Annotated in this window: 52 protein-coding genes and 1 tRNA gene (2 of these 53 only partly in view); 34 read left to right on the top strand and 19 right to left on the bottom strand. The window is 68.2% G+C overall.

The annotated features are described in order from the left end of the window. The 6 genes from I0K15_RS20775 to I0K15_RS20750 all read left to right on the top strand — a co-directional run. On the top strand, window positions 1-308 hold the 3' portion of the coding sequence (locus tag I0K15_RS20775) for a TonB-dependent receptor domain-containing protein (protein ID WP_196103379.1). Its footprint begins 1,705 nt before the window's first position; the window shows 308 of its 2,013 coding nt (coding positions 1,706-2,013); its start codon lies beyond the left edge, outside the window; it ends in the stop codon at window positions 306-308. Between the two features lie 584 nt (window positions 309-892). Further along, window positions 893-1,288 carry an energy transducer TonB family protein gene (locus tag I0K15_RS20770; protein ID WP_196103378.1) on the top strand — a complete coding sequence of 132 codons (396 nt, stop codon included), beginning with the start codon at window positions 893-895 and terminating at the stop codon, window positions 1,286-1,288. A gap of 302 nt (window positions 1,289-1,590) precedes the next feature. After that, window positions 1,591-1,746, top strand: coding sequence for a hemin uptake protein HemP (gene hemP, locus I0K15_RS20765; RefSeq protein WP_196103377.1), 156 nt, complete (start codon window positions 1,591-1,593; stop codon window positions 1,744-1,746). Next, window positions 1,743-2,225 (top strand): hypothetical protein, encoded by a 483-nt coding sequence (locus I0K15_RS20760; protein ID WP_230374208.1) that lies wholly within the window; start codon window positions 1,743-1,745, stop codon window positions 2,223-2,225. Before hemP ends, I0K15_RS20760 begins: the two co-directional genes overlap by 4 nt. A 14-nt stretch (window positions 2,226-2,239) precedes the next feature. Then, a complete protein-coding gene (locus I0K15_RS20755) occupies window positions 2,240-3,499 on the top strand; it encodes an imelysin family protein (RefSeq protein ID WP_196103376.1) in 1,260 nt (419 codons plus the stop codon). A gap of 65 nt (window positions 3,500-3,564) precedes the next feature. Then, complete coding sequence (locus tag I0K15_RS20750; RefSeq protein WP_196103375.1) at window positions 3,565-3,825, top strand: DUF1289 domain-containing protein; 261 nt, start codon at window positions 3,565-3,567, stop codon at window positions 3,823-3,825. Here the strand turns inward: I0K15_RS20750 and I0K15_RS20745 are convergent, their stop codons facing one another. Next, entirely contained in the window at window positions 3,826-4,305 is a 480-nt protein-coding gene (locus I0K15_RS20745) for a Dps family protein (RefSeq protein WP_196103374.1), read from the bottom strand. Between the two features lie 55 nt (window positions 4,306-4,360). Then, on the bottom strand, window positions 4,361-4,792 hold the full coding sequence (locus I0K15_RS20740; protein ID WP_196103373.1) for a hypothetical protein: 432 nt from the start codon (window positions 4,790-4,792) through the stop codon (window positions 4,361-4,363). 87 nt (window positions 4,793-4,879) lie between these two features. On the opposite strand from I0K15_RS20740, the gene I0K15_RS20735 reads away from it, so the two are divergent. From I0K15_RS20735 to I0K15_RS20725, 3 genes are read left to right on the top strand one after another with little or no spacing between them, the layout of a single operon-like run. Beyond that, window positions 4,880-6,397 carry a di-heme oxidoreductase family protein gene (locus I0K15_RS20735; protein WP_196103372.1) on the top strand — a complete coding sequence of 506 codons (1,518 nt, stop codon included), beginning with the start codon at window positions 4,880-4,882 and terminating at the stop codon, window positions 6,395-6,397. After that, window positions 6,397-7,389 (top strand): imelysin family protein, encoded by a 993-nt coding sequence (locus tag I0K15_RS20730; RefSeq protein ID WP_196103371.1) that lies wholly within the window; start codon window positions 6,397-6,399, stop codon window positions 7,387-7,389. Before I0K15_RS20735 ends, I0K15_RS20730 begins: the two co-directional genes overlap by 1 nt. Continuing rightward, entirely contained in the window at window positions 7,389-8,456 is a 1,068-nt protein-coding gene (locus I0K15_RS20725) for a DUF1513 domain-containing protein (RefSeq protein ID WP_230374207.1), read from the top strand. The genes I0K15_RS20730 and I0K15_RS20725 overlap by 1 nt, the downstream gene beginning before the upstream one ends. 24 nt (window positions 8,457-8,480) lie before the next feature. On the opposite strand, the gene I0K15_RS20720 is transcribed toward I0K15_RS20725, so the two are convergent. Genes I0K15_RS20720 through nthA form a run of 3 tightly spaced genes read right to left on the bottom strand, consistent with a single transcriptional unit; the run spans window position 8,481 to window position 10,064 of the window. After that, window positions 8,481-8,825 carry a nitrile hydratase accessory protein gene (locus tag I0K15_RS20720; RefSeq protein ID WP_196103370.1) on the bottom strand — a complete coding sequence of 115 codons (345 nt, stop codon included), beginning with the start codon at window positions 8,823-8,825 and terminating at the stop codon, window positions 8,481-8,483. Next, on the bottom strand, window positions 8,812-9,468 hold the full coding sequence (gene nthB / locus I0K15_RS20715) for a nitrile hydratase subunit beta (RefSeq protein ID WP_196103369.1): 657 nt from the start codon (window positions 9,466-9,468) through the stop codon (window positions 8,812-8,814). Before nthB ends, I0K15_RS20720 begins: the two co-directional genes overlap by 14 nt. After that, window positions 9,465-10,064 carry a nitrile hydratase subunit alpha gene (gene nthA, locus I0K15_RS20710; RefSeq protein WP_196103368.1) on the bottom strand — a complete coding sequence of 200 codons (600 nt, stop codon included), beginning with the start codon at window positions 10,062-10,064 and terminating at the stop codon, window positions 9,465-9,467. Before nthA ends, nthB begins: the two co-directional genes overlap by 4 nt. Window positions 10,065-10,166: 102 nt before the next feature. Between nthA and I0K15_RS20705 the strand changes: the two genes are divergently transcribed. Beyond that, window positions 10,167-11,315: a Hint domain-containing protein gene (locus I0K15_RS20705; protein WP_196103367.1), complete on the top strand. Its 1,149-nt coding sequence runs from the start codon at window positions 10,167-10,169 to the stop codon at window positions 11,313-11,315. Here the strand turns inward: I0K15_RS20705 and I0K15_RS20700 are convergent. The 3 genes from I0K15_RS20700 to I0K15_RS20690 are packed head-to-tail and all read right to left on the bottom strand — an operon-like array spanning window position 11,312 to window position 13,854. Further along, on the bottom strand, window positions 11,312-12,001 hold the full coding sequence (locus tag I0K15_RS20700; RefSeq protein WP_196103366.1) for an RraA family protein: 690 nt from the start codon (window positions 11,999-12,001) through the stop codon (window positions 11,312-11,314). The two genes, I0K15_RS20705 and I0K15_RS20700, sit on opposite strands and share 4 nt — an antisense overlap. Then, window positions 12,001-12,690: an alpha/beta fold hydrolase gene (locus I0K15_RS20695; RefSeq protein ID WP_196103365.1), complete on the bottom strand. Its 690-nt coding sequence runs from the start codon at window positions 12,688-12,690 to the stop codon at window positions 12,001-12,003. Before I0K15_RS20695 ends, I0K15_RS20700 begins: the two co-directional genes overlap by 1 nt. A 39-nt stretch (window positions 12,691-12,729) precedes the next feature. Next, window positions 12,730-13,854, bottom strand: coding sequence for a cobalamin-independent methionine synthase II family protein (locus I0K15_RS20690; RefSeq protein ID WP_196103364.1), 1,125 nt, complete (start codon window positions 13,852-13,854; stop codon window positions 12,730-12,732). Window positions 13,855-14,118: 264 nt separating this feature from the next. On the opposite strand from I0K15_RS20690, the gene I0K15_RS20685 reads away from it, so the two are divergent. Continuing rightward, window positions 14,119-14,913, top strand: a complete 795-nt coding sequence (locus tag I0K15_RS20685) for an ion transporter (protein WP_196103363.1) — start codon at window positions 14,119-14,121, stop codon at window positions 14,911-14,913. Between the two features lie 471 nt (window positions 14,914-15,384). On the opposite strand, the gene I0K15_RS20680 is transcribed toward I0K15_RS20685, so the two are convergent. Further along, the gene (locus I0K15_RS20680) at window positions 15,385-16,863 is read right to left on the bottom strand and encodes a DNA recombination protein RmuC (protein WP_196103362.1); all 1,479 of its coding nucleotides are present in this window, start codon (window positions 16,861-16,863) and stop codon (window positions 15,385-15,387) included. 236 nt (window positions 16,864-17,099) lie between these two features. Here I0K15_RS20680 and I0K15_RS20675 point away from each other — a divergent pair, with 236 nt between their 5' ends. From I0K15_RS20675 to I0K15_RS20615, 13 genes are all read left to right on the top strand, one after another. Beyond that, window positions 17,100-18,392, top strand: coding sequence for an adenylosuccinate synthase (locus I0K15_RS20675; RefSeq protein WP_196103361.1), 1,293 nt, complete (start codon window positions 17,100-17,102; stop codon window positions 18,390-18,392). 415 nt (window positions 18,393-18,807) lie between these two features. Continuing rightward, window positions 18,808-19,545 (top strand): hypothetical protein, encoded by a 738-nt coding sequence (locus I0K15_RS20670; protein WP_196103360.1) that lies wholly within the window; start codon window positions 18,808-18,810, stop codon window positions 19,543-19,545. A 53-nt stretch (window positions 19,546-19,598) separates the two neighbouring features. Next, entirely contained in the window at window positions 19,599-21,533 is a 1,935-nt protein-coding gene (locus I0K15_RS20665; RefSeq protein ID WP_196103359.1) for a calcineurin-like phosphoesterase C-terminal domain-containing protein, read from the top strand. A 74-nt stretch (window positions 21,534-21,607) separates the two neighbouring features. Then, window positions 21,608-21,697, top strand: a tRNA-Ser gene (locus I0K15_RS20660). Window positions 21,698-22,168: 471 nt separating this feature from the next. Continuing rightward, window positions 22,169-23,041, top strand: coding sequence for a helix-turn-helix transcriptional regulator (locus tag I0K15_RS20655; RefSeq protein ID WP_196103358.1), 873 nt, complete (start codon window positions 22,169-22,171; stop codon window positions 23,039-23,041). Between the two features lie 259 nt (window positions 23,042-23,300). After that, window positions 23,301-24,179 (top strand): hypothetical protein, encoded by an 879-nt coding sequence (locus tag I0K15_RS20650; RefSeq protein ID WP_196103357.1) that lies wholly within the window; start codon window positions 23,301-23,303, stop codon window positions 24,177-24,179. 237 nt (window positions 24,180-24,416) lie between these two features. Continuing rightward, on the top strand, window positions 24,417-28,589 hold the full coding sequence (locus I0K15_RS20645) for a right-handed parallel beta-helix repeat-containing protein (protein ID WP_196103356.1): 4,173 nt from the start codon (window positions 24,417-24,419) through the stop codon (window positions 28,587-28,589). A 79-nt stretch (window positions 28,590-28,668) separates the two neighbouring features. Beyond that, window positions 28,669-29,424, top strand: a complete 756-nt coding sequence (locus I0K15_RS20640) for a SapC family protein (protein WP_230374206.1) — start codon at window positions 28,669-28,671, stop codon at window positions 29,422-29,424. After that, complete coding sequence (locus tag I0K15_RS20635) at window positions 29,417-30,829, top strand: TolC family protein (RefSeq protein WP_196103354.1); 1,413 nt, start codon at window positions 29,417-29,419, stop codon at window positions 30,827-30,829. Before I0K15_RS20640 ends, I0K15_RS20635 begins: the two co-directional genes overlap by 8 nt. After that, window positions 30,826-32,958, top strand: coding sequence for a type I secretion system permease/ATPase (locus I0K15_RS20630; RefSeq protein WP_196103353.1), 2,133 nt, complete (start codon window positions 30,826-30,828; stop codon window positions 32,956-32,958). The genes I0K15_RS20635 and I0K15_RS20630 overlap by 4 nt, the downstream gene beginning before the upstream one ends. Then, entirely contained in the window at window positions 32,948-34,255 is a 1,308-nt protein-coding gene (locus I0K15_RS20625; RefSeq protein ID WP_230374205.1) for an HlyD family type I secretion periplasmic adaptor subunit, read from the top strand. The genes I0K15_RS20630 and I0K15_RS20625 overlap by 11 nt, the downstream gene beginning before the upstream one ends. A gap of 175 nt (window positions 34,256-34,430) precedes the next feature. Next, window positions 34,431-34,703, top strand: coding sequence for a Cdc6/Cdc18 family protein (locus I0K15_RS20620; protein ID WP_196103352.1), 273 nt, complete (start codon window positions 34,431-34,433; stop codon window positions 34,701-34,703). A gap of 400 nt (window positions 34,704-35,103) precedes the next feature. Continuing rightward, complete coding sequence (locus tag I0K15_RS20615; protein ID WP_196103351.1) at window positions 35,104-35,694, top strand: hypothetical protein; 591 nt, start codon at window positions 35,104-35,106, stop codon at window positions 35,692-35,694. Here the strand turns inward: I0K15_RS20615 and iolG are convergent. The 6 genes from iolG to iolD all read right to left on the bottom strand — a co-directional run bounded on the left by iolG (window position 35,691) and on the right by iolD (window position 42,345). Beyond that, on the bottom strand, window positions 35,691-36,683 hold the full coding sequence (gene iolG / locus I0K15_RS20610; RefSeq protein ID WP_196103350.1) for an inositol 2-dehydrogenase: 993 nt from the start codon (window positions 36,681-36,683) through the stop codon (window positions 35,691-35,693). The genes I0K15_RS20615 and iolG overlap by 4 nt on opposite strands. Continuing rightward, on the bottom strand, window positions 36,680-37,522 hold the full coding sequence (locus I0K15_RS20605; RefSeq protein ID WP_196103349.1) for a class II fructose-bisphosphate aldolase: 843 nt from the start codon (window positions 37,520-37,522) through the stop codon (window positions 36,680-36,682). Before I0K15_RS20605 ends, iolG begins: the two co-directional genes overlap by 4 nt. Before the next feature lie 295 nt (window positions 37,523-37,817). Further along, window positions 37,818-38,660, bottom strand: coding sequence for a 5-deoxy-glucuronate isomerase (locus I0K15_RS20600; RefSeq protein WP_196103348.1), 843 nt, complete (start codon window positions 38,658-38,660; stop codon window positions 37,818-37,820). A 3-nt stretch (window positions 38,661-38,663) separates the two neighbouring features. Next, window positions 38,664-39,644 carry a 5-dehydro-2-deoxygluconokinase gene (iolC, locus tag I0K15_RS20595; RefSeq protein ID WP_196103347.1) on the bottom strand — a complete coding sequence of 327 codons (981 nt, stop codon included), beginning with the start codon at window positions 39,642-39,644 and terminating at the stop codon, window positions 38,664-38,666. After that, complete coding sequence (locus I0K15_RS20590) at window positions 39,641-40,480, bottom strand: phytanoyl-CoA dioxygenase family protein (RefSeq protein ID WP_196103346.1); 840 nt, start codon at window positions 40,478-40,480, stop codon at window positions 39,641-39,643. The genes iolC and I0K15_RS20590 overlap by 4 nt, the downstream gene beginning before the upstream one ends. Then, window positions 40,480-42,345, bottom strand: coding sequence for a 3D-(3,5/4)-trihydroxycyclohexane-1,2-dione acylhydrolase (decyclizing) (iolD, locus tag I0K15_RS20585; RefSeq protein ID WP_196103345.1), 1,866 nt, complete (start codon window positions 42,343-42,345; stop codon window positions 40,480-40,482). Before iolD ends, I0K15_RS20590 begins: the two co-directional genes overlap by 1 nt. A gap of 116 nt (window positions 42,346-42,461) precedes the next feature. Here iolD and I0K15_RS20580 point away from each other — a divergent pair, with 116 nt between their 5' ends. From I0K15_RS20580 to I0K15_RS20570, 3 genes are read left to right on the top strand one after another with little or no spacing between them, the layout of a single operon-like run. Then, the gene (locus tag I0K15_RS20580; RefSeq protein WP_196103344.1) at window positions 42,462-43,574 is read left to right on the top strand and encodes a Gfo/Idh/MocA family protein; all 1,113 of its coding nucleotides are present in this window, start codon (window positions 42,462-42,464) and stop codon (window positions 43,572-43,574) included. Further along, entirely contained in the window at window positions 43,571-44,467 is an 897-nt protein-coding gene (locus I0K15_RS20575) for a sugar phosphate isomerase/epimerase family protein (protein ID WP_196103343.1), read from the top strand. The genes I0K15_RS20580 and I0K15_RS20575 overlap by 4 nt, the downstream gene beginning before the upstream one ends. A gap of 7 nt (window positions 44,468-44,474) precedes the next feature. Then, window positions 44,475-45,608: a Gfo/Idh/MocA family protein gene (locus tag I0K15_RS20570; protein ID WP_196103342.1), complete on the top strand. Its 1,134-nt coding sequence runs from the start codon at window positions 44,475-44,477 to the stop codon at window positions 45,606-45,608. Between the two features lie 6 nt (window positions 45,609-45,614). On the opposite strand, the gene I0K15_RS20565 is transcribed toward I0K15_RS20570, so the two are convergent. Next, window positions 45,615-46,610, bottom strand: coding sequence for a LacI family DNA-binding transcriptional regulator (locus I0K15_RS20565; protein WP_196103341.1), 996 nt, complete (start codon window positions 46,608-46,610; stop codon window positions 45,615-45,617). A gap of 161 nt (window positions 46,611-46,771) precedes the next feature. Here I0K15_RS20565 and I0K15_RS20560 point away from each other — a divergent pair, with 161 nt between their 5' ends. The 5 genes from I0K15_RS20560 to I0K15_RS20540 are packed head-to-tail and all read left to right on the top strand — an operon-like array spanning window position 46,772 to window position 50,648. Continuing rightward, window positions 46,772-47,719 (top strand): sugar ABC transporter substrate-binding protein, encoded by a 948-nt coding sequence (locus I0K15_RS20560; RefSeq protein ID WP_196103340.1) that lies wholly within the window; start codon window positions 46,772-46,774, stop codon window positions 47,717-47,719. A 59-nt stretch (window positions 47,720-47,778) separates the two neighbouring features. After that, on the top strand, window positions 47,779-48,903 hold the full coding sequence (locus I0K15_RS20555) for an ABC transporter permease (protein WP_196103339.1): 1,125 nt from the start codon (window positions 47,779-47,781) through the stop codon (window positions 48,901-48,903). Window position 48,904: 1 nt separating this feature from the next. Next, window positions 48,905-49,699 (top strand): ATP-binding cassette domain-containing protein, encoded by a 795-nt coding sequence (locus I0K15_RS20550; RefSeq protein WP_196103338.1) that lies wholly within the window; start codon window positions 48,905-48,907, stop codon window positions 49,697-49,699. Beyond that, on the top strand, window positions 49,696-50,505 hold the full coding sequence (iolB, locus tag I0K15_RS20545; RefSeq protein ID WP_196103337.1) for a 5-deoxy-glucuronate isomerase: 810 nt from the start codon (window positions 49,696-49,698) through the stop codon (window positions 50,503-50,505). Before I0K15_RS20550 ends, iolB begins: the two co-directional genes overlap by 4 nt. Beyond that, window positions 50,502-50,648 carry a hypothetical protein gene (locus I0K15_RS20540; RefSeq protein WP_196103336.1) on the top strand — a complete coding sequence of 49 codons (147 nt, stop codon included), beginning with the start codon at window positions 50,502-50,504 and terminating at the stop codon, window positions 50,646-50,648. Before iolB ends, I0K15_RS20540 begins: the two co-directional genes overlap by 4 nt. Here I0K15_RS20540 and I0K15_RS20535 read toward each other — a convergent pair. Further along, a complete protein-coding gene (locus I0K15_RS20535) occupies window positions 50,645-51,751 on the bottom strand; it encodes an acyltransferase family protein (protein ID WP_196103335.1) in 1,107 nt (368 codons plus the stop codon). The two genes, I0K15_RS20540 and I0K15_RS20535, sit on opposite strands and share 4 nt — an antisense overlap. 327 nt (window positions 51,752-52,078) lie before the next feature. On the opposite strand from I0K15_RS20535, the gene adhP reads away from it, so the two are divergent. Then, a complete protein-coding gene (gene adhP / locus I0K15_RS20530; protein ID WP_196103334.1) occupies window positions 52,079-53,113 on the top strand; it encodes an alcohol dehydrogenase AdhP in 1,035 nt (344 codons plus the stop codon). A 28-nt stretch (window positions 53,114-53,141) separates the two neighbouring features. Here adhP and I0K15_RS20525 read toward each other — a convergent pair whose 3' ends face one another. Then, entirely contained in the window at window positions 53,142-53,975 is an 834-nt protein-coding gene (locus I0K15_RS20525) for a universal stress protein (RefSeq protein ID WP_196103333.1), read from the bottom strand. Between the two features lie 13 nt (window positions 53,976-53,988). After that, a complete protein-coding gene (locus I0K15_RS20520) occupies window positions 53,989-55,548 on the bottom strand; it encodes a bifunctional aminoglycoside phosphotransferase/ATP-binding protein (protein ID WP_196103332.1) in 1,560 nt (519 codons plus the stop codon). Window positions 55,549-55,670: 122 nt separating this feature from the next. Between I0K15_RS20520 and I0K15_RS20515 the strand changes: the two genes are divergently transcribed. Continuing rightward, on the top strand, window positions 55,671-56,187 hold the 5' portion of the coding sequence (locus I0K15_RS20515) for an MBL fold metallo-hydrolase (protein WP_230374204.1). The gene runs 380 nt beyond the window's last position; 517 of the gene's 897 nt are visible here — the first part of the coding sequence; its start codon is at window positions 55,671-55,673; its stop codon lies off the right edge, out of view.

Raw genomic sequence — 56,187 nt, 5'->3', positions numbered from 1 at the left:
GGGAGACGCTGGAATCGGTTCCGGCGCGCACGCTCGCCTTCACAATCGGCGGGCGCGATCTGGAGCGGGATCTCGACTTCGGCTGGCGCGCCACGCTGGTCGACAGCATCTCCTACGAGGACGAGTCGTTCGGGGGCTACGCGCTCCACGACCTCTTCGCGACCTGGCGGCCGGATGCGGGGTCCTTCGCCGGGACGGAGGTCCGCTTCTCGATCGAGAACGTGCTCGACAAGCAGTTCCAGAACAGCCTCGCGGGGGATCCCGGGCCGGGCCGGTCCTTCGCCCTCACCGTGTCGCGGGCGATCTGAGGATGGCGGGGCGGGGTCGACTGGAGTTGGCGGCCTGCCTCGCGCTGTCCGCTGCGTTGCATCTTGCCCTGCTCCTGCGCCTGCCGGAGGGTGCTGCGGGGGCAGGTGGGGCAGGGGGCGCGGATGTTGCGTCCCTCACCGCCTCCTCCGCCGCGATGAGCGCGCTCGTGGAGCGGTGGGAGCAGCCGGTGGAGCATGCGGCTGAGCCGCCGGAACGCGCCGAACCGCCGGTTGAGCCAGCCGCGCCGGCACCGCCTGAAACGGCCACTGATGCCCGGCCGGAGGGCACTCGGCCCCCGCTAGCGGATCCTGTGGAAGCGGCGGAGGCCCCGGATATCCAGGCGTCGGCGGTTGCTCTGCCTGTTCCCGAGGCGCCTGACGCTCCGACCGTGGCCTCCGCAAACCGCGAACCTGCCGCGCCGTCGCAGGAGCAGAGGCACGAGCGACCGCACACCTCCGCCATGTCGCGACCTCTCCCGGAGGGGCAGCCCCAGATAAGCAACCGGCCCTCCGATCCGCCCGAGAGCTCGGCGGTCCTGACCTCAAGTCCACCGCCGCCGCGCCCGCGTCGGGAGGCGCCGCAGGTGGCTGACGCCCCATCCCCCGCCGCCACGGCTCCGGCCCAGCCGGAGCGTCAGGCGGCTGGCACCGGCACCCGGGGCCTGGCCGGAACGCAGGCGGCGGCCACCGCCTCGCTGACCGAGGGGCAGCGGGCGGACCTCATTCAGCAATGGGCGGGCGAGATCAACGCGACGCTCGCCCGCCGCAGCCTGCGGACGCGCGGCAGCGGCACCGTGGTGATCGACGTCACGCTGCTGCGCAGCGGCGCGCTCGACGGCGCGCGGATCCAGCAGAGCTCCGGCAATCCGACCGTCGATCAAGCCGCACTCGCCATGGTGCAGCGCGGTGATTTCCCCGCCGCACCCCGCCGGCTGGAGGTCGCGCGACACCGCTTCCGTCTGCCGATCGACGTGCGTTAGTGACCCAATTTTATTTCCGAGTGCAAAACTCAGGATTGACCCTCCCGACTTTTTTGCTCAGGATAGTTTTGCAGCCATCCGGCGATGCTCCGGACCAGCCAGCGATCGACAGGCGAGGAAGGCCCGATGCGGACCGATCCCCGAACGAAGACGCCCGTCCGTCCGGTGCCGGAGACCCCTCCGCCGCTGACGGACCAGTTGGAGCGGTGCGAATGCGAGATGATTGTGGAGCTGATCTGTACGAGCGAAGGATGCTGCGGCGAACTCGACTGCGCGGGATGGCCCCGGCGCAGGACAGCCGAATGACCCGCCCCCAGCCGGAGCAGGAGGAGGCGCGCCCGCCGACCTACGACGCGCATGAACTGACGGGCCGCCAGGGCAGCGCGTTCATCGAGCTCGATGGCAAGGTCTACACCCTGCGCATCACCCGCCAGAACAAGCTGATCCTGACCAAATGAGCTACATGCCACCGCACAACCCGCCGGGCGGCGCGGCCGTCGGGCGGCTGTCCGACCTGCCGCTGCTGGAGGCGAAGGCGATCTGCTACCTGCGCCTGTGGTGCGCGGGGCCGGAGGCGCAGGCCGAGGTCTGGAACGCCTTCGCGGCCCACGGGCCGGACGCCGCGCAGGAGCGGATGCGCGATTTCGAGGAGCTCGTCTCCTCCATGATCCGCATGGCCCGCCGCCCCCTGCAACGCCGCCATCTGGGCTGTGCCTGCGTCTCGGGCGACGAGAGCGCCTTCGGCCACATGATCGCCGCCGCCGCGATCGGGGAGCGGGAGGACGCGATGCTGCTCGCCTCGCTCCTCGTCCGGCCCGAGGCATGGATGCCGCTGGTGATCCTCGCCGAACAGGTGGGGCTCAGCCTCGCCCGGATGCATCTGCCGATGCCCGCATCGGTGCGCAGCACACATCCCCAGACCCTCCGCAAGCATTGAGAAGGACCGCCGCAATGCATCGACTGACAGCCACCCTCCTGGCAGCGACCTGTCTCACGACGCCCGCCATGGCGCAGGACCGCGCCGCGGTGCTCGACACCTATGCCGACATCGCGGAGGCGAAGTATGCCGACAGCCTGATCTCGGCCCAACGCCTGCAGGAAGCGGTGAATACCCTCGTCGCGGAGCCGTCGGCGGAGGCGCTGGAGGCGGCGAAGTCCGCCTGGCTCGCCGCGCGCGTGCCTTACCAGCAGACCGAGGTCTACCGGTTCGGCAACGCCATCGTCGATGAGTGGGAGGGCAAGGTGAACGCCTGGCCGCTCGACGAGGGGCTGATCGACTATGTCGACGCGAGCTATGGCGGCGCGACGGACGAGAACGAATACGCCGTACTAAACGTCATCGCCAACCCGGTCTTCACCCTCTCGGGGCAGGAGATCGATGCGGGCGAGATCACCCCGGCGCTGCTGGAGGATGAGCTGCACGAGGCCGACGAGGTCGAGAGCAACGTCGCAACCGGCTATCACGCCATCGAATTCCTGCTCTGGGGCCAGGACCTGAACGGCCACGGGCCGGGCGCGGGCAATCGGCCTTGGACCGACTACGCGGTGGGGGACGCCTGCACCGGCGGCAACTGCGACCGGCGTGGCGCGTATCTGGTGGCCGCGACCGACCTCCTCGTCTCCGACCTCGAATGGATGGCCGCGCAGTGGACCGAAGACGGCGCGGCGCGCGCGACCCTGATGGAGGACGAGGCCGCGGGTATCATCGCGATCCTGACCGGCATGGGATCCCTCTCCTACGGGGAGCAGGCGGGCGAGCGGATGCGCCTTGGCCTGATGCTCAACGACCCGGAGGAGGAGCATGACTGCTTCGCCGACAACACGCATAACAGCCACTACTACGACGGGCTCGGCATCAAGAATGTCTACGAGGGCCGTTATGTCGGCATCGACGGGACCGTGACCGAAGGCCCATCGCTCTCCGATCTCGTGGCCGCGGCCGACCCGGCGGTCGATGCGGAGCTGCGCGACCGCCTCGACACCACGATGGAGGCGCTCGGCGCGATCAAGACCGCGGCCGAGGCGGGCTTCAAATACGACATGATGCTGGAGCGCGGCAACGCACAGGGCGAGGCGCTGATCATGGGCGGCGTGAATGCCCTGATCGACCAGACCCGCAGCATCGAGCGGGCGGTCGCCGCCCTCGACGTCTCGGCCATCGCGTTCGAGGGCTCCGACAGCCTCGACGATCCGGAGGCCGTCTTCCAGTAAGCCATCCGCGCCGGCGGCAGAGGTGCCGCCGGGGCGTTCAAGACCCGAACCCAAAGAGTACGATCATGAGCAAGAAGACCCCCAGCCCCTGCATCGACGTGTGCAAGTTCAAGCGCGAAGGCCACTGCATCGGCTGTTCGATGACAAAGGATCAGAAATCGATGTTCAAGCGGCTGAAGGGCGAGAAACACCGCCTCGCTTTCATTACCTTCCTTCTCAGGCAGCAGGAGGCATTGGGCCGGTACCGCCACTGGGCCCCGGCCTATGCCAAGCGCTGTCGGAAGAAGGGGGCGAACCTGCCGCAGCAGGTCCGCGATGCGGCCTGATCAGGACATCCGCTTCAGATGAGCCCGCAGCATCCAGGCGAATTTCTCATGCGCGCGGCCCCGTTCGATGGCGAGGTCCTGGGTGAGCAGATCGCCGTGGGTCTCCGCGATGTTGGCGGCCCCGGCGAGGGTCTTGGCGAGCGTCATCTCGGCTTCCATGAGGACGCGCAGCATCTCGGTGTCGTCGGGCGCGCCCTCGACCTCCTTGATCTTGGAGCGGGCGACCATGCCGGCGAGCGTGCCCTCGGCATGCATGTCGATCGCCTTGATCCGCTCGGCGAGGTCGTCCTGCCCGACGAAGTGATCCTCGTAGAGCGTCTGGAAGAGCTCGTGCAGCGGCCCGAAATGCGGCCCCTCGACGTTCCAGTGGAAGTTCTGGGCGAGCATGGTGAGCACGGCGGTCTCGGCCACGCACTGGTTCAGCGCCTCGGCGATCTCGCTCTGCGCGGTGGGGGACAGCTCGATTGCGGTTTCGGCCATTCTACAAGCTCCATCGTTGCGGGTCTGGCTGGGAAGTGGCTCGACCGGAATGCCTCTACTGTAACGCAGCGAGCCGTTCCGCCAAGCCACGAAGCAGGAAACCCATCCGGCGAAGCTCGGCAGGGCGGATGCGGCTGCGCAGCAGCATCTCGACCGAGGCGGCGTCGCCCGCGATCTGCCGCTCCAGCAGGCGCAGGAGCCAGCTCTCGTCGAAGCTGTTCTCGGCGGCGGCCGGCGCGTGGAATACCGGGCGGCGGCCCAGCCCGTCCTCCAGCAACAAGAGCACGCCGTCCACATAGCTCTCCAGCGGCGTGGCCGGCGACAGAAAGCTGCAGGCCTGCCACGGATCGATCCGCCGGTGCGCCCGGCAGCGAAGCGCTGCGAGGCGCAGCATCGGCAGCACGGCGAGCCAGCTCTCCGGCGTTGGGAGCGGGGGCCGGGCGTAACCGTCGGCGGAGGGGAAATGGGCAACTGCGATCGCACTCATGCGCTCGATCCTCTTGGTGCGTCGCGCCGCGGGGCAGCGCCTCGTTTATCCGAGTATAAAAATCAGGAATTGCCGATTGCAAGAGCCATGACCCACCGTCTCCTCACAATTCTCGTCTGTGGTGCCGGTATCGCCGCCGCCGATGTCCCGCTCGGCATGCCGCATCTCGACGTGATCCCCCGTACGGCGGAGGAGGCGGCCCGGATCGAGCGCGTCACGGCCCTGCCGGAGGATTTCAGCGCGCCACAGCCCTTCGAGGCGATGCCGGGCGGGGCGGCCACCTCCCGTGCTGCGGCGGACGGGAACGCATTTTCCCATCCGTCCGCCAATCTCGATTTCGAAGCACGCGGCGACTTCTTCGTCGGCAACGGGCTCTTCAAGCGGCTTTGGGTCACGGCGCCGGCATCCACCATCGCCTCGGACGGGCTGGGGCCGCTCTACAACGCACGTTCCTGTCAGCGCTGCCACCTCAAGGACGGGCGCGGCCACCCGCCGGAGGGGGCGGAGGACCTGACGACCTCCTTCCTCGTGAAGGTCGGCGTGCCGGGCCTGTCGGAGGAGATGGTGGCCGCGATCGAAGGCTATGTCGGCATGGCGCCGCACCCGGTCTATGGCGTGCAGATGCAGGACCGCTCGATCCCCGGCGTCCCGGCTGAGTACCGTCTTTCAATCACCTACGAGACCTTCGAGGTGGAACTGGCGGGCGAGGATCCCGCGACGCTGCGCCGCCCGATCTACACCGCCGAGGATCTCGCCTACGGACCCCTGAGCCCCGAGCACGTCCTCTCGCCCCGCGTCGCCCCCCAGATGATCGGGCTGGGGCTGCTGGAGGCGGTGCCGGTCGAGGACATCCTCGCCTGGGCCGATCCCGAGGACGCGGATGGCGACGGCATCTCGGGCCGGGCGCAGGTCGTCTGGTCCCGCGAGTTCGACCGACCGATGCTGGGGCGCTTCGGCCCCAAGGGCTCCAACCCGACGATCCGGCAGCAGTCGGCGGGCGCCTTCCTCAACGACATGGGCCTGTCCTCGCCGATCTTCACCGCGGGTCATGGCGAATGCACCGAGGCCCAACCCGCTTGTCTGGCCGCGCCGGACGGCAACGATGCGGAGCAGGGCGGCACAGAGGTCTCGGTCGAGGCGCTGGACCTCGTCACCTTCTACTCCCGCAACCTCGCCGTGCCGGTGCGCCGCGACGTCGATGATCCCGAGGTGCTGCACGGCAAGGCGCTGTTCCACGACGCGGGCTGCGTCGCCTGCCACCGCCCCAGCTTCGTGACCGCAAGGCTGGAGGATCGGCCGGAGCAGAGCTTCCAGCTCATCTGGCCCTATACCGACATGCTCCTGCACGACATGGGCCCGGACCTCGCCGATGGTCTGGCCGAGGGCCGGGCGTCCGGCGCCGAATGGCGCACCGCGCCGCTCTGGGGTGTCGGGCTGACAGAGACCGTGAACGGCCATACCTATTTCCTGCACGACGGCCGCGCGCGCTCGCTGCTCGAGGCGATCCTGTGGCACGGGGGCGAGGCGGAAGCGGCGCGCACGGCCGTGCAAGACATGACGCCCGAGGAGCGAGCCGCCCTGATCCGCTTCGTGGAGAGCCTGTGATGCGTCTGGCTCTCACCGCGTTGCTTCTGCCGCTCGCCGCCACCGCACAGGAGCCCGCCGATATCGTCGAGGCGCAGGTGGCGGGCTTCATCCGCCCCGGCTTCGCGATGTTCACCGCGGAGGCCGACGCGCTCGCCGCCGCGCCCTGCAACGGGATGGAGGTGGCGTATCACGACGCCTTCGATGCCTGGATGCGCGTGAGCCACCTCCGTTTCGGCCCGACGGAGGAGGCGGAGCGGGGACATGCGCTGGCGTTCTGGCCCGACGCCCGCGGCGCGACGCCCCGGACGCTGTCGGCGCTCATCGCGGCGGAGGATCCGGCGGTCGATGATCCTGCCGCCTTCGCCGAGATCTCCATCGCCGGGCGGGGCTTCTTCGCCCTCGACTGGCTTCTCTTCGACCCTGAGCGGGCGGCACCGGTGCCTGGCACCTACGAGTGCCGCCTCGCCGAGGCGATCGCCGACGACATCGACCGGATTGCCGAGGAGCTGGAGCGCGCCTGGCTCGACGAGACAACCATGATGCGAAGCGCCGGGGCCGAGGGCAACTTTGACTATCTGGTGCCGGAGGAGGCGGTCCGCGCCCTCTACGGTGCGCTCGTCATCGGGCTGGAACTCACCATCGACCAGCGCCTCGCCCGTCCGCTCGGCACCTTCGAGCGGCCGCGCCCCCGCCGCGCCGAGGCCTGGCGCTCTGCGCGTTCGGCGCGCAACGTGGCGCTCTCCGTTGCCGCGCTCGCCGACTATGCCGAGCCGTTCCTGACGGCCGTCGAGGCCGACACTGCCGCCAGCCTGCAAGAGGACTTCGCGCGCGTTCAAGAGCGTCTCGATGCCCTCGACGATCCTGCCTTTGCCGGTGTCGTTACCCCACAGGGTCGCCTGCGGATCGAGGCGATCCAGAGTGCGCTCCGCGAGATCGAGGGCACGCTCGCCACCGAGGTCGCGCCCGCGCTCGGCGTCTCCCAAAGCTTCAATGCGCTGGACGGCGACTGATGCGGCGGCGGTGCTTTCTCAGCGCCCTCGGCGCCTCGGCAGCCCTTCCGCAGGTAAGTTGGGCCGCGGCGGGCAACCCGGAATACCTCGCCGCCGCTCGGCACGGGACCGATCGCTATATGCTCCACGGGCTGCGGGCCGACGGCAGTTCGGCTTTCATCATCGACCTGCCGGGCCGCGGCCACGCCGCTGCCGCCCATCCGCACCGCGCCGAAGCGGTCGCCATCGCTCGCCGCCCCGGTACCTTCGCGTTCGTCATTGACTGCGTGAGCGGCGCCGTGATCTCCCGCCTGACGGCGCCCGAGGGCCGGCACTTCTACGGCCACGGCGCGTTCACCGCGGACGGTGCTACGCTGCTCCTGACCGAGAACGACATCGCGAGCGGGGCAGGGCGGCTGAGCCTCTGGGACGTGGCGGCGGGCTATCGCCGCGTGGCTGAGCTCCCTTCCGGCGGCATCGGCCCCCACGAGATCCTCCGCCGGCCCGATGGTGGCTTCGCCATCGCCAATGGCGGCATCCGCACCCATCCCGACACGGGGCGCGAGAAACTGAACCTCGACACCATGGCGCCCAACCTGACCCTGCTGGATGCCGATTTCCGGCTGGAGCGCCGCGTCGAGCTTCCTCACGCCCTCCACCAGAACTCCATCCGCCACCTCGCGGCGAGACCCGACGGCCAGATCGCCCTCGGCCTCCAGTGGAATGGCGGGAACGAAGCCGTGCCGTCCGTCGCGGTCGTCTTGCCTGACGGTGAGCTCCAGCTCTGCGAGGTTCCAGACGCGCTCGCCCGCCGGATCGAGGGCTACGTCGGCAGCATCGCCTATTCAGGCGACGGAACGCTGATTGCCGCCACCGCGCCGCGCGGCAACTGCCTGATGCTGTTCGACCCGGCGACCGGAGACCTCGCGCAGGTTGAACCCGGCATCGACATCTGCGGCGTGGCGGCCACAGCCACCGGCCTCATCGCGACTCAGGGTGATGGCACCATCCGATGGCTCCCTGGCGCGAGCCGTGACACGCTCCAAGCCGACCTCGCTTGGGACAACCACCTAGTCGCGATCAGGTGATGCCGAGATGTCGTCGCAGCTTCTCTAGTTTGGCCTTTTGGCCCACTCGTCCCGCTCCGGGTCGTTTTCCAGTTGCAGCGGCACGCCGTGGGGTGTGGCGGCGGCGGCGCGGGCCCAGGAGGCGGTGAGGGCGGTGATCTCCTCCGGCGAGGCGATGCCGCGCTCCACCATCAGGGCGGTCAGCGTCTCGGCCCAGTGATCGAAGTAGTCCGAGGCGTCGGCCGCGCCGCTCGTCCGCAGCACACCGAACCGCTCCGCCCAGTCGGTCCAGGGCAGGTGCCCGGCCTCGTTCAGGGCCACCGTGAGGGCGAAGACCTGCGCGTGCCAGGGCTCGGCGAAGGGCGGCGCGTCGAGGTCAGGCAGGCTCAAGGTAGCTCTCCCACAGATCGGCCGAGACGGTGAGCGCGGGGTCGCCGTCCGGCCCCCAGAGCGCGCGGCCCTCGAAGACCACGGTGTAGAGGTGCTGCGGCTGCTCGCCGCCGCCATGGGCGTTGGTGTCGGGGAAGACGTGGGCGCCGTGCCGCGCCTCGACCCGCCCGACGCAGCCGCGCACATAGCCCGGCATGCGGATGTGGCCCGGCGGCTGAAGGTTGCGGGCGCGGACCTGCGCGCCGATGTCGAAGCGGGGCTCCGCCGCCCCCTCCCGATCCGTCGGGCCGCCGGAGGCGAGCACCTGCGGCACCCGCTCCGCCGGTAGCCTCCGTTCGGGCCGCAGGCCGGGGCGGGGCGCGGCGCCCGCTAGCTCCTCGGCGGTGATCTCGCCATGCCGCTCGAGCAGCGCGATCAGCGCCGTCAGCCAGATGCGGTAGTACGAAAAGCTGAGGTAATCGGTCCAAGGCAGGCTCTCACGCGCATGGCGGCTTTCATCGAGGGTCCAGTGGCCGAGCGCGCCGCAGCAGAGCGTGATGCCGAGCACCCGCGCCTCCCATTCGGCATGAAAGAGCGGCTCGTCCGCCTCGGGCGCCACCGGGCCGAAGCCCATGCGCCCGCCGAGGTCCTGTGGCCCGTTCACGGGGTCACCGCCAGCCCGGTGCCGATCATCGCGTCGCGCGTCACGAGCGCTGCCAGCGCCTCCGCGTCGAGGCCCTCGGTGCCCGCGGGCCGCTCCGGGATCACGAGGTAGCGCAGCTCGGCGGTGGAATCCCAGACGCGGACCTCGGTCTCCGCCGGCAGCGCCACCCCGAACTCCGCCAGTACCGCCCGCGGCTCGCGCACCACGCGGGCGCGGTAGGGCGGGGACTTGTACCAGGTGGGCGGCAGGCCGAGCACCGGCCACGGGTAGCAGGAGCAGAGCGTGCAGACGACCATGTTGTGCAGGCCGGGCTCGTTGAAGACGGCCTGCATGTGCTCGCCCTGCCGCCCGGTGAAGCCGAGCTCCGCGATCGCCGCGGTGGCATTTTCCCGCAGCCGCCCGGCGAACGCGGGATCGGTCCAGGCGCGGGCGACGACGGCCGCACCGTTCTTCGGGCCGACCTTCTCGGAATAGGTCTCGATGATCGCGTCGACGGCGGCCGGGTCGATCAGGCCCTTTTCCACCAGCAGCGTCTCCAGCGCGCGGGTGCGGGCCGTCATCTCGTCGTAGTCGGGGTCGTGATGGTCGTGAGGCATGCCGAAATGCTACGCCATCGTCTCCTCAATGTAACGATTCTTGCGGTTCGTTGCTGTTCTGCGCGCCCGGCGGATATACGCTCATGACCGAGGAGGGTGACCATGGCCGATGCGCTCAGGGGCGGCATCATCATCAACGAGATCCTGGCGGATCCGACCGGTTCCGGCGTGTCGACCGATACGGACGGCGACGGGACCGCGCGTGGCGCGGATGAATATGTCGAGCTCCTGAACACCAGCGCGAGCGCCATCGATGTCGGCGGCCTGGAGTTCTGGGACGCGCAGCGCGACAACTGGTTCACCATCCCCGACGGCACCATCCTCCAACCCGGCGGCACGCTCACGGTCATCCGCAACGCCCGTCCGGCGGGGACCCTGCCGGGCGACGGCGTGACCGACATCGCCTTCGACGCGGATTTCGGCAACGGGGTGCTGAACAACAACCGCGACAACGTCGTGATCTACGATCCCGACGCGAACGAATTCATCCAGGCGACCTACAACAACGACACGCTCGACGATCCCACGACCGGCAGCAACTATGCCGGCTTCCCGTCGGATGCGACGCGGGTGGGCGCCGGGGAGAACTTCGGCACCGATATCGACGGTCGGTCGATCCAGCGAGGGCCGAACGGGAACGACGACTTCTTCAACGATCTCGACTCCACGCCGGGTGCTGGCAATGTCTGCTTCACCCCCGGCGTGCGGATCGCGACGCCCACGGGCGCCTGTCCGGCGGAGCTGCTGCGGCCCGGCGATCTGGTCGTGACGCGCGATGCGGGGGTGCGCGCCGTCCGCTGGGTCGGCGGGCGGCATCTGCCGGTGGAGGAGTTGCGGGCCGCGCCCCACCTTTGCCCGATCCGCATCTCCGCCGGGGCGCTGGGGCAGGGGCTGCCGCGGCGCACCCTGCATCTCTCCCCCCAGCACCGGATCCTGCGGCCCGGGCCGCTGCTGGAACTGGGGCTGGCGGAGGTGCTGGTGGCCGCCAGGCACCTCGTGGGCCGTCCCGGCATCCGCCAGCTCGCGCCGGAGGAGGGGGTGCACTACCTCCACTTCGCGCTCGACGCCCATCACGTGGTCTTCGCCGAAGGGGTTCCGGCGGAGACGCTGCATTTCGGGGCGGAGGCGCGGCGGGTGCTCGGCCCCGGCCAGATGGCGGAGTTGCGGCAGGTCTTTCCCGATCTCGACCTGACCGGGCGGCGCACCGCACGCCCGGTGCTCGACGGGCTGCACGCCCGCCTTGCGCGCTAGGTCCGCGCCCGCTCGAACTCCTCCCATGCCGCCTCGAAGGTCGCGAAGTCCATGCCGCTCTTCGCTGCGTCGAGGATGATCCGCTCGGTCGACATCAGCTTGTCGATCGCGGCGGTCATCTGGGAGATCAGCGGCTCCGGGATCACCACCGCGCCGTGCCGGTCGGCGTGGACCAGCTCGCCGGGCGCGACCGTGAGGTTGTGGATCGTGACCGGCGTGTCGATGTCGGTGACATGGACGAAAGCGTGGCTCGGCCCGATGGAGCCTGCCACCACCGGATAGCCCTCCGGCAAATCGCCGAGGTCCCGCATCACCCCGTTGGTCAGTGTCCCCGACAGGCCGAAGGCCTTGTGGATGTTCGTGTTGATCTCGCCCCAGAAGGCCCCGACCGCGTTGGGAAAATCCTGATCCTCCACGACGCAGAGCGCGGGCCGCGGCCCCTCGCTCATGTAGCGGTAGTAGTCCATCCGCATCTGCCGCACCTTCTCCGCCTCGGCCAGCGAGGGAACCTTGGCCGCGATCTTCGCGGTGCGGGCATAGCCCACCAGAACCTCACCGGGGGCGGAGGCGAGCATGGTGCCGCGGGTGAAGCGGTTGAAGCCGCGGCGGCCCTCCGCCACCTCGATCGCGTTGCACACGGTGGGGGTGTCGACGCTCTTCAGAAGCGTCAGCAGGGCGTCGTCCATCATGCCTCCAGCCAGCGGGTGAGTGCTGCGTTCGTCTCCTCCGGGCGCTCCAGCACGGGGAGGTGCCCGGCGCCCGCGACGACCGTAAGGGTTGAGTTGGGCAGAAGTGAGTCCATCAGCTCGTGCCGGTCGAGGGGGCAGAGCACATCGTGTTCGCCGCAGAGCACGAGGGCCGGAATGTCGAGCGTTTTCAAAACCTCCTGCCGGTCGGGCCGGGTCTGGAGCGCGCGCGACTGCGCGATGAAGACCTCGGGGCCGAGGCCCAGCGCCATCTCCATGCACAGGTCGAGGATCGCCTGCTTGCCCGGCCCGTCCGCGAGGTAGCGCGGCTTCATCTCGTCCCGCATCACCTCGCGCAGGCGACCCCCACGCACCGCCTCGATCTGCGGCTCACGCGCGGCGCGTACCTCCGGCAGCTCGGCCCGCGGATTGGTGTCCATGAGCGCGATCCGCTCGATCCGCTCGGGCGCCTGTGCCGCGATCTCCATCGCCACGATCCCGCCCATGGAGAGGCCCGCGAGGGCGAAGCGGGGCGGGGCCTGCGCAAGGATCTGCGCAGCGATCTCCTCCGTCGTCTCCGCCCGCATCGGCGCCACGTGGATGGCCCGCGCTCCCGAAAACGCCGCGATCTGCGGGGCAAAGAGCCGCGCATCGCACATCATGCCGGGGATCAGGAGGAGCGGCGCCATGCCTTCATCTTTCCCCAAATACGCCCGCTCCGGCGGCCATCAGGCGGCGAGATCGGCGCCGGCGCGCATCGTGCGCAGCTTCTCCCAGCAGATCTCGGGGTCCACAGCGCCGAAGCCCGCGAAGGTTCCGAAGCCGCAATCGGAGCCCGCAACGACCCGTTCGTTACCGAAGGTATTTGTAAATCTCTCAAGGCGTTGCGCGACGAGATTCGGGTGCTCCACGAAGTTCGTCGTCGTGTCCACGACACCGGGCACGAGCACCCGATCCTCCGGGATCTCGCCCGCGCGTTCGGTGAACACCTCCCACTCATGGGCGTGGCGGGGGTTCGACGTTTCGAACAGCAGGTACGTCGCCTTCGCCCTCAGCAGCGTCGGCAGCACCTTCGCCATGTCGATATCGCAGACATGCGGGCCTTCGTAATTGCCCCAGCAGATGTGGATGCGGACCCGGTCCTGCGGGACATTGGTTAACGCGTGGTTCAGCGCCTCCACGTGCGTTTCGGCAACGTTGATAAATTCTTCATCTGAAAGATCGGTAAACAGCATGTGGCGCGACAGGGCGAGGTCGGGGCAGTCGAGTTGCAGATCGAGGCCCGCGGCCACAATCGTCTCGTATTCCTCCCGCATCGCGTCGGCGAGGGCGGCGAGGTACGCCTCCCGGCTCGGATAGAAATCGTTCTGCAGGAACAACGAGATGACGCCCGGGGAGGCCGCGTTCATGAAGCCGCGCTCCGCCCCGTGCTCGGCCATCGCGGCCTTGAGATTGGCGATGTCCTTCTGCAACTCGCCCTGACCCTTGGAGCGGACCTCGCCGGTACACATGGGCCGGGCATATTGGGGCGTACCGCCGGACTCCGCTATCCGCTTGAGAAAGCTGGGAAACATCTTGAGGTCGGCGGGTGCGTTGCGCGGGCTGTCGCCGGAGAAGCCGGTATAGCGATCCTTCACATAGGTGGCGTAGGAGATCTTCGACGTCTCCCCGTCGGAGACGATGGACACGCCCGCATCCACCTGTTTTCGCACGGTTTCGGAGACGTTGCGGGTCATGATCGCATCGAACTCGGCCGCGTCATAGTCTTCGCCGTTCTCCCGGGCGAAGATCATGTCCACGACCTCCTGCGTCCGGGGGAGGGAGCCTGCATGGGTCGTCGCGATCTTAACCATTGTGAAGCTCCCGTTCATCTTCGTGACCGCACCGGGGCGCGTATGACATGCGTATGATTTGCGTATGACAAGCGTATGCCATCGCGTATGGCGCGCCGAGAGGTTAACGGCGCTTTGCAATCGTATGCAAGCGGCCTCAGCGCGCGCAGGGTAGGCCGATTGCGTGAGGTCCCGCCGCTTTGGCCGGGACGGTTCCGGCCCCGCCTATTGACCAGCCGCATGGCCGGGGGCATCTCGTGCCGCAGTGCAACGAGGGAGACGGTGATGCGCGAGAAGGTCCGGCAACTGGTCGACCACCCGCTGTTCGAGCGGGCGGTGATCGGGCTCATCGTCTTCAACGCGATCATCCTCGGGATGGAGACGTCGGCCTCGATTATGGAGCGGGCGGGCACGGTGCTGGTCGCGATCGACCGGATCATCGTGGGTATCTTCGTCATCGAACTGGGCTTGCGCTTCTATGCCGGGCCGCGCCGTTTCGCGCGCGATCCGTGGCGCTGGTTCGACACGGTGGTGGTGCTGATCTCCGTCATGCCGGCGACGGGGGCGATGAGCGTGCTGCGCGCCTTCCGCATCCTGCGAGTGCTTCGGCTGGTCGCCAACGTGCCCGCCATGCGCCGCGTGGTGACGGGGCTGCTGGAGGCGCTGCCCGGCATGGGGTCGATCGTCATGCTGCTGGGCCTGATCTTCTACGTCTTCGCGGTGATCTGCACGAAGGCGTTCGGCGCGGCGTTTCCGGAGTGGTTCGGGACGCTCGGCGCCTCGGGCTACACCCTCTTTCAGATCATGACGCTGGAAAGCTGGTCGATGGGCATCGTGCGCCCGGTGATGGAGGAGTTTCCCTGGGCCTGGGCGCTGTTCTTGCCGTTCATCCTGGCGACGGCCTTCACGGTACTGAACCTCTTCATCGGCGTGATCGTGGACGCGATGCAGTCGGAGCACGCGGCGGAGGCGGCGGCGGAGCGCGAGGGGCTGCAGAGCGATAACGAGAAGATCCTGTCGGAACTTGCGGCCCTGCGCGACGAGGTCCGGGCGCTGCGGGGGGCCGGGGCGGAGCGGTAGGGGGGTGGGGAGAAGGTGCTCACCTGAACTTTAACAGTGCCTAGGGCCGCGCCCGACCTGGAGGGCGCTCTTGGGACTTGATTGCAGTGTCCGCGCTCTCGAGGATCGATGTCGCTTGTTCAATGAACGACTTCGCCAACGCGCCCTCCGGGGGAGGGTGATCGGGCTTCCCGGAAATCGTCCAGTGGACGATTTCGCTCGATCACGGGCGGAGCCCCGGGCGGGCGCGGCCCGGCGGTGCCGCCGGGCGGAAGGGTGCTTCGAAGTACTACCACCCCGGACTTGATCCGGGGTCTCTTGTTTGTGGGTGCCTTGTTCTGAGCGGTCCCGGCTCTGCGGCCGGGACGGTCGTGGGGTGGAGGTGGAACTGAATTGACGCGCTCGATGATCGGGAGATCCTCGGGTCAGGCCCGAGGATGACGCCTTTGCCCGTGGTCATGCTCCGGCTCCGATCGGAGCATCTCCTTCGCCTCACTCCTCTGGCGTGTTCAACTCGTTCGCCGTGATCTGGCGCACTTCTGCATCGAGCGGAGTGACCTCCGCGATGCGGTCGCCGTGGGGGGCGATGGAGAGGCCCTCGAACTTGCGGGCCTGGGGCAGGACGCGGGTCTCGGCCGTGGCCACGGTCTGGTTGTAGTCGCGCACGGTGTTCGAGATCGACTTGCCCAGCTTCTCCAGCCGGTCGCCGAGTGTTCCGAAGCGCTTGTAGAGTTCCTGCGCGAGGTCCGTTGCCTTCTGTGCGTTCTCGCTCATCCGCTCCTGCTGCCAGCCATAGGCCACCGATTTCAGGAGGGCGATCAGCGTGGTGGGCGTCGCCACGATCACCTTGTTGCGGATCGCGTCCTCGAAGAGCGTGGGGTCGGCGGAGAGGGCGGCGGAGTAGAACGCCTCGCCCGGGATGAACATCACGACGAAATCGGGCGAGCCCGCGACGGCGTCGAAATAGGACTTCTGGGCCAGCCCCTTCATCTGCGTGCGGAGCTGGCGGGCGTGGTGGTCGAGGGCCGCGGTCTTCTCCGGCCCGTCCTCCATGCCCGCGGCGGTGAGGAAGGCGTCGAGCGGGGTCTTCGCGTCGATCACGATGCGCTTGCCGCCGGGCAGGTTGACGGTGGCGTCGGGGCGGCGCTGGTCGCCCGCGATCTCCACCGCCTTCTCCATGTGGAAGTCGACATGGTCGACCATCCCCGCCATCTCGACCACCTGGCGGAGCTGGAACTCGCCCCAGTTGCCGCGGGTCTTGGGGGCGCGGAGTGCTGTGACGAGGCGGTGGGTTTCGGAGGTCAGGCGCTGCTGGCCCTCGGCCAGCGTCGTGACCTGCTGGCGGATGGTGGCATAGGCGCTCTCGCGCGCCTTCTCCATCTCGCGGGTCTGGGCCTCGAACTTGGTGAGGTTGTCGCGGATCGGCTGGAGGAGCTGGTTGATGTCCGCCTGCCGCTTGCCGAGATCGGCGTCGGCGGCTTCCTTGTGCTTCTCGAAGCGCTCGGTGACGGTGTTGAGGAAGCGCTCGGCATTGGTGTCGAGGGCGCGGCGGGCGAGTTGGTCGAAGCTCTGCTCCAGCGTCTTCTGCGCGCCGCGCAGCTCTTCGAGGCGGGCGGCGTGGTTTTCGCGCTCGGACTTAAGGGCGGCTTCGAGGCGGGCGGCGGTGGTCTCTGCGGCGCGCAGGACGTCCGTGGTCTCGTCGAGGCGATCCTTGTAGTCCTCGGCGAGGGCGGCGCGCTCCTCCATGCGGGCGAGTTCGGTTTCGCGGGCGGTGCGCAGGGCGGCCTCCTCGGCGGCGGCCTCGCGGTGGGCGTCGGCGGCGGCGCGGATCTCGGCGGCCTCGCGGCGGAGCGTGCGCACGGAGATGAGGCCGCGCAGGAGCCAGCCGAGGATCAGGGCGGCGAGGGCGGCCACCCACCATTCGGCGAGGATCGGGTAGCTGGCGAGGATGTCTTCGATCTGCTGCTGCATCGTGGTCCGTTCGTGGTGCCGACCCGCCCGGGCAGAAGGCCCGGGCAGCGCCCGACCCTCCCCACGGGAGGGCGCTTCACGCCCACCCAGGGTCGGGCGCTGCCCTCCGTCCGGTCTCGGATCCCAATTGCTCGATGGACCATACAGAGAACATCCCGTCCACGCACCCGGTATTTCGGGTTTCGCCCCCGAGCCGTGGCCGCTATACCGCCCCCGGACCAGCCGAGGAGAAGATCATGGCCAATGTCGTCGTCGTGGGTGCCCAGTGGGGCGATGAGGGCAAGGGCAAGATCGTCGACTGGCTCTCGGAACGCGCCGACGTCATCGCCCGCTTCCAGGGCGGGCACAATGCGGGCCACACGCTGGTCATCGACGGCACGGTCTACAAGCTGCACGCGCTGCCCTCCGGCGTGGTGCGGCCTGGCAAGCTCTCGGTCATCGGCAACGGCGTGGTGCTCGACCCCTGGCACCTGGTGGAGGAGATCGCGACGGTCCGTGCGCAGGGTGTGGAGATCACGCCCGAGACGCTGATGATTGCGGAGAACACGCCGCTGATCCTGCCCATCCACGGTGAGCTCGACCGGGCGCGGGAGGCGCAGAACTCGGTTGCGAAGATCGGCACCACGGGCCGCGGCATCGGCCCCGCCTACGAGGACAAGGTCGGCCGCCGCGCGGTACGGGTCGCGGACCTCGCCGACCGGAAGACGCTGGAGACGCGGGTGGACCGCGCGCTCGTCCACCACGACGCGCTGCGCAAAGGCCTCGGCATGGAGCCGGTGGACCGCGACGCGCTGCTGGCAAACCTGCGGGAGATCGCGCCGCAGATCCTGCCTTATGCGGCACCGGTCTGGAAGGCGCTGAGCGAGAAGCGCAAGGCAGGCAAGCGGATCCTCTTCGAAGGGGCGCAGGGCGCGCTGCTCGATATCGATTTCGGGACATACCCGTTCGTCACCTCGTCCAATGTCATCGCGGGGCAGGCGGCGACCGGCGTAGGCATCGGGCCGGGCTCGGTCGACTTCGTGCTCGGCATCGTGAAGGCCTATACCACGCGGGTGGGCGAGGGGCCGTTCCCGACGGAGCTCGACGATGCGGACGGGCAGCGGCTGGGCGAGCGCGGACACGAGTTCGGCACGACGACGGGCCGCAAGCGGCGCTGCGGCTGGTTCGACGCGGTGCTGGTGCGCCAGACCTGCGTGACCTCGGGGGTGAACGGGATCTCGCTCACGAAGCTCGACGTGCTCGACGGGTTCGAGCGGATCCGGATCTGCACCGGGTACGAGCTCGATGGCGAGCGGCTCGACTACCTGCCTACGGCGGCGGACGCGCAGGCGCGCTGCGTGCCGGTCTACGAGGAGATGGAGGGCTGGTCAGGCTCCACTGCGGGCGCGCGGAGCTGGGCCGACCTGCCGGCGGAGGCCATCAAGTACGTGCGCCGGGTCGAGGAGCTGATCGGCTGTCCGGTCGCGCTGCTCTCGACCTCGCCCGAGCGGGACGACACGATCCTCGTCACCGATCCGTTTGCGGATTGATGGACGACGCCACCTAACTGTCTCGCCCGATCGGGGCTCCGCCCGTGATCAAGCGAAATCGTCCACTGGACGATTTCTTGGAAGCTTGATCACCCCTCCCCACGGGAGGGCGCTTTTGCGACCGACCAAGCTTCACTGAGTCCTTGATGCGTGAACACGTTTCAAGCTGATGAAGGGCCTCGAAGCGCCCACCCAGGGTCGGGCGCTGCCCTACGCTTTTCGTGCGTTGGGTGGGATCGGTCCCGGCGCGTTGGCCGGGACGGTGGCAAAGGGTACCGCCCCGGACGTGATCCGGGGCCTTTCGGCTGCCCGAGTGCCGCAGGTGCACACGTATAGGTTGCATTGCGGCGTGGGTCGTTTCACACTTTCCCGAGACGCGCGGTGGGGGCAACGCCGCGCCTTTGGGGAGGTGAGGGTGCGTTTCGTCCCGTTGCTGACAGCTTTTCTGTGCCTCGCGGCTCCGGCCGCCGCCGAGATCCGCGTGATCGTGGAGCGGCAGGAGGACACGACCGCCATCTATATCCGCGTGCCTGCGGGCCAGCTCCAGGATCTCTTCGGCCCGCCCGCCGAGATCTTCGGCCCGCCCGAAGGCGGCGTGCTGATGGAGGAGTTCGGCGAGATGGGGGAGACGGTCTGGACCGATCCCGACACCGTCTTCGCCGCCGTCGAGGTCGAGCGGGACGGAGAGCCTCTGACGGCCGAGGGCATCTCCATGATCTTTCAGCCGCCCGCGCTGATCCTGCCCTTTGCCGAGCCGTGGGACGCGACCGTCGCCATCGCCGTCTGCACCGTCGCGCTGCCGATCGATCCGGTGCCGCTTGAGACACTGACGCTCTATACCGGCTACGTCCTGCCGAGCGATGCGGAGGGCGCGCCCATCGACATCCGCTTCCCGGCCACCGGGCGCCTGCCGCTGGAGATCGAGGTGGTGGAGTATGGCGGGGAGACGGCGCGGCCGCCGCGCCGCATCACCCTCGTTGACGGTGGCACGCTGGTGCTGTTCCCCGAACCTTACGCCATGAGCGTCGAGCGGGTGCGGCAGTCGGGCTATATGCTCGCTTTCGTCGCCCTCGTGCTGGTGGGCCTCGCGATCTCCGAACGGAAGGCGCGGTCATTGAAGCGTCATGCAAGCGACATGCACCGGGTACGCTAGCGTCACGCAAACCTGACATCCTGACAGCTCCACATGACAGGAGGGTCGGGACCATGCAGAAACTGATGATCTCCACGGCGCTGTGCCTCGTCGCGGCAGCGGCCTGGGGCAAGGACGCGTCCTATATCGGCGGCGTGCATGTCGTTCCGGGCGAGGGTGGGGAGACGGCGCGCGGCACCGTCTTCCTCGACGAGAACCGCAACTCCGTCTTCGACGAGGGGGAGCAGGGGATCGCGGGGGTCCAGGTCTCCAACGGGCGCGAGGTGGTGCTGAGCGGCGACGACGGCTCCTACGCGCTGCCGGCCTACGAGGACATGAACCTCTTCATCACCAAGCCCGCGGACTATGCCGTGCCGGTCGACGAGGTGATGGTTCCGCAGTTCAACTACGTCCACAAGATCGCGGGTTCGCCCGACCTGCGTTATGGCGGGATCGCACCGACCGGGCCATTGCCTGCGGAGGTCAACTTCCCGCTGATCGAGGATGAGGTGGGCGAGGCATTCTCCTGCCTCGTCTTCGGCGACGCGCAGCCCTATTCGAACCGCGAGATTGGCTATGTGCGCGACACGGCGGGCCGGATGCTCGCCAACCGCGACAATGACGGGACCGAGTGCCTGATCTTCGAGGGCGATGTGATGGGGGACGACCTGTCGCTCTATCCCCGCTTCAAGCAGATCATCTCGGTCGGCGAGACGCCGCAATACTTCGTGGCGGGCAACCACGACCTCGACTTCGATGCGGAGGACGACCAGCACTCCTTCGACACGTTCCGGCGGGAGTGGGGGCCGGAATACTACTCCTTCGACATCGGCAACGTGCATTTCGTGGTGCTCGACAACGTGCGCTACCCCTGCAACGGCGTGGACGACCACCCGTTCTGCGACCCGGCGGAGGATCCGGACTACAACGGCGTGATCCACGACCGGCAGCTCACGTGGCTGGAGAACGATCTGGCCAACGTCCCCGAGGACAAGCTGATCGTCATCAACACCCACATCCCCCTGGTCACCTTCACCGACAACGAGGCGCAAAAGCATCAGACGGACAACCTCGACGAGCTCTACGCGATCCTCGGCGAGCGTCCGGCGCTGGGGCTCTCGGGCCATACCCACACGACCGAGCAGATCCTGATCGACGACCACTACGAAGGGTGGGAGGAGAACACCGGCACCGGTCCCGCGCAATTCCACCAGATCGTGACCGGCGGGCTGTCGGGCTCCTGGTGGATCGGGGATCTGAACGACGACGGCATCCCGCACGGGACGCAGCGGCTCGGCAGTCCTCGCGGCTACTACCGCATCGACTTCAACGGGTCGGATTACACGGATACGTATCTCACCTTCACCGGGGATGAGAGCGAGCAGATGCACGCCTCCTTCAACACCCCGCGCTTCCGTGACTGGGCGACGGCACTGCTCGCCTATGCCGAGATCTACGACGTGCCGACGGACGTGACGCCGCCGGTGACGATCAACGATCTGGGCGACATGTACATGCTCACCACCGAGGATCTGGAGGAGGGCACCTGGGTCGCGGTCAACGTCTGGAACGGCTCGGGCGACAGCACGGTCGAGGTCTCGATCAACGGTGGCGAACCGCTGGTGGGCGAGCGCACGCAGACCGCCACGGGTGAGGAGAAGAACCGCGGACCGGAGTTCGCCGACCCGCTCGCCATGGCACGCCAGTCCACCAACGGCCGCATGACCGTCCGCTCCGCCCAGGGCGGGGACGACACGGCAGGCTTTCAGAGCTGGCAGGGCACGCAGTGGACCGGCGTCGCCGGCCCGTTCCGACGCTGGATGCTGACGGACAACTCCAATCACCTGTGGCGCGTCGACCTGCCCGCCGACCTGCCGGTGGGCGTCCACATGATGGAGGTGCGCACGGTCGATCGCTACGGGCGGGAGTACACGCTGAGCCAGCCCTTCGAGATTGTGGAGGAGCTGCCGCCCCTCGATTGGCAGGACTGGGAGGAGGCGTCCGAGTGACGCCGCGCCCCGCCTGAAAAACGGATGCGCCGGGGCTTGCACTGCCCCGGCGCATCGCTATAACGCAGCCTCACGGTGGGGTGGCCGAGTGGTCGAAGGCGCACGCCTGGAAAGTGTGTAGGCGGGAGACCGTCTCCAGGGTTCGAATCCCTGTCCCACCGCCATCCTTCTTTCGCGAATGTCACGATAGATCGCTGCAACCGCTGATTTTGGCGGTCGGGGCGCGTTGTGCCATCTGATCGCGGGATCGGCCGATCGGGCTCCGGATTCTGAAACTCTGTCAATCGGATAGCCTCGGTGCCCTTCGCCGGATCGTCCTGTTGACGCGGGTCCGGCTGTAGAAACCCCGCCACAGTGCTTTGCACGCTGTGCGGGAAGCGCATCTCCGGCGTTGTACCTGCGCGCAATAAGATATATGACATTTTCATATTGCGAAGATTTACGCATTCTGCATCCTCTCCACCGCGCTGCGGTGGCGCGCACAAGGCGGGCGCGGACGGGGTTCGGGTTGCTCGGTCTCCGCCAGGCGAGCGGCTGGGGGCTGCGCTGGTCCGAACAGTTCGAGTGAAGTCGGCAGTGCGATGCGCAGAGGTATGAATACGATTGCAAACATAAGTCCATCCTTCGTCGCGCAGATGCGGGGCGACTGCGGGCTGTCCGCGCACGAGGCCTGCGACGCCGATGACGGGCACCTCCGGCACTGGTCGATCCATGGTGTCGTGGCGCGCTGTCTCGACCTGCCGGGCGGCGGTGAGGTGGCCCTGCCTTTTGCAAAATGCGAAGATGTGCTCGTCTCGACCTCCGTCGGCGACTGCCGGAAGGCGGGGTCCGGTGCCGGCGGCATGCTGCAGGTCTCGACCCTCCTGGGTGACGCGGACGGGACGGCGGCGCGCTATGTCAGTTTGTGCTTTCCGTCGGCCGATGTCGGCTACCGGCGGCAGTGTCATCCCGCGCATCTGGAGCTGGGTGGGGAGAGCTCGCTGGGTCTCGTCTTGCGTGCGACGCTCGATGCGGCGTTCAGCCGGATGCCCGATTGTCCACCGGACGAGGCGCGCGATCTCGTGGCCGCGATCGCCGGGACGCTGCGCATGGTGCTCGCCACCTGCCGCGGGCTGGAGTGCCGCAGGGCTGCCCCCTCGGCCGCGCGGCGCGACGAGATCTGCCAGTTCATCATCGACAACAGCCGCCAGGACGGGATCAGCGCTGACACGCTGTGCCAGCGCTTCGGCCTGTCGCGCGCCACGCTCTACCGCCTCTTCAAGGAGGAAGGCGGCCTGATGAACTTCATCGCCAAGGTGCGGATGGATCAGATCGTGGTCCAGTTGCGCGCGACCCCGCGGGAGCATGGCGCGGTCTCCCGCATTGCGCGGGAGTGGAACTACTATGACACGCCCAATTTCTATCGACTGTTCAAGCGGCATACCGGGATGGTGCCGGGGCGGATCCTGGGAGCGGATCTGGTGCCGGACGGGGTGGCGAATGGGATCAAGATGCGATCGTATGGATAACAGTTTCGAGATGCTTCTTGCCGCTGAGTTCAGTTCAATGCGTTTTAAATGAGCAATTTAAGTCTGGGAAAGCCTCTCCCACCTTCCTCATAAAATATCATATTGATAATAAATGGGGTGCGCGCTACCGTCGCTGAGCGCCCGCGCCGGATCCTTCGGCGCCGGGGTGAGAGGCTCGGAGGCGGATCATGCGCAATGCATCATTCGAGGTGTCGTGGACAGACGGTGAGGTGCTGCGGGTCGCCGCCGCGGTTCGGTCATGACCAAGGCGTTTCCGCTCGCGGATCTGTCGGCCGGGCTGAAGCTGGAGACGCGGATCCGCAAGGCGTTGATGCGCGCGGGCTCCAGCGACGGCGGCGCGATCCTGGTTGCGAGCTCCCCCGAGACCGGCGGCATCGTGTCGTCGGACGCCATCATGCGCGCGCTCGTCTCCGCCGTGGTGCGCGGTGAGGAGCTGGCCGCACCGACGCGCGCGGATCGGCGGATCCGGGTGAAGAAGCCGCTCGTCCCGCCGTCCCGCCGCAAGATGCGGTTGGGCGGGCGGCTGACGGTCAGTGTCCTGCCGGAGATTTCGGAGCCTGCCCACGCCCAGCACCTGATGGAGCTGGTGCGGGACGGGGTGCTATGCGTCGCGCCGATCAATGTGAAATCGGCGAATGCCATCGCCTTCCGGCTGATCGGGCTCGGGGTCGCACCGATGGACCTGGCTGAGCCCGGTATCCTGCGCCTCCTCATGGCGCCGCGGGCGGTACCGATGCTGTGCGCCGGATGCGCCCGCCCGGTGGAGCCGCCCGCCCACGTTCCCTTCGGCCGCGGCATTCCGCGGAGCCTCAGCCGGCGGCAGCTCTGGATGCGCGATCCGCGGGGTTGTCATTTCTGCAACGGGTCCGAGCCGCGGCGGGCGTCGATCGGCCCGGGATGCTCGGGCACGCTGGTCCTCGGCGAGATCATCGAGCCGACGCAGCGCTACCTCTCCCATGTCGAGTTCGGGGACGTCGTCGCCGCGCGGGCGCACTGGCTGCGGCCGCTGAGCCGGGGCGGGATGGACGGCCTGACGCTGAGCTCCGCGATCTGGAATGCGGCGGTGGCGGGCCTCGTCGATTTCCGGGAGGCGGAAGGCATCGAAAACGCCGGCTGAGGCCGCGATTTCGTTGACCCATGCCAAGTCAATTGATATCAAATTGATAATAATATGGATCGAATCAATGGATCCTCAAGCACGCCATCTTTGACCGTGAGGACGGAAATGACTGACGTATCAGTAAAAGATATTACTGGCTCGCTGAAGAGTCTCGACCTGCGGCCCGCCATGCTGGGTGGACATCGACTCGAAGGCATCTCATTTTCTCAAAAAGATATTGAAGCGGATCCGGCAATGGCAGGCCTGCCTCAGCGCCGGATCGAGGTTCCGACCGGTCGCGCGGCGCGGTTGAAGTTCCTGAAGGACTGGGCACGGACGCAGCGGCGCAACGTGCTCTCGGGCGGGCTGGTGAGCCTCCTGATCCTGCCGGCGGCCGCCGCCCAGGCGCAGGCCGATAGCGCGCCCTCGGTCGAGGATATCGTCGAGATCGCGGTGCAGGAGGACGGCAGCCTGCTGGTGACCACGAGCGATGGCGGCGTGTTCCAGGTCGCGGCGGGCGACTACAGCGTGAATGCTGACGGTGAATATCTGATCCAGGCGGATGCAATGGTCCCTGCCGAGGCCGCAACTGCATCCGTGGCGCCGATCGCGGGGGCAATCGGCGCACTCGCAGCGGGCGTTGCCGCTGCAGCTGGAGGCGGCGGCAGTGGTGGAGGAGGTGGAGACAGCTCCTCCCCACTGTCCGGCGTCGTGATCGACGGCTACATCTCGGGCGCGACGGTGTTCGGGGACACGAACGACAACGGCGTGTTCGACGTCGGCGAGGCGTCGACGACGACGGATGCGCAGGGGCGGTTCAGCCTCGACGTGGATCCCGGAACGACCATCGTGTCCCAGGGCGGGACGGACGTGCTCACCGGTCTCGCCTTCGAGGGAACGCTGACCGCCCCGGCAGGCTCCACGGTCCTGTCGCCGGTCACGACGCTGGTCGCGCGGCTCGTCAATGGCGGACGCACGGTCGACGAGGCGCTGACGCAGGTGCGCACGGCGCTCGGGCTCGAAGACGACACGGACATCCTGAACTCGGACCCGATCGCCGACAGCAACTCCGACCTGTTCGCGGCCGGTGTGAAGGTCGCCAACATCGTGTCGGCCGGCGTGGCCAACGGCGCCACCGAGAGGGACGTCGTGGATGCGCTGGCGAACGCGGTGGGCAGTGCCACGGGCGGCGACACGCTCAACAACGGCACCACGATCACGACCGTCCTGAACAACGCGCTGACCGCGAGCGGTGCCACGGCGAAGAGCGATACCAGCGCGGTCGGCTCCACGGTGGCCAACGCGAACAACGTGATCGACACGCGGGCCGACAATGACGACATCGACGGCGTCGCCGATGTTCAGCAGATCGTGCAGAGCGACATCGCCGAAGACATCGAAGACGGCGAAGTGACCAGCGAGGTGTCCACCGGGGACATCGAGGACAAGGCTGACAATGCGGTCGATGTCGTAGATGGCCGCGTGAGCTTCGGCGAGGCGTTGTCGGAGGACTTCAGCGACGGCATCACGCTCGCCGACGAGGCGGAGCACGGCGCCTGGTACACCGACCGTTTCGAGCCTGCCGCCTTCGAGGTCGTCGAGGATTTCGGGAGCATCGATGCGCAGTTCTCGGGCGAGGCCGTGCTGCGCCTGACCACCGATCCAGTCGCGGATCAGGACCCGTTCCGGCAGACCCAGGGCCGGGCCTTCGACCTGCCGGACGGCTCGACGAGTGCGTCCATCGACCTCTACATCGATCCGACATGGGAGCCGGGCGACGGCGCGACCAGCGGCTTCCGCCAGGCCGGGTTCTGGACCACCGCGCTGGGGGATGACGGCGAAATCGGCGGCTATCCCATCATCGAGTTCGTCACCCTGGACGGCACGGCGACCTTCCGGGTCTATACCGGCATCGGATCGGGTGACGAGGCGGACTGGATCGACATCGGGCTGCCCGACGGCTTCGAATACGGAAGCTTCCAGACGCTGGAGATCTCGATCAACGACGACGGGTCGGTGACCTATGTGGTGGGCGACCTGACCCAGACCGTCGGCACGGAGAACGGCAATTTCGATCTCGCGTCCTTCGACAACGTCATCCTGCAGGGATACAACGCCGTGCCGGGTGACGAGGACGCGGCTCGCGATGCCTACAGCATCTACTGGGACAACCTCGCCGCGGATGGCGGTTTCATCGAGGAAGACACCGATCTCTCGGGCTTCGTTGACGTCAACTTCGCGGACATTCCCTACGACGTGGCGCCCGGCGTCGAGCTGGCGCTGACCGCGGAGCAGGCCGACGGCTTGCAGATCGGCGGCGCGGGCACTGTCCTGATCGAGGGCGATCCGGGCAGTGTCGATCTGTCCGGCATTTCCGCTGATGTCGCGTTCGACGCGACGGGTGTCGAGGGGCTGGAGCTGACGCTGAGCGCGGAGGAGGCCGACGGGTATGTCATCGACCTCGCGGCCGACGCGACGCTGACCATCGATGTCGACTTCGATCCGCTCTCGGCGGACAACGAGAGCCTGCAGCCCGCGATCGACATCTCCGGCATCACCGTCGATGGGGATCCGTCGCCGGCCGGACTGCTGGAGGTGGTGGACGCGGGCAGTGCCGCGGACACCTTCAAGCTGATCTGGAACGCCCTCGACAACGACTACTACGCCAACCTGCCCGGTGGCACGCCGGAGGTGAACGCGGCCTTCGTGGAGCTCGGCAACGCCTATGTCGATTACCTGGAGGAGGGTGGTGCGCCCATCTTCGACGTGGTGCAGACGCGCGTCAGCGGCTCCCCGGACTTCGAGGGTCGGCAGCAGTCGCTCCATGACAACCTGCTCGGCAACCTCAACGATGCGGTGATCGAGAGCCGGGTGGGTGCGAGTGAGCTGGCGGAGGACAATCGGAGCGACGCGGCCAAGGGTTTCGGCGACCGTCCGGTTTTCAACGGCAACACCGACAATGAGGCCGGCGAGCTGGCGGCACTGGTCTGGGACGAGGCGAACGGTTTCGACCGCGAGGGCTTCGAGATCGGCGCGGGCGAGATCTACGTCATCAACGGCAACGTGGCCGTCGATGGCGACGATGGCACCGAAGGTATCAACCCGTTCACCTCGCTCGAGGCGGCGCTGGCGGCCGCCGGTGAGGGCGGACAGATTTTCGTCGGGAGCGGAAGCTACGACGCGGTCCAGCTCAACATCACCGAGTCCGTCAGCATCACCGGGGTGGGCGACGTCACCTTCGGCGGGCGCTTCCGGATCGATGGTGGATCGGCGACGGAGGAGAACCCGCTTCTCGTCGACATCTCCGGCATCGATATCGAGCGGAACTCGGATCTGGGCTCCGGCGAGGACTACGGTTTCTACGTGCGGGGCGACGCGGTCGTCGTGAAGCTGCACGACGTCTCCGTCACCGATCTGATGCCGGAGGATACGGTCTATGTCCGCGGCGTCCTGAGCGAGATCCACTCGACGCCGACGGTCAACATCACCGACAGCGCGTTCACGGACCTGCAGACCGGGTTCTACGTCCACCAGGCCGAGGTCACGATCGACAACACGACCTTCACCAACAACGCCGCATCGGTCGGCGGGGCGGAAGGCTCGGACAAGGTCTCGATCACCAACTCGACCTTCGTGGACAATAGCGGGCTGAGCATCGACGCGCGCTACGACAACGGCGACATCACGCTGTCGAACAACACCTACGACTTCGAGGCGGGCAACGTGAAATCGTACTTCGCCCGCGATACGCCGGTCTTCCTGCCCGAGGAGCTGGACGAGGTGACCGCGATCCAGACCGCGCGCAACATCGACGGCAGCGATCCGGTGGAGGATATCAATGGCACGGACGGCAACGACCTGATCGTCGACACCTCCATCGCCAACGACATCGATATCAGCGCGGGCGGCAACGACCTGCTGCTCTTCACCGCCAACAGCGCGGGCTTTGCGGAAAGCGAGGGTCTCAACCAGGTGACCGGCTTCACCGCCGGCGCGGGGGAGGAGGCCGACCGGCTGCTGTTCCGCACCGACGACCTCGGTGAGGAGCTGCCGGGGCTCGAACTGCAGACGCTGGCCGAGGGCGGCGTGCTGGGGGCGGAGACCGGGTTCGTCGTGTTCTCCACCAAGGTGGCGCTGACATCGACCTACGAGGATTTGCGCGACGGCTCGGCCACGACGCAGGAGATCCAGGCCGTCCTCGATCTGGTGGACTCGCTCGATGCAAGCGCCGTGGGCGATGACGGGACGATCATCGCCGCTATCACCGACGACAGCGAGGATCGCACGCTGATCCTGACCGTCGATCTCGACGACAGCGCGGCGGACGAAGATCGGGTGCAGGGCATTGCCGTGCTGGAGAACGTGGATGGGACGACGCTGAGCGACGAGAACATCTACGACTTCTCGGCCGTGCAGGCGAACACCTGAGGAAACGGTGAGGGAGGGGCGCGTCCGGACAGGGCAAGGTCCGGGCGCGCCCTCTGGCAGGTACATGACATCGCAACGATTGATCCCGGTAAACGCGTCCTTCGCGGGGCGCCGGTGGCCGCGCTTTACGACGTATCGCTTCGCGCGACGGCTGCTCGGCAGTCCGATCGGGCTGAGCGAGATCAGTCTGGTGGCGAGCTACGCGCCCTTCGTCTTCAAGCGGATCGCGGGGCGGGTGACACCCTACATGCTGTTCTCGCTCGACGGCGGGCGCAACGTCTTCGTCGATGAGCGCGGACGGTGGCGGGGGCCCTACGTGCCGGCAGCATTGCGCTCCTATCCCTTCGCGATGACGGAGGATCCGAAGGAGGACGACCTGCTCGTCGATGAGCAATCGGCGATCGCGCCGCCCGATGCGCGCGACGTGTCCGTCCCTTACTACGACGTGACCGGCGAGATGTCGGAGGAGACGCGCAAGGTCCGCCGGTTCCTGCTGGAGCGGAAGGCCGACATGCAGCGGACGCGCCGGGTGGTCGACATGATCGTCGACAGCGGGCTCCTGATCCCCTTCAAGTACGAGAAGCTGACCCGGTCCGACCGGTCGCAGATCTTCATCCTGAACCAGAAGCTGCTTGCCGTCAGCCCGCGGCGATACCTGCCGCACTTGCCGGCGGACACGACGCTGCAGGCGCTGGTCCATGCGCATGCGATCTCCCTGATCCAGATCGGGCGGCTTCAGGCGCTGCACGTGGCGCAACAGCGGCCCCCGGATCCGTCGACCACCGCGCTCGACGGGTTTCTCGAGGCGCTGCAGGAGGCGCAGTGGCGTGACTGAGCGGCTTCGTCAGATGGCGTTGCCGGTGGCGGTCGGCGTGCTCACGCTGCTTTCGGCCTGCGGTGGCGGGGGCGAGCGGTCCCTGCTGCCGCGGGAGGGCGTGCGGGTCGTCGAGGCACCGGTGCGCGAAGGCCGACCCATGCCCGCGGCGATCGCGGCGTCGGACTATTCGGACAGCGATTTTGCCCGAACCATCCGGCAGGCTACGCTCGATTTTCCGGCGGTGGATGGCCAGCGCGCCCGCTCGGCGGGTGTCGAGGCGCGGGGCCGGGCGCTGCGCTCCGGCTTCCGGCCGCAGCTCACGGGCGGGGTGACGGCGGGGACGTCGGTGCTCGGCGACAGCTCGGGCGAGGACACGCAGCTTTTCGTCACCGCGCGCCAGCTCGTCTTCGACGGGGCGGCGACCCGCAACCGGATCAGCCTCAACGAGGTGGAGGAGTTGCAGGTCGATGCGCAGACGGAGCTCCTGCTCTCCGCCCTCGCGCTGCGGGCGGTGCGGGCGACGCTCGATCTGTGGCTGCAATCGGAACTGCTGGAGCTCGCGCGGCGGGACGCGGCCGCGCATCAGTTGTTCGTGGCGCAGACCTCGGAACGGATGGAGCAGGGGGTCGCGACAACCAGCGATGTCATGGTCGCGCGCAGCCGCCTCGCCGATGCGCGGGTGCGGCTGGCGCAGGCCGAGACCGGGCGCGCCACGGCGGAGGCGTCCTATGCTTCCATCATCGGGCCGCCCCCGGCGGAGATCGCGCTGCCGCCCGAACCGCCCCTCCTGGAGACTGCCACGGCCCGGGCGCGGGTCGGCTCCGGCCGGCAGCTGGCGCTGGCGCGGCTGCGGATCACCGCGGCGCAGGCGGAGCTGGAGGTCGTCCGCGCCCAGCGGTTCCCGGCCGTCTTCGTCGAGCTGACGGGGCGGCGAGGCGATGTGCTGTCGAGCGACGGGGACGAGGACGTCTTCCTCGGCCTGTCGGTGGACCAGAACATCTTCACCGCCGGGCGCATCGGCGCGCTGGAGGCCGAGGCGGCGAGCGAGGTCGCGGCCGCGCGCAGCACGCTGGGCGAGACGCGGCGGGAGGTCACGCGCGCGCTCGACATCGCGCTGGCGAACCGCGATGCCTTTCCGACCCGCCTTGCCGCCGCGGTCAGTGCGACGGCGGCGAACGAGGCCGGGCTGGCCGCGGCGCAGGAGCTCTTTGCCATCGGCCAGCGTAGCTTCACCGACATTCTCGACGCGCAGCGCGACCTGACGCAGGCCGCGACGCGGGAGGCGACGCTGCGCGCCGACGGACAGGCCGCCGCCTTCGAGGTGCTGGACCTGACCGGCGATCTGCTCGACGTCATCGGGCTGGAAGGGCGCCTCGATCCCGTGACCGACGTGCTGGGTCCGCCGCCGGAGGATGCGGTATGAGCGACCGCGCCAACCTGTCGCCGCTGGAGGCCTGCCTGATCTTCGCGGCGCGCGAGCAGGGCCTCGCGGCCTCGCTCGCCCATCTGCGGTCGCACGAGATGGGGCTGAAGGCGGCCGCCGATCTCGACGACATCGCGCGCGCGGCGGAGGATCTGGGCTTCGTCACCGCCCTCGCGCAGTTGAAGGTCGCGCGGCTGACCGACGACATGCTGCCCGCGATCCTGCTGGGCGAGCATGGCGCCGCGGTGCTGGTGCTGGCGCGCCGCGGCAACCGGTTCACCGTCTTCGATCCCGCGCTGTCCGACCGCGACGCGGTGCATGTGAAGCGCGCGGCGCTGGCGGCGAGCCATGACGGGCGCGCGCTGTTCCTGCATCCGCGCGCCGATACGGACGGCAGTCCGCAGGCGCCCGCGAAGGGGCACTGGTTCTGGTCGACCCTGGCCGAGAGCCGCTGGGCCTACACGCAGGTCGTGCTGGCCGCCGCGATCTCCAGCGTCCTGGGGCTCGCCACCTCGATCTTCATCATGGTGGTCTACGACCGGGTGCTGCCGAACGAGGCGACGGAGTCGCTGGTGGCGCTGACCGTGGGCATCGGGGTCGCGCTCCTCTTCGATTTCCTCATCAAGTCGCTGCGCGCAAGCTTCATCGACCGGGCGGGGCAGCGCGCGGACCTCGTGATGGGGCGGAGGATCTTCGAGCGCATCCTTGGTGTGCAGATGAAGACGCCGAGGGGCTCCACCGGGGCGCTCGCCAGCACGATGCGGGAGTTCGAGACGCTGCGCGACTTCATCACCTCGGCCACGCTGGTGGGCGTGGTGGACCTGCCGTTCATCGCGCTCTTCATCCTCGTCATCAGCCTGATCGGCGGGCCGCTTGCCATCGTGCCCGCCATCGCCGTGCCACTGGTTCTGCTGGTCGGCATCGCGGTGCAGCCGATCCTCGCGCGGGTCGCCGATCGCAGCCATTCGGAGGGGCAGAACAAGCAGAGCGTGCTGGTCGAGACCCTCTCGGGCCTTGAGACCATCAAGACCGTGGGCGCCACCCGCGTGATGCGGCGGCGGTGGGAGGGGGCGCTGGCGCGCCAGTCCGACCATGCGCTGCGCTCCCGCGCCGTGTCGCAGTTCGCGCTGAACGCCACCGCCTTCACCCAGCAGGCCGCGCAGGTGATGATCGTTTTCTACGGCGTGTTCCTGATCCAGGCCGGTGCGGTCAGCATGGGCGCGCTCATCGCCTGCGTGATCCTGACGGGGCGCACCCTGGCACCGCTCGCCCAACTGGCGCAGACCATGACGCGGGCGAGCCAGGCGCGTGCCTCCTACCGGGCGATCAATGCTCTGATGCAGATGCCGGTGGAGGGCGATGCGGGGCGGAGCTGGCTGAGCCGTCCGCGCCTGTCGCCGTCCATCACGTTCCGCAACGTCTCCTTCACCTATCCGGGGCAGAAGGAGCCGTGCCTGAGCGATGTCAGCTTCGAGATCGCACCGGGGGAACGTGTCGCGATCCTAGGCCGCATCGGCTCGGGCAAGAGCACGGTGGGCCGCCTGATCGCCGGTCTCTACCCGCCGGGGCAGGGGCATGTGCTGGTGGACGGCACCGACATCTCCCACATCCATCCGGTCGACCTGCGCAACAACATCGGCACGGTCCTGCAGGATGTCTGGCTCTTCAGCGGCACGGTGCGGGAGAACATTGCCGTGGGGGCAGAGCGGCCGGGCGACGAGGAGATCGTGGAGGCGGCGAAGGCGGCCGGGATCCACGACTTCCTCGCCCGGCATCCCATGGGCTACGACCTTGAGGTCTCCGAACGCGGCGGGGCGCTGTCGGGCGGGCAGCGGCAGGCGATTGCGCTGGCCCGGGCCCTGATCGGGCGCAAGCCGCTCCTGCTGCTCGACGAGCCCACTAGCGCGATGGACGTTCAGTCGGAACGGGCGTTCGTGAAGCGGCTCGCGGGGCTGGAGCGGGATCGCACGCTGCTCCTCGTCACTCACCGTACTGCGCTGCTCGATGCCGTGGACCGGGTCATCGTGCTCGACGGCGGACGCGTGGCGCTCGACGGGCCGAAGGCGCTGCTGCACGGGACGGCGGCGAACGATCGGCCGCGGCCGAAGGTGGTGTCCAGTGACCGGTGACGACACCTTCCAGCGCCTGATGCGCGAGCGGCGCCGGGGGCAGGGGATCCGCGGCTCCCTCCTTCTGTTCGCGATCCTCGCCTTCCTCGTGCTCGCCGTCTTCTGGGCCTCGGTCACGGAGATCGACGACGTGACCCGTTCGGACGGGCGTATCGTGCCGAGCAGCCGCGTCTACGTGGTGCAGGCCCCCGATGACGGCGCGCTGCACGGCGTGCGGGTGCGCGAGGGCGAGCTCGTGGAGGCGGGCGACCTGATCGCGGAGATGGACCGCAGCCTCGCGCTGGGCCGGCTGGATACCGAGCGGCAGCGCGCCTTCGCGCTGGAGGCCCGCGTCACGCGGCTGCGGGCGGAGATCGACGGGATCGAGCCGCTCTTTGCCGACGCGCTGACCCGGCAGGCGCCGCGGATGGTGGCCTCCGAAGCGTCGCTCTTCCGCGCGCGGCGGCAGGAGCTGGAGACCGAGCGGCTGGTCCTGCGCAACCAGATCGAACAGCAGGGCGCCGCGATCGAGGAGGCGGAGGTGCTGCTGGTCTCCGCCCGTGACACGCATGGCCTGCTCGTCCAGCAGATCGCGATGGTCGAGCCGCTGGTGAACCGCAACCTGGAGCCCGAGACCTCGCTCCTGCAGCTTCGCATGGAGCTGGGCGAGCTCGACGGGCGGGCCTCGCAGGCGGCCTCGCAGCTCTCGCGCGAGCGGCTGCGCCTGGCGGAGCTAGAGACACGGCTCGACGCGCTCGACAGCCGGTTCGAGGCGGACGCGCTGGCCGAGCTGGCGGCGGCCACGGCGGAGCTTGCCGGGGTGCGGCCGCTCCTGCCCGCGCTGGAGGAGCGGCTCGACCGGCTGGAGATCCGCGCGCAGACCCGCGGCGTGGTCAACCGCGTCCATGTCGCGGCGGCCGGCGGCGTGGTGCGGGCGGGCCAAGAGCTGGTGGACGTGGTCCCGCTCGACGACACGCTGCTGATCGAGGCCTTCGTACGGCCCGCCGACATCGCCTTCCTCTATCCCGGGCAGTCGGTGAACGTGAAGGTGACGGCCTACGACTTCTCCCGTTACGGGGCGCTGCGGGGCGAGGTGCGTCGGATCGGGGCGAGCGCGGTGCCCCATCCCGAGCGTGACGAGAACGTCTTCGTCGTCGATGTCGCCGCCCGCTCGGAGCTCGTCGATGCCGAGGAGCGGCCGCTCGACATCATACCCGGAATGGTCGCGCAGGTTGAGTTCCTGTCCGGGCGCAAGACCGTGCTCGACTACATCATCCGTCCCGTTGTGCGCGTGAAGGATAGCGCGTTTCGGGACTAGCCCCGGGATGCGCGCCCTTGCATTCGCAATCAAACGGTTTGCATCGCGACGGCGGGAAAACTACAAGAGCGCGTCAGGATCATCCCACGCTGTTTCGTGGTCAGACACGAACAGGCAACTTCACCCTCGAGATATCGCGTTGACGAACAAACTCGGGCCACTGTTTCAACTGCGCATGCTGATTGAAAGCATGGAGCGTGATCTTGGACTCAACAACCTCACCCGACACGAACGCGATGTCCTCTACGTCATGCAGGAGTTGTGCGGGGAGGAGAATCGCTTCGTGCGCAGCGACGCGATTCGGCGGCACGATCTTCTCAAACCGATGACGCAGCCGACATTTTATCGCGCCCTTCGACAGCTTCTCGAGCGAGAATTGATCGAAATGCCGGAGGGGTCGAAGGCCGGTTCCTACCGCATTCGGCCGGGCGCAGAGTTCAATCTGTAGTTGTTGCGGCGTCCCGGCGGCCCGATCGCCCTTGGGCTGCGCCGGCCTCGCTCCACTCAGCCACCGATGGGCTTCTATCGAGTGGCCGCCGTCCGTTAGCCGGACGTGGCGCACCTCGTCATTGATCGAATTCAAGATATTCGAAAACTTTTATTTTCAACCTGAAGGTGTGTACTGTTAAATTGCTTTCGCGTCATTGTCCCACGTGAGACGGAGCGACAATAAAGGATGAGACGCAGGGGCATAGATGTTTTCCGAAGGTGCTATTATCTGGGCATAACGCTACGGGAGAGCGGTCTATGCGCTTGTTTTGACTCGGAAATTCCGAAGCCAAAAATTTTTAGTAAAATCAGCGCATTAATGGGTTGGGTAATGCGGAAGGGGGAGTCGGGAGTGATGTATGAAATTCTCACAGCAAGGACGTCTTGTCGTTTTGCTCTTTGGACTCGTTCTGATGATTGGCCTCTCAATATTCGCGACGTTATGTGACGAAACGCGTCTGCATATCCTCTGCAAATTCCAGGATCTGATCAGTCCCAGCGCCTTTGTCCTCCATACTCAGTACGGTTTTCTGGTTCTCGCGGCCTGGCTGTTCGGGTGGCGATCGGTGTTGATGCTTGCACCGGTCATCGTGCTCGTGTCGTTCGTGCTCGATCAACAACTTCTGCTGAAGATCGAGGTCGCGTTGTTGTACGTGGTACTTCTGATCAGTGCGCCGACAGTGTTCTCGCTGTTCCGGCTGGGCACGGACCATGCGATCCCCTTCGACCGGCTGAAGCTGCACTGGCGTTTCCTGCTCGCGGGCGGGGTCCTGTCGGCGGTGCTCTGCACGATGCTGAGCGCCATGGTGGGCGATCTGATGAGCCGGGACGGGGCGCAGGCCGCGACCATGCTGAGCGCCATGGCCGGGAAGATCATCGGCCTCTTCGCGGCACTTGCGCTGATCTGGCTGGTCTTCCGGACGATGGCGCTGCTGCGCCGGGTGATCTAGCGGTCGAGGCGCGCCGGCGCGCCTTCCTCCAGCGAGCGCGCTGCGGCGTCGGCGAGGCGTTGCGCCGCCACGCCATCCGCGATGCCGGGCGTGACCGGGCGGCCCGCCTCCAGCGCTTCCACGAAATGGGTGAGCTCGGCAAGGTAGGCGGCTTCGTAGCGCTCCAGAAAGAAGTCCATGGTGCGCGCCCCTCGGAACCCCGCGCCGTCGGCGCGCGTCACGAGGTGAGCGGACACGTTGGCGGCCTGCAGCATGCCCTCGGCCCCATGCACCTCGATCCGCTGGTCGTAGCCGTAGGTGGCGCGGCGGGAGTTGTTGATCTGGCAGAGCGCACCGGTGGCGGTGCGCAGGGTCACGGCGGCGGTGTCGATGTCGCCCGCCGCCCCGATCGCCGGGTCGACGAGGCACGAGCCGGTGGCGAAGACCTCCACCGGCTCGGCCCCCAGCAGGAAGCGCGCCATGTCGAAGTCGTGGATCGTCATGTCGCGAAACAGCCCGCCGGAGCTCTCGATATACGGGACCGGCGGCGGGGCGGGGTCGCGGGAGGTGATGACGACGAGCTCGACAGCGCCGATGGCGCCCGCGCGCAGTTCGGCCTCCATATGCGCGAAGTGCGGGTCGAAGCGGCGGTTGAAGGCGGTCATGAAGGGAACGCCTGCCGCCTCGACCGCGGCGCGGCAGGTGGCGGCGCGCTCGGCGCTGAGGTCGATGGGCTTCTCGCAGAAGATCGCCTTGCCCGCGGCGGCCGCGGCGTGGATCTGGTCGAAATGCAGGTTGGTGGGCGTGGCGATGATCACCGCGTCGATGTCGGACGCGGCGAGGATGGCGTCTGCGTCGCGGATCTCGGCGCCGGTCGGGGCGGCGAGCACCTCGGCCGCCGCCGGAACCGCGTCCGCCAGTGCCGTGAGGCGTGCACCGGGCAGCCGCATCAGCGAGCGGGCGTGGACCTGGCCGATACGGCCGCAGCCGAGCAATCCGATGGAAATCATGCGGGGCCTCCGTTGGGCGCGAGGGTGCGCAGCGCCGCGCGGGCCGCGGCCTCGATGGGGGCTTCGACGGCCGAGAGGATCTGGACCCGGTCGAAGCGGTCGGGATCCTCGGTGAGGGCGGCGCGCAACGCGCGGCCGAATTCCATGCGCAGCTCGGTCCCGACGTTGAACTTGCAGATCGCCGAGGTGCGGGCAAGGTGCGCCCGCTGCGCCCAGGGTACGCCGGAGCCGCCGTGGATGACGAGGGGCACATCCGTTACCGCCTCGATGGCGCGGATCCGATCCTCGTCGAGGCCGCCCTCGCGGTTCTGCTGCAGGTGCACGTTGCCGACGGAGATCGCCATGGCGTCGACCTGCGTCTCCCGCGCGAAGCGGGCGGCGTCGCCGGGATCGGTGCCGCGGCTCTCCTCACCCTCGGCATAGCCGACGAAGCCGATCTCCCCTTCGCAGGAGATCCCTGCGGCGTGGGCGAGCTCGGCGACGCGCGCCGTCTCCTCGATGTTCTGTGCAAGGGGGTGGCGCGAGCCGTCATACATCAGCGAGGTGAAGCCGCTGTCGAGTGCTTCGCGGCATTCCTCGAAGGTGTAGCCGTGGTCGAGATGGACGACAACGGGAACGGAGGCGGCCTCGGCAAGCTGGCGGAACATGGCGCCGAGGATTGGCAGCGGGGTGTGTTTCCGGCAGGACGGGCCGGCCTGGAGGATCACGGGCAGGCCCTCGGCTTCGGCGGCGCGGACATAGGCGCGCGCGTCCTCCCAGCCGAGGCAGACGAGACCGCCGACGGCATAGTGCTCCCGCAGGGCGGGTTGGAGGACGCCGGCGAGGGTTACGAGAGGCATGGCGGGGCGCAGTACAGAACGGCACAGGTGGGTGACCCTTGTTCCGGCGCTCCAACAATAGGACGACGGCCGCACCGCGGGGAGGCCGGGAACGGCCGCCCCGGGGGGGCGGTGCGGCCGTCGTCCGGGCCAGAGGCCCGAACGTGTTCATGGGGCGTGCGCTTGGCTCGCTCCGTAACAGAACTGGTGGGCGGTGTTGGACGGCGCAAAGAGCCCGGAGCGGCCGCACCGGGGGGGTGGTGCGGCCGCCGTCCGGGCGCGTGGCCCGGACCGGGGGGCAACTGGGCGGGTTCCGTCATCGGAACTTCGCCACCATGTCCTTGATGCCCGGAATGGTCTCGACCTGGTCCGCATGGCTGGGCTGAAAGTACTGCACGAGGCTGCGCTGGCTCAGCCCGCCGAGGATGGTGAAATAGTACATCTCGTAGCCCGGCAGCACCGCGCAGGGGTGGTAACCCTTGTCGATACAGATCGTGGAGCCGTCGACGATGTGGTAGGCGTCGCCCGGCGCCCCGTCCTCGCGCTGCAGCATCTGCAGGCCGGAGCCGTGGGCGGGGCGGAAGCGGAAGTTGTAGGTCTCGTCGTGGCGCGTCTCGTCGGGCAGGCGGTCGGTGTCGTGCTTGTGGCTGGGAAAGCCGGACCAGCCGCCCGCGCCCACCGTGTAGAGCTCCGAGACCAGCAGGCGGCCGACGCGGCCGTGCTGCTTCTGACCCAGGATGTGCTTGATCTTGCGGTGGGTCTTGGTGTCGTCGGAGCCGTACTGCACGAGGTCGATCTCGTCCGCGCGCACGGCGAAGGGCTCCAGCACCTCGTCGTATTTCGCGCCCGCGACGAAGATCTCGGCGGTGTCGGAGCGGCAGGTGAAGCGGGCCTCGGCGCCGGTGGGGACGTAGACGCCCTCGGGCTCCCCGTCCCACACGTCGACGCCGCGCCCGCCGAGGCCCTGCGCCTCGAAGCCGCCGACCTGCACGTCGATCAGGCCGGTGGCAGGCGCGATGCAGGTCTCGTAGCCCGGCACGGCATAGGCGAAGCTCTCCCCCTTCTTCAGTTTGACGATGTTGAAATAGTTGAGCGGCACCAGCGCGTTGCCAGCCTCGACGATCGGGGTGTTGGCGTTGTCGAAGGGGGGGATGTGCATGGCTCAGACCTCCGTCGGGCCGGGATGCTCGGCGAGGAAGGCGTCGAGCTGATCGGGCGTGGGCATGGCGGGGGCGCAGCCGGGTTTGGACACCACGATGGCCGCGCACGCCGACCCGTGCAGGATCGCGTCGCGCAGCGGTTGCCCCGCGGCGAGGCCGGAGAGGAGCCCCGCCATGAAGCTGTCGCCCGCGCCGTTGGGTTTGAGAGCGGTCACGGGGTAGATGCCGGTGCGGATCTCCTCTCCGTTCGCGAAGGTGATCGCGCCGCCTTCCCCCATCTTGTAGATGACCGTGCGCCCCTCGGCGGCGAGGGCGCGGGCCGTGTCGAGACCACGCTCGACGCTGCCGGCCATGAAGCCGAACTCCTCATCATTGCCGACGATCATGTCGCTGGCGGCCCCGGCGCGCGATAGGACCTCGGCCGCGACTTGCGGGGAGGGCCAGGAATAGGGGCGGTAGTCGATGTCGAAGATCACTGGCAGGCCGGCGGTGCGTGCTGCCTCCAACGCGTGAAAATGCGCACTGCGCGACGGCTCGGCGGCTAAGACGGTTCCGGTGGTGATGAGTGCGCCGTAGGGGGCGAGGTCCACCGCCTCCACGTCGGCTTCCGTCACCTCGAAGTCGGCGGCGCCGTTGCGGTAGATCACGTTCTGGAAGTCCTCGATCCGGCTCTCATAGACGGCGAGCGAGGTCCGCGCCTCGCCCCCCACGGCGCGCACATGGGCCGTGTCAACGCCGTAGTGCCGCAGACGGTTGAGGCAGAACCGCCCCACCGCGTCGTCGGAGACGGAGGTGACGAGCGCCGCCTCAGCGCCGAGCTTGCAAAGGCCCGCCGCGATATTGGCCGCCGAGCCGCCGAGATCGGCGTGGAAGGTGTAAGCCTCCTCGCTGCGGACGCCCGGCGGGTCGGCATACAGGTCCATCCCCGCCCGGCCGAAGACGACGAAGCGATTCCGCGCGATGCCGTCGATCAGCGCCGTCATGCGCGGCCCTCGGTGTTCCCGCCCTCGGCGACGTCCAGCACCTCCGGGTAGGGGTAGTTGAGGCCGAGGAGCTGGCACATGTCGTCGGATGCGGCGGCGACGAAATCGGCGGGCAGGGCAGCCGGCATGTCCTCCATCGGCTTCACCCATTTCGGCAGGTACTGGATCAGCACCGCGTTGCGGTCGTGATCCGACCGGTTCGGCATCGCGCAGTGCCACGCGGCACCAAAGAAGATCACCGCGTCGCCCGGATCGCCGGTCATCCGCGCGCAGCGCTCGAAGAAGCGGTCGTCCTCGGTGGGGTAGCGCAGCTCCTTCTGCGAGCCGGGGACATAGGCGGTCGCGCCGCTCTCCTCCGTGAATGGGTCGAGGATGACGGAGACCTGGGCGTTCATCGGGAAGCTCGCGTTCAGGCCCATCGGATGGGTCTGGGGTGTGTGGAAATCCCAGTAGGGGTAGTCGATATGCGGCTCCTGCCCCGGCCCGCCCGGCAGGATGCGGTTGGCGGCGATGGAGCCCATGATGAACTCCGACCCGAGGAAGCGGCGCAGGATCGCCATCAGCACCGAGTGCGCGGCCATGCGGGAGAAGACCTCGCCCTTCGCGAGCAGGTTCCAGACGCGGCGCTGGAGCGCGAGGGTTCCGTCGGCCTCCGCCGCGCCCTGGAAGTGGGTGACCTTAGCGGCATCCGCCTCGGAATGGCGCATGATGATGGCGCGCGCCTCCGCAACCTCGTCGGCGGTGAAGAGACCGGTGAGGCGCACGGCACCGCCCCCGGTCATCAGCTCCTCAACGACGATCTCGGGCGCGGCGGTGTCAGGGGTCAGGCTCAGCATCACACGCCCCTGCGCTGGCGGGTGCGGGTGGCCTCGATCTCGGCATGTTTCTCGCGGACGCTCTCGTGGTCGGAGACGTGGGGCGTTCCGACCTCCCACCAGGCGTGGCCCTGCGTGGTCCAGCCCTCGTAGGCATCCACGTTCATCACGATGACCGATGTGCGGTCGGCGGCCTTGGCCGCCTTGAACGCCTCGGCAAGCTCATCGGCATTCTCCGCGTAGGTGGCATGCGCGCCCATGGAGGCGGCGTGGGCCACGAAGTCGACCGGCAGCGCCTCGGGAATGGTCGGCGCGTCGCTCAGCAGGTTGTTGAAGCTCTCGTTCCCGGTGTTGTTCTGCAGCTTGTTGATGACCGCGAAGCCGCCATTGTCGAGCACCAGCACGATCAGCTTTTTCCGTGTGAGGACCGAGGAATAGATGTCGGAGTTCATCAGGAGATACGAGCCGTCGCCGACGAAGACGATGGTGTCGGCCTCGGGCTCTCCCTCGCTCTGCGCGATGCGCGCACCCCAGCCGCCCGCGATCTCGTAGCCCATGCAGGAAAAGCCGAACTCCACGTCCACGGTGCCGATATCGAGGGTGCGCCAGTTGGCCGTGACCTCCGCCGGCAGGCCGCCTGCCGCGGTCACCACGCGGTCGCGCGGATCGCAGAGCGCGTTCACCACGCCGATCGCCTGGGCGTAGGAGTTGGGGCGGTTGCCGGGGCGCACGTTCTCGGCCACGTAGGCGTTCCACTTCATGCGTTCGTCCTGCGCGAAGGTCGTCCAGCTCTCGGGCGCGCGGTAGTCGCCCATGGCCGCGGCCAAGTGCTCCAACCCCCGCTTCGCATCGCCGACGACGGGCAGGGACATGTGCTTGCCCGCATCGTGCCGCGCGGCGTTGAGCGAGATGAAGCGGGCGTCTCTGGCAAACGCGGTCCAGGAGCCGGTGGTGAAGTCCTGCAGCCGCGAGCCGACCGACAGCACCACGTCCGCCGCCTCGGCCACTGCGTTGGCGCTGTCGGACCCGGTGACGCCCACCGGGCCGATGTTGAGCGGGTGGTCGAAGCGGAGGTTGGCGCGGCCCGCGATGGTCTCCACCACCGGGATCTGGTGCGCCTCGGCAAAGGCGGTGAGCTCGGCCACCGCGCCCGAATACTGCACGCCGCCGCCCGCGATGATGATCGGGCGCTGGGCGGTCTTGAGGAGGGCCGCGGCCTCCGCGATCTCGTCCGCGTCGGGGGTGACGCGGCGGATGCGGTGGGTGCGTTCCGCGAAGAACTCAACCGGATAGTCGTAGGCCCAGCCCTGCACGTCCTGCGGCAGGGCGAGGAAGGCGGGCCCGCACTCCGCCGGGTCGAGCATCGTGGCGAGGGCTGCGGGCAGGGACTGGATGACCTGCGCGGGATGAGTGATCCGGTCCCAGTAGCGCGTCACCGCCTGAAAACCGTCATTGAGCCCCATCGCGGGGTTGCCGAAGTGCTCGAGTTGCTGGAGCACCGGGTCGGGCAGGCGGGTGAGGAACGTGTCGCCGCACAGCATCAGCATCGGCAGGCGGTTCGCATGTGCGAGGGCGGAGGCCGTCAGCAGGTTCGCCGTGCCCGGCCCGGCGGAAGCGGTGCAGAACATGAAGCGGCGACGCAGATGGTACTTCGCATAGGCCGCCGCGGCGAAGCCCATGCCCTGCTCGTTCTGGCCGCGGTAGAGCGGCAGCGTCTCGCGATGATCGTAGAGCGCTTCGCCAAGGCATGTAACGTTGCCGTGGCCGAAGATGCCGAAGCCGCCGCCGCAGACCCGCTGACGCACGCCCTCGATCTCGATGAACTGCGCGTCGAGATAGCGGATGATCGCCTGCGCGGTCGTCAGGCGCACGGTCGCATCGCTCATCGGCGGTCTCCTCCCCGGAGGTGTTTTGTCGGCCGCGGTCCGTTGGAGCTTGACCGCGTTCGGGATTCGAGGATAGCCGTATTGCAACCGGTTGCAACAGATTTCGAAGGGCCTCCATGGAAGAGATCGGGATCGGCCTCGTCGGCGGGGGCTACATGGGCAAGGCGCATGCGGTGGCCCTGTCGGCGGTGGGTGCGGTCTTCGACACGCGCCTGCGTCCGCGGCTGGAAATGGTGGCCGCCTCCTCCCCCGCATCGGCGGAGCGCTACCGCGCGGCCTTCGGTGTCGCCCGGGCTGCGCCCGACTGGCAGGCGCTGGTGGAGGATCCGCGGGTCGAGGCCGTGGTGATCGCCTCGCCCCAGTCCACCCACCGGGCGATTGCGGAGCGGGCCTTTGCCCTTGGCAAGCCGGTCTTCTGCGAGAAGCCGCTGGGCGCGTCGCTCGCGGATGCGGAGGCGATGGTGGCCGCGGCGGAGGCGAGCGGCGTCGTCCACATGACCGGCTTCAACTACATCCGCACCCCCGCCTCGCAATACGCCCGGCAGCTCGTGGCCGAGGGCGCGATCGGGGAGGTGACGTGGTTTCGCGGCGAGCATACCGAGGATTTCTACGCCGACCCTGACGCGCCCGCGACCTGGCGCACCACGGGGGAGGCGAACGGGACGATGGGCGACCTCGCCCCTCACATGATCAACGCCGCACTCGCGCTGATCGGCCCGGTGGCCTCGGTCATGGCGGAGATCGAGACGGTGCATGCGACCCGTGGCGGCGTCGCCGTCACCAACGATGATCAGGCGCAGATGATGTGCCGCTTTGCCGGCGGCGCGATGGGCCACCTGCATTTCAGCCGCGTCGCGATGGGGCGCAAGATGGGCTACGCCTACGATATCACGGGCACCCGCGGCGCCATCCGTTTCGATCAGGAGGATCAGAATGCGCTGTGGCTCTACCGCGCCGAGGGGCCGGAGGCGGAGCGCGGCTTTCGCAAGATCCTCACCGGCCCCGCGCATCCCGACTACCTGCCGTTCTGCCAGGGGCCGGGCCACGGCACGGGCTACCAGGACCAGATCATCATCGAAGCGCGCGACTTTCTGGAGGCGGTCGCCGAGGGACGACCGCACTGGCCCACCTTCCGCGACGGGCTCGCCGTCTGGCGGGTGGTCGAGGCCGCGCGCCGCTCACACGCAACGAAAAGCTGGCAGGACGTGCCGCAGGGAGGAGCTTCATGACCATCCGGATCGGCAATGCGCCCTGTTCGTGGGGCGTGGAGTTTGCGGGCGATCCGCGCAATCCCGACTGGCGCGACGTGCTGCGGGAGAATGCGGCGGCGGGCTACACGGGCATCGAGCTCGGCCCCGTCGGCTTCATGCCCGAGGATCCGCCGCAGGTCGCTGACGCGCTGGCCGAGCATGGGCTGGAGCTGATCGGCGGCGTCGTCTTCCGCGCCTTCCATGACCCCGCGCAGTGGGAGGATGTGTTGGATGGCGCGCGCCGGACCTGTGATGCGCTCAGGGCGCACGGGGCGCGGCACCTGGTCCTGATCGACTCGATCTCGCCCCGCCGCGCACCGACCGCCGGACGCTGGGACGCGGCCGAGAAGATGGAGCCGGGCGAATGGGGCGCCTTCCGCGACCGGATCGCCCACGTGGCGCGGATGGGGGCGGAGGAGTATGGCCTCACAGTGGGCATCCACGCTCATGCCGCGGGCTTCATCGACTTCGAGCCGGAGCTGGAGCGGCTGCTCGACGAGGTTGACGAGCGCATCCTGAAGATCTGCTTCGACACCGGCCATCACTCCTATGCGGGCTACGACCCGGTGGCGTTCATGGAGCGGCATGTGGGCCGCATCAGCTACATGCATTTCAAGGATATCGATCCGGCGGTGAAGGCGGACGTGATTGCCCGGGGCACCGGCTTCTACGACGCGTGCGGGCAGGGGATCTTCTGCAATCTGGGCGAGGGCGACGTCGATTTCCCGCGTGTCCGGCGGATCCTGCTCGATGCCGGGTTCGAGGGCTGGTGCACGGTCGAGCAGGATTGCGACCCGACGATCGCAGGCACCGATCCGCTGCGCGATGCGATGGCGAACCGGGCGTATCTCAACTCCATCGGCTTTGCGTGAGGGCGCCATGAGCAAACTGAACTGGGGCATGATCGGTGGTGGCGAGGGTAGCCAGATCGGCCCCGCACACCGGTTGGGCGCGCAGGCGGACGGGCGCTTCGTCATGGCGGCAGGGGCGCTGGACGCAGACCCCGCACGCGGGCGGGACTATGCGCAGCGCCTCGGCGTGGCCGCCGACCGCGCCTATGGCGACTGGCGGGAGATGCTGGCGGCGGAGCGGGACCGCCCGGACCGCATCGACCTCGTCACCGTGGCCACGCCCAACAACACGCATTTCGAGATCACCAAGGCGTTCCTCGAGGCGGGCTTCCATGTGCTGTGCGAGAAGCCGATGACCATGACCGTGGCGGAGGGGGAAGAGATCGTGCGCCTCGCCCGCGACACCGGGCGGATCTGCGCTGTGAACTACGGCTACTCCGCTTATCCGATGGTGCGGCAGATGAAGGCGATGGTCGCCGCCGGTGAGCTCGGCGCCATCCGCTGCGTCGTCGCGAACTTCAGCCATGGGCACCATGCGGCAGGCGATGATGCGGACAATCCGCGGGTGCGCTGGCGCTACGACCCGGCGCAGGCCGGGGTCTCGGGCCAGATGGCCGATTGCGGGATCCACGCGCTGCATCTGGCAAGCTTCATCCTCGGCGACGAGGTGCGCACGCTGTCGGCCGATTTCGCCTCTACCGTTCCGGGGCGGGTGCTGGAGGATGACGCGATGGTGAACTTCCGTACGGAAAGTGGGACCGTTGGGCGGCTCTGGACCTCGACCATCGCGCTGGGGCGCCAGCACGGGCTCGACATCCAGGTCTTCGGGGAGAAGGCGGGCCTGCGCTGGGCCTCCGAACAGCCGAACCAGGTCTATCTGCACCGCCTCGGCGGCCGGGTGGAGATCATGGAGAAGGGCGAGGCCGGGCTGACCGACGAGGCGCAGCGGCTGAGCCGGGTGCCCATCGCCCATCCCGAAGGCTTTCCGCTGGCCATCGCCAACATCTATCTCGACCTCGCAAACCGGATCGCGGGCGCGCCCGCGGGCCATCTGCCGAGTGCGGAGGACGGGCTGCGCTCGATGGCGGCGGTCCATGCGGCGGTGGCCTCGGCGAAGGCCGACGGCGCCTGGGTCGATGCCCGTCCGCCGATGTTCCGCTGAGGCGGTTCAGGGCAGCGGGCGAAGTGTCCCGCGCTCGATGATCTCGCAGGGAAAGAGCCGCGCCTCGGGATAGCGCCCGGGCTCGTCGAGCATCGCGACGACGAGCTCGATGGAGCTGTCGATGATCTGGCGTACCGGCTGGCGGATGGTGGTGAGGTTGATGTTCTCCCACCCCGCCATTTCCATATCGTTGAGGCCGATCAGTCCGATATCGCCAGGCACGCTGAGGCCCCGGCTCTGGATGGCGGAGAGGGCGCCGACGGACAGCACGTCGTCGCCGCAGAAATAGGCCTCCGCCGGTTTGTGCTGGAGCAGGCGCAGCATCTCGGCCCGGCCGGCGTCGAAGGAATAGGCGGTGGCAAAGCTCTCGCTTGCGTCAATACCGGCCTCCCGCGTGACCTCGAAGAAGCCGAGGCGCCGGTCGGCGGTCGACGTCGCCTCCCGCGGGCCGCCGAGAAAGGCGATGCGGCGGTAGTCGCGCGCGATCAGGGTGCGGGCAGCCATGCGCCCGCACTCGACGTTGTCGATGCCCACCACATGCACCCGCGGCGCGCTCGCGAACCGGCCGAAGGAGTGGACCACCGGCATCTGCGCGTCGCGGAACGCCTTGGAGAACTCGGGCGACAGGGTGGAGGAGGCGACAATCACCCCGTCCACCGAATACTGCCGCAGCAGCCGGAGCGAGTTTTCGGGATCGGTTTCATCGGTGAGGTTCACCAGCAGCGGACGCAGCCCCCGCTCCTGCAGGCTGCGGGTGAACAGGTCGAAGACCTCGAGGAACAGCGGGTTGCGGAAGTTGTTGGAAATCAGGCCGATGAGCTTCGTCCGGCCCGTCGTCATGGCCGAGGCGAGGGCGTTCGGGCTGTAGCCCAGCTCGCTCGCCGCCTTCTCCACCTTTCGGCGGGTCTTGACCGAGACGGAGGCCCCTTCGGTGAAGGTGCGCGACACGGCCGAGCGCGACACGCCCGCCCGTTCGGCCACCTCTTTCAACGTTACCGGCATCGCTTCTCCTCGTCCTTCGGGAGATACGTCAAATCCACGCGGAGGGGAACGTGAAATTTGCAACCGGTTGCATAATGAGGGGCGGTGTGGTTTCCTGAGTCTCACGAGGCGGGAAAACCGCCCGACATCGAGACACCCTTAGGATTGTCCGGGAGGAACACATGAAGACCGTCCTGAAGTCGCTGGCCCTCGGCACAGCGCTCGTCGCCGCGTCGTCCGCGGTGCATGCAGATGGCCATGGCGACCTGAACTACGTGCTGGTCAGCCACGCGCCCGACAGCGATAGCTGGTGGAACACGATCAAGAATGGCATCGCGCTTGCGGGCGAACAGATGGGCGTCGAGGTCGAGTACCGCAATCCGCCCACCGGCGACCTCGCCGACATGGCGCGGATCATCGAACAGGCCGCGGCCTCGGGTCCCGACGGGATCATCACGACGCTCAGCGATTTTGACGTGCTGCGCGGCCCGATCGAGGATGCGGTCGCCTCCGGCGTCGACGTGATCATCATGAACTCCGGCACGCCGGAGCAGGCCCGCGAGGTCGGCGCGCTGATGTATGTAGGCCAGCCCGAATATGATGCCGGGCTTGCCGCCGGGCAGCGCGCGGCGGGGGACGGCATCGCCTCGTTCCTCTGCGTGAACCACTACATCTCCTCCCCCTCCTCGACGGAGCGGTGCCAGGGCTTTGCCGACGGGCTGGGCGTGGAGCTGGGCAACCAGATGATCGACAGCGGGCAGGACCCGGCGGAGATCAAGAACCGCGTGCTCGCCTATCTCAACGCCAATCCGGAGACGGACGCGATCCTGACGCTGGGCCCGACCTCGGCCGATCCGACGCTGCTCGCCCTCGACGAGAACGGGATGGCCGGTGACATCTACTTCGGCACCTTCGATCTCGGCGAGAACATCGTGGAGGGGATCAAGGCGGGCACCATCCAGTGGGGCATCGATCAGCAGCCCTTCCTGCAGGCCTATCTGCCGGTGGTCGTGCTCGCGAACTACCACCGCTACGGCGTGCTGCCGGGCAACAACATCAACTCCGGTCCGGGCTTCGTGACCGTGGACGGGCTGACGCTCGTCGAGGAATACGCCGGCGAGTACCGCTGAGCGTTCCGGGGCCGGCGGCAGCGCCGGCCCCACAACAGGCCGTTTCCCGGAGCGATGCGATGAGTGAAACCGCGCAACCCACCCCCGCGACAGACGAGCGGATCAAGGAGATCTCGGGCCTGCGCCGGGCCCTGATCCGACCCGAACTCGGCGGGATCTGCGGAACCGTCCTCGTCTTCACCTTCTTCCTTCTGACCGCGCTCGACAGCGGGATGTTCAGCGCGCAGGGCGTGCTGAACTGGTCCACGGTCTCGGCGCAGTTCATGATCATCGCGGTGGGCGCGTGCCTGCTGATGATCGCGGGGGAGTTCGACCTCTCCGTCGGCTCCATGATCGGGTTCGCGGGCATGATGATCGCGATCTTCTCGGTCACGCTGGGCTGGCCCGTCTGGGGCGCGATCCTGATCACCTTCGCGCTCTGCGTTTCGATCGGGGCGCTGAACGGTTTCATCGTGATCCGGACGGGGCTGCCGAGCTTCATCGTGACGCTCGCCTTCCTCTTCATCCTGCGCGGCTTCACCATCTACCTGCCGCAGACCATCGAGCGGAAGACGATCATCGGCGGGATCTCGGAGGCGGCGGAGGGCGACTGGCTCGCCGCCCTCTTCGGCGGGAAGATCCTGGGCGGGCTGTTCCAGTGGCTGGGCGATGCGGGGCTGATCGCGGTCTTCGAACGCGGGAGCCGGGCGGGCCAACCGGTGGTCGACGGCATCCCGATGCTGATCGTCTGGGCGATCGCGCTGGTCATCGTGGGCCACGTCCTGCTGACGCGCACCCGCTTCGGCAACTGGATCTTCGCTGCCGGGGGCGATGCGGAGGCCGCGCGCAACTCCGGCGTGCCGGTCAACCGCGTGAAGATCCTGATGTTCATGTTCACCGCCTTCTGCGCCACCGTCTTTGCCACCTGCCAGGTGATGGAGTTCGGCTCGGCCGGCGCGGATCGCGGCCTCCTCAAGGAGTTCGAGGCCATCATCGCCGTGGTGATCGGCGGCGCGCTGCTGACGGGGGGCTACGGCTCGGTGATCGGCGCAGCGCTCGGTGCGCTGATCTTCGGCGTGGTCCAGCAGGGCCTGTTCTTCGCGGGCGTCGAAAGCTCGCTCTTCCGGGTGTTCCTCGGCGTCATCCTGCTGGGTGCCGTAATCCTCAACACCTATATCCGCCGCATGATCACGGGGGAGCGTTGAGATGAACACCCGCTCTACCCACGCCCCGATCATCGAGATGCGCAATATCGAGAAGCATTTCGGCGCCGTGATCGCGCTCGCCGGCGTCTCCCTCGACATCTATCCGGGGGAGTGTCACTGCCTGCTGGGCGACAACGGCGCGGGCAAGTCGACCTTCATCAAGACGATGTCGGGCGTGCACAAGCCGACGAAGGGCGAGATCATCTTCGAAGGCCGCCCGATGCACTTCGACACGCCGCGCCAGGCGATGGATGCAGGCATCGCGACCGTCCACCAGCACCTCGCCATGATCCCGCTGATGAGCGTCAGCCGGAACTTCTTCATGGGCAACGAGCCGGTGAAGCGGATCGCGGGCATTCCCTTCTTCGACCGGGCCGAGGCCGACCGCGTGACGATGGAGGAGATGCGCCGCATGGGCATCAACCTGCGCGGGCCCGATCAGGCGGTCGGCACCCTCTCGGGCGGGGAGCGGCAGACGGTCGCCATCTGTCGCGCGGTCTATTTCGGGGCGAAGGTACTGATCCTGGATGAGCCGACCTCGGCGCTCGGCGTGCGGCAGACCTCCAACGTGCTCGCCACCATCGACAAGGTGCGAAAGCAGGACGTGGCCGTCGTCTTCATCACCCACAACGTGCGCCACGCGCTGGCCGTGGGCGATCGCTTCACCGTGCTCAACCGCGGGCAGACGCTGGGCACGGCGCAGCGCGGTCAGATCACGCCGGACGAGCTGCAGGACATGATGGCAGGCGGGCAGGAGCTCGCGACCCTCGACGACGCGCTCGGCGGGACCGTATGAGCCTGCTGGTCAAGCCGAACGGCGTGTCGGGCAAGGTCCATGACGTGACGCCGGAAAGCGCGGGCTGGGGCTATGTCGGCTTCGGGCTCTACCGCCTCGGCGCGGGGGACCGCGCGGCGGAGGCGACGGGCGAGCGCGAGGTCATCCTTGTTGTCGTCGAGGGCCGGGCGGAGATCCATGTCGGCGGCGAGCGTTTCGGCGAGATGGGCGAGCGGATGTCGGTCTTCGAGAAGACGCCGCCCCACTGCCTCTACATCCCCGGCGGGCGGGACTGGTCGGCGGTGGCCACCACGGAGTGCACGCTGGCGGTCTGCTGCGCCCCCGCGCGAGGTGACCACCCTGTGCGGCGGCTGGGGCCCGAGGGCATAACGCTCACGCCTCGCGGCATCGGGCAGAACACCCGCCACATCAACAACATCGCGATGGAGGATCGGGACGTGGCGGGCAGCCTGCTCGTCACCGAGGTCTTCACCCCCGACGGCAACTGGTCCTCCTATCCCAGCCACCGGCATGACGAGGACGACTTCCCCCGCATGACCTACCTGGAGGAGACCTACTACCACCGCCTGAACCCCGCGCAGGGCTTCGGCGTGCAACGGGTCTACACCGAGGACGGTGCGCTGGACGAGACCATGGCGGTGAAGGACGGCGACGTGGTGCTGGTCCCGAGGGGCCACCATCCCTGCGCGGCGCCCTACGGCTACGAGATGTACTACCTCAACGTCATGGCGGGACCGCTGCGCAAGTGGCGCTTCCAGAACGACCCGGACCACGACTGGATCGCGCAGCGCGACGCGGTGGAGTGAAGACCGTCGAGCGAGCGACGCCGCCTCCAGCACCGATCGACTACCGCGAGACGCGGCACTTCCGGCTCTACCAGGACTTCACCGTCGACCCCGAAGCCTTCATCGCTGACGCGCTGCGCGACGAGGACGAGAGCCTGTTCTAGGCCGGGCGGGCGGCTGCGGATACAGGTCGTTTGGCCCCTTTCGCCACAGGCGCCGAGTACCGCATGCGGTAGCGCAAAGGCGGTGTCTCGATGTAGCGGAAGCTCAGGTAGGGGATCGGCAGGAACAGCAGGAAAGCGACCGCGGACCAGATCAGGACGGTCGAAAAACCGGTGAGCGGCGCGACGTGATCGTCGACCGCGCGGGCCATCGTGGACACGACGAAGAAGTGGAGGAGGTAGATCGAATAGGAGCACGCGCCGATCCGCGCGATGAAGGCCGAAGCGCCGCGGTTCGGCAGCCTGAAGGAGGTGTCGTACCAGCAGATCAGATAGGCGACCGCCGCGCCGACGAGAGTCGGGTAGAAGATCCACAGGGCGCTTGGGTTGGGGTAGTTTCCGTCGTTGTGAAATCCGCCTGTGGCGTCGAAATAGTGCATAAAAACAACGAGCAGGACGCCGACGATGGCCGCCCTCGCATGGTTTCCCGTCACGACCTTGCGCAGTTTGAACGCATAGATGCCCAGCACGAACTGGTCGATCCCGCCGAGGATCGTCCAGTACGCGACCGTCTGAACCTGCCCGGTCTCCAGCCAGAAAATGGATCGGATCGGGATCGACAGGCACAGCGCGAGGAGGATGAGATGCGTGTTCCGCGCCGACAACGCGAGGAGCAGCGGCAATATGATGTAGAAGTGCATCTCCACCGCGATCGACCAGCCACCATTCGGCCATGTGGGCAGGACGAAGCCTTTGAGCAGCGACAGGAGGTAGAGATCGATCCGGTCGCCCTTGAGCGAGAGCAGGATCCCCTGCAGCACGAAGACGATCAGCAGGAGCGGCAGCAGGCGAAGCACGCGGTTCCACAGGAACGGAAGATACCGAACACTCCGCCCTTCGAGCAGTTTCGCGAAGATGTATCCGCTGAGCGCCATGAAGATGGCGACGCCGACATGACCTTCCGCAAAGATCGACAGCGGGAACACGGCCACCTCTTCGTGCGCGATGCCGTTCACATGGGAAAAGTGCCACGTGAAGACGAGGAACGCGGCCAGCGCGCGAACGTGGTCGAGGCCGGGAAAGTACTCACCTTGGGTGGATCGCATCGAAGACTCTTGAACCTGCTCTCGTTCCGGCCCGCGCCACGCCTTGTCCTTGGTGCCATTTCGCGCAGTTCCGATGCCGTGTTGTGTAACCTCGGAACCCGCGACCTCGGCGGCGTTGGTCGGGTCCGTCATAGCACGAAATCCATGTGGCGCGTTTAAGGCTCCCGCGCGGCAGCACAGCCTCAGTCGGGATTCCGCTTTTGACCGTTGCCGAGGCCGCAGGGCCTGTGGACAGACCTCCGGGGATTGATCGCGATCAATCAGGCGGAGTCGCGGCTTCCTACCCTTCGGACATCCCAACACCGTTTTTCCCAGGAGGTGCCGCCCATGCCCTATGATCTTCCCAAGGTGATGAAGGCGGCGGTGGTGCCGCGGCTCGGTGCTCCGCTGGAGCTGCGCGAGGTGCCGGTGCCGGAGGTAGGCCCGGGCGAGGTGCTGGTGCGGGTGCGCGCCTCCGGCGTCTGCCACACCGACCTGCACGCGGCCGATGGTGACTGGCCCGTGAAGCCCGAGCCGCCCTTCATTCCGGGGCATGAGGGCGTGGGCGAGGTCGCGGCGCTTGGGGCGGGCGTCACGCATCTCAAGGAGGGTGACCGGGTCGGCGTGCCGTGGCTGCACACCGCCTGCGGGCGCTGCGCCCATTGCTCCGGCGGGTGGGAGACGCTGTGCGAGAGCCAGCAGAACACCGGATATTCCGTCGATGGTGGCTATGCGGAATTCGTGCGGGCCGATGCCAATTTCGTGGGGCAGATCCCGGCGGGGCTCGACTTCGGGCCCGCCTCGCCGGTGCTTTGCGCCGGGGTCACCGTCTACAAAGGGTTGAAGGAGACGGAGGTGCGCCCCGGCCAGTGGGTCGCGATCTCCGGCATCGGCGGGCTTGGCCACATGGCGGTGCAGTATGCCAAGGCGATGGGGATGCAGGTCATCGCGGTGGACGTGGCCCCCGACAAGCTGAAGCTGGCGCAGAAGCTTGGCGCGGACGAGGTGATCAACGCGGCCGAGGTCGATCCGGTGGCCGAGGTCGAAAAGCAGATCGGCGGGGTGCACGGGGCGCTCGTGACCGCGGTCAGCACCGCGGCCTTCGCGCAGGCCGTGGGGATGCTGCGGCGGCACGGCACCATGTCGCTGGTCGGCCTGCCGCCGGGCAGCTTTCCACTGCCGATCTTCGAGGTGGTGCTGAAGCGGCTGACGATCCGGGGCTCCATTGTCGGCACGCGCCTCGATCTGACCGAGGCGCTGTCCTTCGCCGCCGACGGCCGGGTGAACACGACCTTCACCTGGGACAAGCTGGAGAACATCAACGCTGTCTTCGACCGGATGCGCCAGGGCACCATCGACGGCCGCGTGGTGCTGGAGATCTGAGGCACCCCCCCGTGCGCGGCGGAGCGGCTCAGGTGGACAGAAGCACCGGCCGCTCCGCCTTCCTCATCAGCTCCAGCGTCACGGCGCCGATAACGAAGTCGAAGAGGCGGGAATGGCCGAAGGCGCCGGTGGCGATCAGGTCGGCGCCACGCTCGAACGCCTCCTGCAACAGGCACTCCGCGATGGACTGGCCATCCTGGGCGCGGCGCACCACCTCGGCCTTGAAGCCGTGGCGCGACAGCGTGCGTGCGAGCTCCGTCGCAAGGCTGTCTGACTGGTCGAGGCTGCCGGTGACGGTGACGATGTAGACCTCCGCCCCCTCCTGCAGCAGCGGGCGGACGTCGTGGACGGCGCGCGCCGCCTCGCGGGTCGAGCTCCAGCCGATGACGACGCTCTTGCCGATCTCCGGATCCTTCAGCTTGGGCGGGATCAGCAGGACAGGTCGGCCGCTTTCGCGGATCATGCGCTCCTGCACGTAGGGCTGGTCGTCGCGGTCGCCGTCGCCACCCGCGCGGGCCATGACGACGAGGTCGGAAGTGCGCGCGGCCTCGATCATGCGGTCGGGGCTGGCGGCGGCCTCGGTCTTGATCTCCCGCCATTCGGAGGTGAACGTCTCGCCCCTCAGCCGCTCGTCGAAGAGGGTGCGCACGACCTGTGCACGCTCGCGCTGGGCGGTGGTGAAGGTGGTCTGGACGGTCTCCGGCACGTGCACGGCGATGCCGGGATAGATCACCATCGCCTCCAGCGTGTGCAGGCCGATCAGGTGCGCGTCGGTGCGGCGGGCGAGGGCGGCGGCGGGGCTGAGGACCGTGTGGGCCTGGCCCTCCGTCGACAGGCAGCTCAGGATGGTGCGAAGGGGCATGGCGTCCTCCCGTTCAGGGTTGTGGCATGTGGGAACAGATCGCGGCGGCTGCGGTCCGGCGTGCGGTGTCGAGTACGCGCGGCAGCTCGCGAGCCGCGTCGATCGGCGTCCAGTCGCTCGGGCCGGGGTCGCGGGCGAGCTGCATGTCGAGCACGCGGGCATCGGCATCCGAGGCGTCGCCGTTGCGCGCCGCGATGCGGGCATGCAGGGTTTTGGGCGGTGCCGTCAGCCACATGCCGCAGAAGGGCACGTGTGCTGCACGAGCCAGCGCCTCGGTCTCCGCCCGGTTGGCGATGTCGAGATGGGTGGTGTCGAGGATCACGGCGTGCCCGGCGGCGAGGCAGCGCGCGGCGCGGGCATGGAGCCGGGCTTGCACGGCGGCGTTCGCCTCCGGCGTATAGGCCTCGTCGCCCAGACGGTGCAGCGGCGGGACGCCGAAATGCGCCTTGCGCTCGAGATCGGCACTCAGATGCACCGCGCCGGGCAGGGGGCCGAGATCGGGGGCGAGCGCGCGGGCGACGGCGGTCTTGCCCACGCCCGAGAGCCCGCCGACGGCGATCAGGCAGGCAGGCGGCGTCTCCAGCGCACGCAGGGCGAGGGCGAGGTGGCGGCGCGCGTCCTGCGGCTGGTGCCCGCCAAGGCGCGCGGTCTGCACGTCGACCATGGCCCGGATCGCCGCGCGGATCGCGATGAAGAGGGGTAGGGCGGCGAGGCCCTGCTCATCCTCCATCGACCGCGTCGCGCCGAGCCAGGCGTTGAAGGTCCGGTTCGCGGCGAGCGGGAGGCCCTGCACCAGAAGGTCCATCAGCAGGAAGGCGAGGTCGTAGAGAACGTCGCAGGTGCCCAGCGTCTCGTCGAATTCCAGCGCATCGAAGGGGACGGGCACGCCGTTGATCATCACGATGTTGCGCAGGTGCAGGTCGCCATGCGCGCGCCGCACCCGGCCCGCGCGCGCCCGGCGGCGCAGGAGCGGCGCGAGCTGGCCGAAGCTAAGCCGCGAGCGCGTGCGCAGGTCGGCGAGCATGTCCTCGTCCAGCATGTCGGCCATGTCGCCGAACGCTGCGTCGAGCTCGTCGAGGATCTCCACGATCAGGGTCGCGCCGTCGGCCTCGCGCACCGGGCAGGTGGCGTGGTAGCGCGCCACGACCTCGCCCAGCCGCTCGGCCAGGGCGCCATCGAGGCGACCGCGCATCGCGATTGAGGAGAGCTCGTCCTCCGCCGGGAAGCGGTGCATGCGCAGGACCCAGTCCACGGGCGCGCCCTTGCCGGCGAGGGCGAGGGTGCCGGCCTCGTCGCGCGTCACGGGCACAAGATCGCGGTAGATCTGCGGCGCGTGGCGGGCGTTGAGCTCCAACTCGCGCGCAAGGGCGGAGCGGCGGCGGTCGGGCGTGGAAAAATCGAGGTAGTCGTATTTCACGGGGCGCTTCGTCTTCAGCGCCTCGCCCTCGCGCAGGAAGATCCGGGCCGCGTGTGTCTCCACGATCCGGTCGGCGCCGTCGCTCAGAAAGGCGATGATGGCGTCCTCGTCGGATCCGTTGGAAGAGGGCGGCGCGGCGGGCTTTGTTTGCTCCATGGCCCTGAGTCTGGCGCAGCGGCTCTGCGCGCGCCTTGAGCGGGATCAAATCACGGCCTCCCCCTTGATCCGATGATCGCGCGGCGCGACGCTGGGACAGGACATGGAGCAGGGAGGACGAGATGAAGGATCTGAGCGAGCTGCCCATCGACATGAGCCAGCATGCGGAGGTCGAGGCATTCTTCGATCCCGCGACGAACACGATCAGCTACATCGTGCGCGATCCGGGCAGCAGCGCCTGCGCGGTGATCGACAGCGTGATGGACATCGACTACGCCGCGGGGCGGATCGCCTTCACCCACGCGGATGCGTTGATCGAGCATATCCGGGCGCAGGGCCTCGACCTGCAATGGCTGATCGAGACCCATGTGCACGCCGATCATCTGTCCGCCGCCCCCTATATTCAGGAGCGGCTGGGCGGCAGGATCGGGATCGGGCAGGGCATCGTCGCGGTGCAGGAAACCTTCGGCAAGATCTTCAACGAGGGGACCGAGTTCCAGCGCGACGGCTCGCAGTTCGATCGGCTCTTCGCCGATGGCGATACTTACGAGATCGGCGGGCTGACCGCCGTCGCCCTCCACACGCCGGGCCATACGCCCGCCTGCATGACCCATGTGATCGGCGACGCGGCCTTCGTCG

It is taken from the genome of Pontivivens ytuae (genome assembly GCF_015679265.1).
GTDB lineage: Bacteria > Pseudomonadota > Alphaproteobacteria > Rhodobacterales > Rhodobacteraceae > Pontivivens > Pontivivens ytuae.
This window is presented reverse-complemented; position numbering and strand designations above follow the sequence as displayed.

What these genes read in the sequence shown, in the direction of transcription:
- hemP (WP_196103377.1), top strand. Translation starts at nt 1,591, where the DNA reads ATGACCCGCCCCCAGCCGGAGCAGGAGGAGGCGCGCCCGCCGACCTAC.
- I0K15_RS20760 (WP_230374208.1), top strand. Translation starts at nt 1,743, where the DNA reads ATGAGCTACATGCCACCGCACAACCCGCCGGGCGGCGCGGCCGTCGGG.
- I0K15_RS20755 (WP_196103376.1), top strand. Translation starts at nt 2,240, where the DNA reads ATGCATCGACTGACAGCCACCCTCCTGGCAGCGACCTGTCTCACGACG.
- I0K15_RS20750 (WP_196103375.1), top strand. Translation starts at nt 3,565, where the DNA reads ATGAGCAAGAAGACCCCCAGCCCCTGCATCGACGTGTGCAAGTTCAAG.
- I0K15_RS20745 (WP_196103374.1), bottom strand. Translation starts at nt 4,305, where the DNA reads ATGGCCGAAACCGCAATCGAGCTGTCCCCCACCGCGCAGAGCGAGATC.
- I0K15_RS20740 (WP_196103373.1), bottom strand. Translation starts at nt 4,792, where the DNA reads ATGAGTGCGATCGCAGTTGCCCATTTCCCCTCCGCCGACGGTTACGCC.
- I0K15_RS20735 (WP_196103372.1), top strand. Translation starts at nt 4,880, where the DNA reads ATGACCCACCGTCTCCTCACAATTCTCGTCTGTGGTGCCGGTATCGCC.
- I0K15_RS20730 (WP_196103371.1), top strand. Translation starts at nt 6,397, where the DNA reads ATGCGTCTGGCTCTCACCGCGTTGCTTCTGCCGCTCGCCGCCACCGCA.
- I0K15_RS20725 (WP_230374207.1), top strand. Translation starts at nt 7,389, where the DNA reads ATGCGGCGGCGGTGCTTTCTCAGCGCCCTCGGCGCCTCGGCAGCCCTT.
- nthA (WP_196103368.1), bottom strand. Translation starts at nt 10,064, where the DNA reads ATGCCTCACGACCATCACGACCCCGACTACGACGAGATGACGGCCCGC.
- I0K15_RS20705 (WP_196103367.1), top strand. Translation starts at nt 10,167, where the DNA reads ATGGCCGATGCGCTCAGGGGCGGCATCATCATCAACGAGATCCTGGCG.
- I0K15_RS20700 (WP_196103366.1), bottom strand. Translation starts at nt 12,001, where the DNA reads ATGGACGACGCCCTGCTGACGCTTCTGAAGAGCGTCGACACCCCCACC.
- I0K15_RS20695 (WP_196103365.1), bottom strand. Translation starts at nt 12,690, where the DNA reads ATGGCGCCGCTCCTCCTGATCCCCGGCATGATGTGCGATGCGCGGCTC.
- I0K15_RS20690 (WP_196103364.1), bottom strand. Translation starts at nt 13,854, where the DNA reads ATGGTTAAGATCGCGACGACCCATGCAGGCTCCCTCCCCCGGACGCAG.
- I0K15_RS20685 (WP_196103363.1), top strand. Translation starts at nt 14,119, where the DNA reads ATGCGCGAGAAGGTCCGGCAACTGGTCGACCACCCGCTGTTCGAGCGG.
- I0K15_RS20680 (WP_196103362.1), bottom strand. Translation starts at nt 16,863, where the DNA reads ATGCAGCAGCAGATCGAAGACATCCTCGCCAGCTACCCGATCCTCGCC.
- I0K15_RS20675 (WP_196103361.1), top strand. Translation starts at nt 17,100, where the DNA reads ATGGCCAATGTCGTCGTCGTGGGTGCCCAGTGGGGCGATGAGGGCAAG.
- I0K15_RS20665 (WP_196103359.1), top strand. Translation starts at nt 19,599, where the DNA reads ATGCAGAAACTGATGATCTCCACGGCGCTGTGCCTCGTCGCGGCAGCG.
- I0K15_RS20655 (WP_196103358.1), top strand. Translation starts at nt 22,169, where the DNA reads ATGCGGGGCGACTGCGGGCTGTCCGCGCACGAGGCCTGCGACGCCGAT.
- I0K15_RS20650 (WP_196103357.1), top strand. Translation starts at nt 23,301, where the DNA reads ATGACCAAGGCGTTTCCGCTCGCGGATCTGTCGGCCGGGCTGAAGCTG.
- I0K15_RS20645 (WP_196103356.1), top strand. Translation starts at nt 24,417, where the DNA reads ATGGCAGGCCTGCCTCAGCGCCGGATCGAGGTTCCGACCGGTCGCGCG.
- I0K15_RS20630 (WP_196103353.1), top strand. Translation starts at nt 30,826, where the DNA reads ATGAGCGACCGCGCCAACCTGTCGCCGCTGGAGGCCTGCCTGATCTTC.
- I0K15_RS20620 (WP_196103352.1), top strand. Translation starts at nt 34,431, where the DNA reads ATGCTGATTGAAAGCATGGAGCGTGATCTTGGACTCAACAACCTCACC.
- I0K15_RS20615 (WP_196103351.1), top strand. Translation starts at nt 35,104, where the DNA reads ATGAAATTCTCACAGCAAGGACGTCTTGTCGTTTTGCTCTTTGGACTC.
- iolG (WP_196103350.1), bottom strand. Translation starts at nt 36,683, where the DNA reads ATGATTTCCATCGGATTGCTCGGCTGCGGCCGTATCGGCCAGGTCCAC.
- I0K15_RS20605 (WP_196103349.1), bottom strand. Translation starts at nt 37,522, where the DNA reads ATGCCTCTCGTAACCCTCGCCGGCGTCCTCCAACCCGCCCTGCGGGAG.
- I0K15_RS20600 (WP_196103348.1), bottom strand. Translation starts at nt 38,660, where the DNA reads ATGCACATCCCCCCCTTCGACAACGCCAACACCCCGATCGTCGAGGCT.
- iolC (WP_196103347.1), bottom strand. Translation starts at nt 39,644, where the DNA reads ATGACGGCGCTGATCGACGGCATCGCGCGGAATCGCTTCGTCGTCTTC.
- I0K15_RS20590 (WP_196103346.1), bottom strand. Translation starts at nt 40,480, where the DNA reads ATGCTGAGCCTGACCCCTGACACCGCCGCGCCCGAGATCGTCGTTGAG.
- iolD (WP_196103345.1), bottom strand. Translation starts at nt 42,345, where the DNA reads ATGAGCGATGCGACCGTGCGCCTGACGACCGCGCAGGCGATCATCCGC.
- I0K15_RS20580 (WP_196103344.1), top strand. Translation starts at nt 42,462, where the DNA reads ATGGAAGAGATCGGGATCGGCCTCGTCGGCGGGGGCTACATGGGCAAG.
- I0K15_RS20575 (WP_196103343.1), top strand. Translation starts at nt 43,571, where the DNA reads ATGACCATCCGGATCGGCAATGCGCCCTGTTCGTGGGGCGTGGAGTTT.
- I0K15_RS20570 (WP_196103342.1), top strand. Translation starts at nt 44,475, where the DNA reads ATGAGCAAACTGAACTGGGGCATGATCGGTGGTGGCGAGGGTAGCCAG.
- I0K15_RS20565 (WP_196103341.1), bottom strand. Translation starts at nt 46,610, where the DNA reads ATGCCGGTAACGTTGAAAGAGGTGGCCGAACGGGCGGGCGTGTCGCGC.
- I0K15_RS20560 (WP_196103340.1), top strand. Translation starts at nt 46,772, where the DNA reads ATGAAGACCGTCCTGAAGTCGCTGGCCCTCGGCACAGCGCTCGTCGCC.
- I0K15_RS20555 (WP_196103339.1), top strand. Translation starts at nt 47,779, where the DNA reads ATGAGTGAAACCGCGCAACCCACCCCCGCGACAGACGAGCGGATCAAG.
- I0K15_RS20550 (WP_196103338.1), top strand. Translation starts at nt 48,905, where the DNA reads ATGAACACCCGCTCTACCCACGCCCCGATCATCGAGATGCGCAATATC.
- iolB (WP_196103337.1), top strand. Translation starts at nt 49,696, where the DNA reads ATGAGCCTGCTGGTCAAGCCGAACGGCGTGTCGGGCAAGGTCCATGAC.
- I0K15_RS20535 (WP_196103335.1), bottom strand. Translation starts at nt 51,751, where the DNA reads ATGCGATCCACCCAAGGTGAGTACTTTCCCGGCCTCGACCACGTTCGC.
- adhP (WP_196103334.1), top strand. Translation starts at nt 52,079, where the DNA reads ATGCCCTATGATCTTCCCAAGGTGATGAAGGCGGCGGTGGTGCCGCGG.
- I0K15_RS20525 (WP_196103333.1), bottom strand. Translation starts at nt 53,975, where the DNA reads ATGCCCCTTCGCACCATCCTGAGCTGCCTGTCGACGGAGGGCCAGGCC.
- I0K15_RS20520 (WP_196103332.1), bottom strand. Translation starts at nt 55,548, where the DNA reads ATGGAGCAAACAAAGCCCGCCGCGCCGCCCTCTTCCAACGGATCCGAC.